37 protein-coding genes, 1 tRNA gene and 2 pseudogenes are annotated in these 44,375 nt (G+C 49.6%); 29 read left to right on the top strand and 11 right to left on the bottom strand.

The features are described 5' to 3' along the window. The 3 genes and pseudogenes from C7K08_RS04665 to C7K08_RS04675 form a co-directional block, all read left to right on the top strand. Positions 1-165: pseudogene (locus C7K08_RS04665) on the top strand (photosystem II q(b) protein); the annotation flags it as partial. Between the two features lie 94 nt (positions 166-259). After that, entirely contained in the window at positions 260-943 is a 684-nt protein-coding gene (locus tag C7K08_RS04670; RefSeq protein ID WP_106499492.1) for a GDSL-type esterase/lipase family protein, read from the top strand. 6 nt (positions 944-949) lie between these two features. Further along, on the top strand, positions 950-1,549 hold the full coding sequence (locus C7K08_RS04675; RefSeq protein ID WP_106499493.1) for an AAA family ATPase: 600 nt from the start codon (positions 950-952) through the stop codon (positions 1,547-1,549). On the opposite strand, the gene C7K08_RS04680 is transcribed toward C7K08_RS04675, so the two are convergent. After that, positions 1,546-2,595 (bottom strand): Gfo/Idh/MocA family protein, encoded by a 1,050-nt coding sequence (locus C7K08_RS04680; protein ID WP_106499494.1) that lies wholly within the window; start codon positions 2,593-2,595, stop codon positions 1,546-1,548. The genes C7K08_RS04675 and C7K08_RS04680 overlap by 4 nt on opposite strands. 20 nt (positions 2,596-2,615) lie before the next feature. Further along, positions 2,616-2,687 (bottom strand) — tRNA-Thr (locus C7K08_RS04685). Between the two features lie 41 nt (positions 2,688-2,728). Between C7K08_RS04685 and C7K08_RS04690 the strand changes: the two genes are divergently transcribed. Continuing rightward, positions 2,729-2,977 (top strand): DUF3493 domain-containing protein, encoded by a 249-nt coding sequence (locus tag C7K08_RS04690; RefSeq protein ID WP_106499495.1) that lies wholly within the window; start codon positions 2,729-2,731, stop codon positions 2,975-2,977. Between the two features lie 335 nt (positions 2,978-3,312). On the opposite strand, the pseudogene infB reads toward C7K08_RS04690, so the two are convergent. The 5 genes and pseudogenes from infB to nblD form a co-directional block, all read right to left on the bottom strand. Continuing rightward, a pseudogene (gene infB / locus C7K08_RS16725) lies at positions 3,313-6,422 on the bottom strand (translation initiation factor IF-2). A gap of 62 nt (positions 6,423-6,484) precedes the next feature. Continuing rightward, positions 6,485-6,766 carry a YlxR family protein gene (locus C7K08_RS04700; RefSeq protein WP_106499521.1) on the bottom strand — a complete coding sequence of 94 codons (282 nt, stop codon included), beginning with the start codon at positions 6,764-6,766 and terminating at the stop codon, positions 6,485-6,487. A gap of 5 nt (positions 6,767-6,771) precedes the next feature. Then, on the bottom strand, positions 6,772-8,112 hold the full coding sequence (nusA, locus tag C7K08_RS04705; protein ID WP_106499496.1) for a transcription termination factor NusA: 1,341 nt from the start codon (positions 8,110-8,112) through the stop codon (positions 6,772-6,774). Between the two features lie 53 nt (positions 8,113-8,165). Continuing rightward, a complete protein-coding gene (locus C7K08_RS04710; RefSeq protein ID WP_106499497.1) occupies positions 8,166-8,633 on the bottom strand; it encodes an LSm family protein in 468 nt (155 codons plus the stop codon). Between the two features lie 115 nt (positions 8,634-8,748). Beyond that, positions 8,749-8,988, bottom strand: coding sequence for an NblD family protein (gene nblD, locus C7K08_RS04715; RefSeq protein ID WP_206603813.1), 240 nt, complete (start codon positions 8,986-8,988; stop codon positions 8,749-8,751). Positions 8,989-9,045: 57 nt separating this feature from the next. On the opposite strand from nblD, the gene C7K08_RS04720 reads away from it, so the two are divergent. The 3 genes from C7K08_RS04720 to rpiA are packed head-to-tail and all read left to right on the top strand — an operon-like array spanning position 9,046 to position 11,680. After that, positions 9,046-9,789, top strand: a complete 744-nt coding sequence (locus C7K08_RS04720; protein ID WP_106499499.1) for a metallophosphoesterase — start codon at positions 9,046-9,048, stop codon at positions 9,787-9,789. 12 nt (positions 9,790-9,801) lie between these two features. After that, positions 9,802-10,914, top strand: coding sequence for a trypsin-like peptidase domain-containing protein (locus C7K08_RS04725; protein WP_390625593.1), 1,113 nt, complete (start codon positions 9,802-9,804; stop codon positions 10,912-10,914). Between the two features lie 52 nt (positions 10,915-10,966). After that, positions 10,967-11,680 carry a ribose-5-phosphate isomerase RpiA gene (rpiA, locus tag C7K08_RS04730; RefSeq protein ID WP_106499500.1) on the top strand — a complete coding sequence of 238 codons (714 nt, stop codon included), beginning with the start codon at positions 10,967-10,969 and terminating at the stop codon, positions 11,678-11,680. On the opposite strand, the gene hisD is transcribed toward rpiA, so the two are convergent. Continuing rightward, on the bottom strand, positions 11,670-12,968 hold the full coding sequence (hisD, locus tag C7K08_RS04735; protein WP_106499501.1) for a histidinol dehydrogenase: 1,299 nt from the start codon (positions 12,966-12,968) through the stop codon (positions 11,670-11,672). The two genes, rpiA and hisD, sit on opposite strands and share 11 nt — an antisense overlap. Positions 12,969-13,062: 94 nt before the next feature. On the opposite strand from hisD, the gene rpsT reads away from it, so the two are divergent. The 7 genes from rpsT (at position 13,063) to rlmN (ending at position 25,131) form a co-directional block, all read left to right on the top strand. Continuing rightward, positions 13,063-13,377: a 30S ribosomal protein S20 gene (rpsT, locus tag C7K08_RS04740; protein ID WP_106499502.1), complete on the top strand. Its 315-nt coding sequence runs from the start codon at positions 13,063-13,065 to the stop codon at positions 13,375-13,377. A 36-nt stretch (positions 13,378-13,413) separates the two neighbouring features. Beyond that, on the top strand, positions 13,414-14,223 hold the full coding sequence (locus C7K08_RS04745) for a TatD family hydrolase (protein WP_106499503.1): 810 nt from the start codon (positions 13,414-13,416) through the stop codon (positions 14,221-14,223). Positions 14,224-14,467: 244 nt separating this feature from the next. Then, positions 14,468-17,758, top strand: a complete 3,291-nt coding sequence (rpoB, locus tag C7K08_RS04750; protein WP_106499504.1) for a DNA-directed RNA polymerase subunit beta — start codon at positions 14,468-14,470, stop codon at positions 17,756-17,758. A 47-nt stretch (positions 17,759-17,805) separates the two neighbouring features. Beyond that, complete coding sequence (locus tag C7K08_RS04755; protein WP_106499505.1) at positions 17,806-19,710, top strand: DNA-directed RNA polymerase subunit gamma; 1,905 nt, start codon at positions 17,806-17,808, stop codon at positions 19,708-19,710. 58 nt (positions 19,711-19,768) lie between these two features. Next, positions 19,769-23,890: a DNA-directed RNA polymerase subunit beta' gene (locus C7K08_RS04760; RefSeq protein ID WP_106499506.1), complete on the top strand. Its 4,122-nt coding sequence runs from the start codon at positions 19,769-19,771 to the stop codon at positions 23,888-23,890. Positions 23,891-23,893: 3 nt separating this feature from the next. Beyond that, positions 23,894-24,067, top strand: coding sequence for a chlorophyll a-b binding domain-containing protein (locus C7K08_RS04765; RefSeq protein ID WP_106499507.1), 174 nt, complete (start codon positions 23,894-23,896; stop codon positions 24,065-24,067). Beyond that, positions 24,058-25,131, top strand: coding sequence for a dual-specificity RNA methyltransferase RlmN (gene rlmN, locus C7K08_RS04770; RefSeq protein ID WP_106499508.1), 1,074 nt, complete (start codon positions 24,058-24,060; stop codon positions 25,129-25,131). The genes C7K08_RS04765 and rlmN overlap by 10 nt, the downstream gene beginning before the upstream one ends. A 2-nt stretch (positions 25,132-25,133) precedes the next feature. Here rlmN and C7K08_RS04775 read toward each other — a convergent pair whose 3' ends face one another. After that, on the bottom strand, positions 25,134-26,399 hold the full coding sequence (locus C7K08_RS04775) for an AmpG family muropeptide MFS transporter (protein ID WP_106499509.1): 1,266 nt from the start codon (positions 26,397-26,399) through the stop codon (positions 25,134-25,136). Positions 26,400-26,593: 194 nt separating this feature from the next. Here C7K08_RS04775 and C7K08_RS04780 point away from each other — a divergent pair, with 194 nt between their 5' ends. Genes C7K08_RS04780 through C7K08_RS04800 form a run of 5 tightly spaced genes read left to right on the top strand, consistent with a single transcriptional unit; the run spans position 26,594 to position 29,569 of the window. Continuing rightward, positions 26,594-27,364, top strand: coding sequence for a HEAT repeat domain-containing protein (locus C7K08_RS04780; protein ID WP_106499510.1), 771 nt, complete (start codon positions 26,594-26,596; stop codon positions 27,362-27,364). A 48-nt stretch (positions 27,365-27,412) separates the two neighbouring features. Next, the gene (locus tag C7K08_RS04785) at positions 27,413-27,631 is read left to right on the top strand and encodes a DUF2997 domain-containing protein (protein ID WP_106499511.1); all 219 of its coding nucleotides are present in this window, start codon (positions 27,413-27,415) and stop codon (positions 27,629-27,631) included. Then, complete coding sequence (locus C7K08_RS04790; RefSeq protein WP_106499512.1) at positions 27,609-28,001, top strand: DUF1257 domain-containing protein; 393 nt, start codon at positions 27,609-27,611, stop codon at positions 27,999-28,001. The genes C7K08_RS04785 and C7K08_RS04790 overlap by 23 nt, the downstream gene beginning before the upstream one ends. Before the next feature lie 34 nt (positions 28,002-28,035). Further along, complete coding sequence (locus C7K08_RS04795; RefSeq protein ID WP_106499523.1) at positions 28,036-28,350, top strand: ferredoxin; 315 nt, start codon at positions 28,036-28,038, stop codon at positions 28,348-28,350. A gap of 46 nt (positions 28,351-28,396) precedes the next feature. Beyond that, the gene (locus tag C7K08_RS04800; protein WP_106499524.1) at positions 28,397-29,569 is read left to right on the top strand and encodes an aldo/keto reductase; all 1,173 of its coding nucleotides are present in this window, start codon (positions 28,397-28,399) and stop codon (positions 29,567-29,569) included. Here C7K08_RS04800 and C7K08_RS04805 read toward each other — a convergent pair. Continuing rightward, positions 29,566-30,309, bottom strand: a complete 744-nt coding sequence (locus C7K08_RS04805) for a 16S rRNA (guanine(527)-N(7))-methyltransferase RsmG (protein ID WP_106499525.1) — start codon at positions 30,307-30,309, stop codon at positions 29,566-29,568. The genes C7K08_RS04800 and C7K08_RS04805 overlap by 4 nt on opposite strands. A gap of 51 nt (positions 30,310-30,360) precedes the next feature. Between C7K08_RS04805 and C7K08_RS04810 the strand changes: the two genes are divergently transcribed. Then, complete coding sequence (locus C7K08_RS04810) at positions 30,361-30,744, top strand: J domain-containing protein (RefSeq protein ID WP_241537049.1); 384 nt, start codon at positions 30,361-30,363, stop codon at positions 30,742-30,744. Here the strand turns inward: C7K08_RS04810 and C7K08_RS04815 are convergent. Next, on the bottom strand, positions 30,741-32,150 hold the full coding sequence (locus tag C7K08_RS04815; RefSeq protein ID WP_106499513.1) for a class II fumarate hydratase: 1,410 nt from the start codon (positions 32,148-32,150) through the stop codon (positions 30,741-30,743). The genes C7K08_RS04810 and C7K08_RS04815 overlap by 4 nt on opposite strands. 78 nt (positions 32,151-32,228) lie before the next feature. Between C7K08_RS04815 and C7K08_RS04820 the strand changes: the two genes are divergently transcribed. The 9 genes from C7K08_RS04820 to C7K08_RS04860 form a co-directional block, all read left to right on the top strand. Continuing rightward, positions 32,229-32,729 carry a DUF2231 domain-containing protein gene (locus C7K08_RS04820; protein WP_106499527.1) on the top strand — a complete coding sequence of 167 codons (501 nt, stop codon included), beginning with the start codon at positions 32,229-32,231 and terminating at the stop codon, positions 32,727-32,729. Then, complete coding sequence (locus tag C7K08_RS04825; protein ID WP_106499514.1) at positions 32,729-33,358, top strand: DUF2231 domain-containing protein; 630 nt, start codon at positions 32,729-32,731, stop codon at positions 33,356-33,358. Before C7K08_RS04820 ends, C7K08_RS04825 begins: the two co-directional genes overlap by 1 nt. After that, entirely contained in the window at positions 33,355-34,290 is a 936-nt protein-coding gene (locus tag C7K08_RS04830) for a cytochrome c oxidase subunit II (RefSeq protein ID WP_106499515.1), read from the top strand. Before C7K08_RS04825 ends, C7K08_RS04830 begins: the two co-directional genes overlap by 4 nt. 3 nt (positions 34,291-34,293) lie before the next feature. Further along, the gene (locus C7K08_RS04835) at positions 34,294-35,985 is read left to right on the top strand and encodes a cytochrome c oxidase subunit I (RefSeq protein WP_106499516.1); all 1,692 of its coding nucleotides are present in this window, start codon (positions 34,294-34,296) and stop codon (positions 35,983-35,985) included. 3 nt (positions 35,986-35,988) lie between these two features. Beyond that, entirely contained in the window at positions 35,989-36,573 is a 585-nt protein-coding gene (locus C7K08_RS04840; protein ID WP_106499517.1) for a cytochrome c oxidase subunit 3, read from the top strand. A 12-nt stretch (positions 36,574-36,585) separates the two neighbouring features. Further along, on the top strand, positions 36,586-38,100 hold the full coding sequence (locus C7K08_RS04845) for a GMC oxidoreductase (RefSeq protein WP_106499518.1): 1,515 nt from the start codon (positions 36,586-36,588) through the stop codon (positions 38,098-38,100). Beyond that, a complete protein-coding gene (locus C7K08_RS04850; protein WP_241537051.1) occupies positions 38,097-40,796 on the top strand; it encodes an MGH1-like glycoside hydrolase domain-containing protein in 2,700 nt (899 codons plus the stop codon). Before C7K08_RS04845 ends, C7K08_RS04850 begins: the two co-directional genes overlap by 4 nt. Positions 40,797-40,974: 178 nt before the next feature. Then, on the top strand, positions 40,975-42,057 hold the full coding sequence (locus tag C7K08_RS04855; protein ID WP_272867424.1) for a GMC oxidoreductase: 1,083 nt from the start codon (positions 40,975-40,977) through the stop codon (positions 42,055-42,057). Positions 42,058-42,088: 31 nt separating this feature from the next. Beyond that, positions 42,089-44,375, top strand: a 2,287-nt coding sequence (locus tag C7K08_RS04860; protein WP_106499520.1) for a glucosidase, incomplete at its 3' end; no start/stop codon positions are given.

Genomic DNA, 44,375 nt, shown 5'->3' on the forward strand with positions numbered 1-44,375 from the left:
ATCCTGGATTCCCAGGGCCGTGTGCTAAATACCTGGGCTGACATCTTGAACCGCGCTGGTTTGGGTATGGAAGTAATGCACGAGCGCAATGCTCACAACTTCCCCCTCGACCTTGCAGCAGCTGAAAGCGCTCCTGTAGCCCTAACCGCCCCTGCAATCGGTTGATCACTAACTAAGCAAACGCTTAATTAGAGGAATAGAAATCGCCCCCGCTAACGCGGGGGCTTTTTAATGGTTACCCCTACTTCTGCAGGGCAGGATGAAAACTGCGGCGAAATTTATTGCATTTGGTGATAGTGGCGTCTTCGGCTGGGGCGATAGCGAAGGTGGCGGTTGGGTGGAGCGCTTACGCCGCCATTGGATGCCCAGGTTGCAGGCGCCAGTTTTATATAACCTTGGAGTGAGAGGCGATGGTCTTGAACGCCTCAGTAATCGGCTCAACAATGAGTTCATGGTCCGCGGAGAGTTGCGTCGTCAAAAGCCCCAAGGCATGTTGATTGCTGTTGGGATTAATGATGCTGCCCGCATAGGTAGATGTGACGGCAGGCAGCAATTAGATCCTGCTGCTTTCCTATTTGGCTTTGAGCAGCTGTTGATAAATGCAAAATGTTTGGCGCCGGTTTTCGTGGTGGGGCTAACGCCAGTTAATGAAGCGGTGATGCCTTTTGCTAATTGTTTATGGTATTTAAATCGTGATCTGGATCTTTATAATCGTCTAATTGAGGAAGCTTGTTTAGGGGCAAATGTGCCATTTCTAAGGCTTTGGGATGGAGAGATAAGCGCCACTGAAAATGTGCCATTGGAATGGTCTAAACGTCTTTGCAGTGATGGGATCCATTGCAATAGTGCTGGCCATGAATGGATATTTGAGCAGGTGAGCTGCTGGCCGGAGCTATTGTTATGGGCCGGGCTGCCGCCCGAGGGTTTCTGCAGGCTTAATTAGAAAATTATGCGCATTGCAATTTCTGGTTCCCATTCGCTCGGTAAATCAACAGTGGTTAGGGACTGGCTTCATTCCAATCCTGATTATTTATGGGAGGATGAGCCCTATAGGGTTCTATCTTTTAATGGTCCCTATGAAATTGCCTTTCAAGACAAGTCAACCAGGTTGCATAATGGCTTGCAACTATTCTATAGTATTAGCAGGTTGCATAGATATGATTCCAGTGAATGCAATGTGATATTTGATCGCTGTCCGATTGACTATCTTGCCTATTCTCAATACACCGCATTCCAAGCCACAACGGATATAGATAAGGAGTTTGTGCTAACGATGGTAGATGCTGTTCGAGAATCTTTGGATCATCTTGACATTCTTGCTTTTATACCTATTTCTGAGCAGTGGCCCGTGCCCATGGAGGATGACGGAATCAGGCCTCCCGACCTGGAATATCGCAATAGCGTGGATATGATCTTTAAGCAGATATATAGAGATGGCTTGTTTGATCTGTTGCCAGCCTTTGAAAAGCTCAAGTTGATCGAATTAGTGGGTGATTCAGAATTGCGATTGAAACAAATCCAGCTGGCAATTGAGAGTATTAATGCTTAGCCGCTTTGCTGGTTCATGATAATCGGAGTGCCAATGCGAGCCGATTCAATAATCGCATCTGCCAGTTGCAGGCCATTTATGGCATGTTCAAGATTAGCTGTTTCTGATTCAACCCCCTGGCTTGCGCACTTCACGAAATCATCTAATTCTTCTCGCAATGCTCCATAAATCCTACCGTTATATTCCGGCCACAGAATGCTATCTGGTGAGCTGGTTCCCGATGAATCCCATATTTTTAAGGGGCTATCTAGTGATCTCAGCTGCACTGTTTTGTTGCTGCCCACAACCACTAATTCGGCATCAATGCAGCCGTTCCAGTTGCTAGTGGTAACATTCGCCGGCGCCCCTGGGGGAACAAACCAGCTGGTTTCTGTAATGCCAATGCAGCCATTTTCAAACTTTATCAGGGCAATGCAGGCCTCTGGTGATAAGTAATTGCCCAATCGGCGCTCATGGGCAAAAACACTAATTGGTTTGCTTCCTGTGAGCCATAGTAATAAATCTAGATCATGAATTGATGATTCGTAAATGGTGTGTACTTTCTCTGCCGTTGCTGTAAACCAAGAACGGCTTAAATTCCGTTTAGTGCGGATGGAAATCAGCTCACCAAGATCTTTTTGATGGATTTGCTGATGGATAATTCTGTGATTAAGTTCATATCTTAATATGAGGCCAACCTGTAGTATTGAGCCACTATTTTCGGCAGCCTGTTTTAAGTTTTGAGCATTTTTGTAATTTGAGGCAAGTGGTTTTTCTATGAATACAGGTTTGCCTGTGGCAAGTGCTTGCAAGCAATGTTGCTCATGTTGATCGTTGGGGGTTACTATTACGATTGCATCAAGATCAGGATCCTTGATTAGTTCTTCTGCTTCTTTGTATCGACATTTAACACCATAAAGCTCACCAATTTCCTCTAGTTGTTCGGGGCGTGTTTCAGCAATAGCTAATAATTCAACATTTGCCATTGAGCTCAATACCTTGGCATGCATGATGCCAAATCGACCCAAACCGGCTAAACCAATTCTCAATTGATAGCTTGGTTTCATTTGAAGGCATGTTTTCTATAAGCCGGTGACTGGATTTGAACCTGCGACCTACTGATTACGAATCAGTTGCTCTACCCCTGAGCTACACCGGCATAACAGCCAAATTAGCATCGCAAAAGCAATCAATTTTCCAATGACAGATCCTTCTCGCTTAGATCCAGAGTTACGCAAACGGCTACTCCAAGAGGCTCGCACCCCCTGGAGAAGCCTGCGCAGGGCCCTCTGGTTTGCCCTTTTCGCCTCCGCCGCAGTTGGAGCCGCCACCATGGCTATGCGCGGTGCCAGCGGTGGTTTGGTCCCCCTCACGGATCTCGGCATCCAAGTGGCTGCTTTGTTGCTCAGTGCTGTTTTGATCTGGTTTGATCGCAATCGCGAAACGTAAAAGCGGGCGGAATTGCCATTGAATTAGCAGTAGTAAACCAAAAGCCCAAAGCAAGCTTTCGGTGCGGCTTTGCCCTTGCCAAGGGGTGAGCTGATTAAATGACCCAGCCCGTTGATCAAACCAGATCAAAATTGGCAATTGAATTAGGGCAGTACTAAATAACAACAGTTTATTTAATCCGCTTAGAATTTGAGGCAGCAAAATAGCAACTGCCCACAGCAAAAGTATTTCTAACTTTGGCGCTGGCCCCGGATCGCTTGCGGCAAGTATTAGTTGCAGCAGCAACAATTCCAACGGGAGCAAGCCAAGGCTGAGCAGCGGCAGCCAAGCAGCCATTAGCTACTAAGGGTGCGGCGTTGGGTGACCATTTTGTAAGCCACTATGCGATCACCATCTTGCCAATCGGCAAACCGATCGCAGCCGATGCCACATTCAAAGCCTGTATTTACTTCTTTAACATCATTTTTAACACGTTTTAGTGAATCAAGATCGCCGGCATAAACCTGTTGTTTACCGCGGAATAGGCGGAATTTACAGTTTCTTTGCAAGCTACCACTGGTTACATAGCAACCAGCAACTGCGCTCTTACCGATGCTGAATACTGCCCGCACTTCAGCTTCGCCAAGGGGTTGTTCCACCAATTCAGGTTCCAGCAGGCCTTCCATGGCAAGCTGAATATCCTCTAGAAGTTTGTAGATAACATCGTAATCGCGAACATCAACCCCAGCTGCTTCCGCAGCCCGTTTAGCTCCAGATGCTAAAGAGGTGTTGAAGCCAATAATTACGGCACCAGATGCAAAGGCTAAATCCACATCTGTTTCGGTGATTTCACCGGGGGCGGAGAGTAGAACTCGCACTTGAACCTCCCCTTGGGGCAGTTGTTCAAGCATGCCAAGAATTGCCTCAACACTACCTTGAACATCAGCCTTAAGTATTAAGTTGAGCTCCTTGAGTTCACCTTCGCTTGCTTGGCCAGACATCGAAGTAAGTGATACCCGCCTTGATGCCATCTGCTGGGCCAAACGGGTGGCTCTGGCTTCGCTGGCGCGATCACCAACCACTGCCCTGGCTGCTTTCTCATCGGTATAAACCTCAAATTCATCCCCTGCTGCCGGCACCTCACTGAAGCCCAGCACCTCAACTGCCGATGAGGGACCAGCCTGTTTTACCCGTTTGCCAGTGTCGTCTACCATCGCTTTCACCTTGCCCAATACCGGGCCTGCCGCCAAAACATCCGAAGGACGCAAGGTGCCGTTTTGAATTAGGAGTGTGGCCACAGGACCCTTGGCTTTATCGAGGTGGGCTTCGATAACAGTTCCCTTGGCCATTCGATCTGGATTTGCCTTTAGATCTTCTACCTCGGTAACTAAAAGAATCATTTCCAAAAGGGAATCAATTCCGGTTCCTTTAAGTGCACTTACGGGCACCATCACAGTGTCACCACCCCAATCTTCTGGCAGGAGATTTTGATCCGAAAGTTCTTGTTTTACTCGATCAAGTTGGGCGCCTTCTTTATCAACCTTGTTGATGGCCACCACAATAGGAACTTCAGCCGCTCGAGCATGGCTAATTGCTTCAAGGGTTTGGGGTCGTACGCCGTCGTCTGCTGCAACCACCAACACGGCAACGTCGGTTACCTTTGTGCCTCGAGCCCGCATGGCCGTGAAGGCTTCGTGGCCAGGGGTATCTAGGAAAGTAACTGTGCGCTGTTCATCCCCGTGGGGTACATCCACCTGATAGGCACCGATATGTTGGGTGATGCCACCAGCTTCACCTGCGGCCACACGGGTTTTTCTAATCGCATCAAGAAGGCTGGTTTTACCGTGGTCTACGTGGCCCATCACCGTTACCACCGGCGGCCTGCGAATTAGGTGCTCAAGGTCGCTTGCCTCGATCATTTCTACGGTTTTCTTTGCCGCTTCTTCAACATCGTCTTGAAGAACAGGAACACCAAATTCCTCGGATACTGTCTCGATTGTTGAGAGGTCGAGGGTTTGGGTAACAGTGGCAATAATTCCCTTGAAAAATAGGGATTTAATAATTTCGGAACTCTCAACACTAAGCATGTCTGCTAATTCCTGAACGGTGAGATTTCCCTCAGGAATAACAAGCATCTCAGGCCTTACCTGTTTGGCATCACGGGCGGCACGCAATTCCATTGCCCGGCGCCGTTGCCTTTGACGGGTGGTTTCTTTTTTGCGGCGGCGTAAAGCAACTGGTTTTGCTCCCCCACTGCTGGGCGAAACCCTTGGTTTGCTGGGTCTTGCAAGACTGGCTTGAAGCACAACTGCTTCCTGCTCTCCGGCAAAACCACTGGTTTCAGCAGTTAAGGAGTCGTCATTTTCACCAATGATGTGAACTTTTTGGCGTTGCTTTTGGGGCGTGCGGCTCCGCAATGCTTCCAATTTGGCGCTGTCGTCCCAATCAGGGCGCCGTGGTTTGCCTGCGGCAGTACCTGGGGCAGCAGCTGGGCGAAATCCTGGCCGCTTGGGGGGCGCATTGGGCGCAGTAGGTGCCCCTGGGCGTGTTGGCGCTTCACTGCCTGGCCTGCTTGGTACAACGCGCCTAGGCCCCTCGGGGGCGGGTCCCCGTGGGGCTCCAGGTTTCTGGAGTTGCATCAATTCGCCAGGTGCCACAGGCTTACGCATGGCGCTGGGCCCTGGCCTTGTGGGAGGGGCGGCCGGATCCCGTCGCATTGGTTTACCAACCAATTCCAGCGATGAAGCTGGAGGGCGACCGTCGGGTTCACCGCGACGGGGTTGGGCTGGTGCTCCCGCTCTGATAACTGGTGCGCCAGGTCTTTGTGGGGCAGGGGGGCGTTGCGGCGCTGCGGCACGCATGGGTACCGCTGGACGGTTTTGATCACCACCCCTGGTGGTTGTTTGACCGGGGCGACTGGGTTGCGATTTGCCCGGTGCGGCTGTGGGCCTTGCTGGTTTTGAAATCACCACAGGCTTTGGCGCTGGAGGCTTGATCGTGGCCACTGGCTTGGGAACCACCACTGGCTTGGCGACCACCACTGGCTTGGCGGGTGCCGCTGGCTTGGCGACCACCACTGGCCTGGCAGGCACCACAGGCTTGGCGACCACCACTGGCCTGGCAGGCACCACAGGCTTGGCGGGCACCACGGCTTGGCAAACACCACAGGCTTGGCGGGCACCACTGGCTTGGCAGGCACCACTGGCTTGGCTGGGGCACTCACAACAGCCACTGGTGCTGAGGGGCCATCGGCAGTTGCTTTTTTAACCGTGAGGATTTTGCTGGCTGCTGGAGCCGCTTGGCCCTTTAAAAGGGTGCGAATTTTGGCTGCTTCGCCATCGCTGATGGAGCTGCTGTGGCTTTTCGCCGCAATCGACAGCTTCTCCGCAGCCTCGAGCACATCTCGGTTGTCGAGACCAAGGTCTCGCGATAGCTCATAGATCCGGACTTTGCCGCCGCTCGTCATGCAGGTCTCCAATGGACGGGGCACCATGTGCCTCCGTGCCCGTCACAATGACGGGACGGTATTCATATTGCCTGAAGGGTTGCCGAAAAGGCCGAATCCCTCTGCCCCAGCCTTGCGGCGAGGGTGCTGTAAACGGCTTCTTCAACGTTCACCCGTAGGGCCCGTTGTAATTTTCGCCGTTTGCGTGCATCTTCCAGGCATGGCTGCGTTTGGCAGAGATAGGCCGAACGGCCCATGCCCTGGTCAAGCTGCACACCTGCGCCCCCCGCTAGTCGCACCACTCGCCATAGGTGCTGGCGATCAACCATGCTACGACAGGAAATGCAGCGTCGGAGAGTGGCCATTGGGTTCACCGAACCTCAGTTGATTGTTCTTCGCCATTGGCATCTTCGAGATAATCTTCTTCTATGGGATAGAGCTCACGCAAACGTGCATCCTCTTCGGCGCGGGTTGCTTGCTCCGCCTCTAAACGCGCTTCAGCTTCAGCTTGTTGACGTTCATCCTCTTGACGCAATTCGATAAGTTCAGCAACTTTTTCGTCCTCGGAGGGTTGGTCGTATTCAGCTGAATTTTTAATATCTATTTTCCAACCGGTTAAGCGAGCGGCAAGCCGCACATTTTGCCCCTCCCTGCCGATCGCCAAACTGAGTTGATCGGGCGGCACAAGCACATGGGCATGTTGCCCTTCTGGATCTACTAATCGCACCATTTCCACCCGTGCAGGGCTGAGCGAATTGGCAAGATATTGAGCTGGATCAGCAGACCAACGAACAACATCAATTTTTTCACCCCGCAATTCGTTTACAACCTGTTGAATTCGAGAGCCGCGGGCACCAATGCAAGCACCAACCGGGTCTACCTCGCGCTCAACGCTGTCAACAGCAACCTTTGTGCGAGGGCCCACAGCTCTTGATGGTGGATTCGCTTCTCTGGCAACGGCAACTATTCGCACTGAACCCTCTTGGATTTCAGGTACTTCATTCTCAAATAAATAAACCACAAGGCCTGCATTGGAGCGGCTTACAAACATTTGAGGGCCACGCCTTGCAATTTCTGAAACCTCTTTAAGAAATACCTTAAAAGTGGCATTAGCCCGATAGTTGTCATTTGGCAGTTGATCTCTGCGGGGGAGTTCTGCCTCCACTTCAGGTCTGCCAAGGCCGCTGCTAACAGCCATAATTACGCTCTGTCGTTCAAAACGTATAACCCGTGCAGTGAGTACTGGATCCTCTAGGTCTGCAAATTCTTCCTGGATCATTCGTCTTTGTTGATCCCTTAGCTTTTGGGCTAATACCTGCTTGGTGGCAGCGGCTGCCATGCGGCCGAATTCATCTTTTTCCGGGGTTACATCTAATACAACCGTGTCGCCAAGTTGTGCGTCATCTGCAACCTGTTGAACTTCTTCAAGTGCTATTTGATGATCTTCACTTTCAACTTCTTCCACAATTATTTTAGAAGCAAGAACGCGAAAACCCTCTTCATCTAGATCTAGACCAACGTCGAAGTTGCTAAAATATTCCTCATCAAATGGATCTTCACTAATGCCCAAATAAAGCGTGCGTCGATAACGTTCATAGCCTTTCAATAGCGCTTCGCGCAATGCTGCTTCCACAACGTTTGGAGGTAGCTTTTTCTCTTCGCTGATGTCGTCGATTAGGGTTGATAAACCCGGCAGCATTACGAGCGCCATAACTAAAATTCTCGGAGTGTGGGAAGAAAAGAAAAATTGGTATGTAAAGGGGCTTAGGTCTCGGGGCTACTCAGGCGAACTTCGAGTACCTCTGGTATTGGAATTCGCACAATTCGGCCCCGAAGATTGATCTCCACTGCTTTGGCGTCACGGCCGAGTAAGGAGCCCTCGCGGCGAAGTTCAGTGCCGGAGCTGTCCCGATGCAGAACACTCACAGGAAAACCGCGAAAACTGCGGAAGTCCCGATCATCTTGAAGCACTTCCCCCACCCCAGGGCTGGTTATTTCAAGAACATAGGCCCCAGGGATTAGGGATTCCAATTCCAATGCTTCGCTGAAAGCACCACTGAAAGTGGCGCAATCATCGAGGCTGATGCCAGTGCCATTGCTTCTAGCCAATGCAATAACTAAAGCTTGGGGGTTGCGATGGCTATGTAGAGCAACGGTTTCGATGCAAAACCCCATTGGAGAAGCAACGCTAGACGCGAGCTTTTCAAGAGGGGTAATTAGGGGATGGGCCAAGGGCAGGGAACTCGAGGGGCCTCCCGGCCCCGCAATCGCAAGTTATTAACGATTGCCCAAAACCTTTAGCCAAGGGGCTCAAGGTTTTGGAATGCCTGCCGGGCACATCAAGATCTTAAGGGTTGAGCTCAATGGGAGGGGCTTCACCGTAGAAGTCTGTGGGGTTTGGCTCACTGCGTAAGGTGGGGTTTGAATTAATGCATCCCCCCCTTTCCTGGGCGTATTGGCATACTCGTGCCCATAGTTTTGCCCGGCTGCCGTTGGCACCGGCGCTAAAGCGCACTTCATTGGCCGACCCCAAGGCTGGGTCGATCGTTGCATTACACAAAGGGCAGACTTGGGCAGGGTTAGCCAAGATTTAAAAGCTGATCCCTAAAGGTTAAGTCCCCTATCAGGCCATAACGGTTTTTTTATGACCGTTTCTTTGCTTCAGCTCAGCGATCCCCACCTGCTGGCCAATCCCAGCGGCTGGTATCGAGGTGTGCAACCCCTGGTGAACTTTAAGCGTGGTTTACAAATGGCCCTTAGCCAGATCCCACGCCCACCTGATTTATTGCTGCTAACTGGTGATTTGTGTCAAGACGAAAGCTGGGCTGGCTATGGAATGCTGCGGGATGTTTTAGAAGCATTTGCCTTGCCAACGGCTCTCCTTGCCGGCAACCACGACCATCCCCAGTTATTGAGGTGTTGCTTAGCACGAACGGCCCAGGTTGCTCCGGCTTTGATTTCTTTGGGCGAGTGGAACCTGTTGATCTTGGATAGCCACTGGCCTGGGGCGGTTGATGGTTGGGTTTCGCAAAGCCAGCTGCAATGGGCAACAACTGCCTTGAGCAAAAAGCAACCAGCCTTGTGCAAACAAAAAAATCCCTTGATTGTGGCTGTGCATCATCCCCCAGAAGATCAGCGGGAGGGTGACGCTTTGCTCACTGCATTGGCCGATCTTGCACCACTGAAAATCGTCTTGATGGGACATATCCATCAGCATCGCCGCAACCTTTGGGCTGAAACCGTTTTGCTTGGTTGCCCATCAAGCTTGATCCAGTTCAATCCCACCCAAATGTGCCCTTTGGGTTTGCCCCATCAATGTGGGGGCCGTTTTTTAGAATTGGAAGGGGACGGCAGTTGGCGTGAAACACTGCTGCGCTGGCCTAACTAGGCTCATGCAGTATTGGCTTTAAAACAATTGCTGCGGGTTTGTTTAGCGATTATTTATTGCCTTGGGATTGCCTTGGTGAAACCAGCTCCAGCTTTTGCTGAGCATGGTTTTGTGGCCCAAGCTGTTGCCCGAACCGCCCCTGCGGTGGTTCGCATCGATACCGAGCGTGAGGTTCGCAATCGCGGCTTTGAGCCAGGTTTGGAAGATCCCTTGCTGCGGGAATTATTCGGAGATCTACCCAGTAGCCACCGGGAAAATGGTCAGGGTTCTGGAGTGTTGATTTCAGCTGATGGCTTGGTATTAACCAATAACCATGTGGTTGATGGGGCTGACCGCGTACAGGTAACGCTTGCTGATGGACGTCAACTCGATGGCGCTGTTGTGGGTACAGACCCCGTAACTGATTTGGCAGTAGTGCGGCTTCCAGATGGCACTAAAGGTCTTAAACCAGCTGCATTGGGTGATTCGAATGATTTGGCTCCCGGGGATTGGGCCATCGCTTTGGGTAATCCCTACGGCCTAGACAGCACAGTGACACTCGGCATTGTTAGCAGTTTGCACCGCAATATTTCAAGCCTTGGCTTTACCGATAAAAGATTGGAGTTAATCCAAACTGATGCCGCCATCAATCCAGGAAATTCAGGGGGGCCGCTATTAAATGAAGCAGGGGAAGTGATTGGCCTCAATACTCTTGTGCGGGCTGGGCCTGGTGCTGGATTGGGCTTTGCCATACCGATTAATTTGGCCCGCGGGGTGGCTCAAAGCTTGGCCACGGGCACTCCCGTGGTGCATCCCTATTTGGGCTTGCAACTGGTGCCCTTAACGGCGAGCAAAGCCAGAGACCATAATTCCGATCCCAATGCTCTCCTGCAGCTACCTGAGCGGGATGGCGCCTTAGTTCAACAGGTATTACCCCAGAGTCCTGCAGCAAAAGCGGGCCTTCATCGGGGTGATTTGGTTATCTCTGCCGGCCAAAAACCAGTTCATGCACCTGCTGATTTATTGGCGGTGGTGGAGGGTTCAAAGGTTGGTGAAGCGTTGGACTTAGAAGTGTTGCGCGGTGAAGAAAGCCTGAAATTGCCCATTCGTCCGGCACCCCTGCCAGAAGCAGCGGCCCAGGGATAAGAGGTGCCGAATAGCTTCCATTGCTAGGTTCGGCCCAACCAAAGAAGAAGCGATGACAACCCTGCAAGATCAGATGAAGCAGGCCGTAGCTCTGGCCGCAGTGGATCAAATCAGCAGTGGGATGGTGCTTGGGCTTGGCTCTGGCTCTACCGCGGCTTTAATGATTAAAGAACTGGGAGCCCGCCTGAAAGATGGCCGCTTAAAGGATTTAGTTGGTGTTACCACCTCGTTTCAGGGGGAGGTGCTTGCCGCTGAGTTAGGCATTCCGCTCCAGGCTCTAAATGCGGTTGATCGTATTGATTTGGCCATAGATGGCGCAGATGAAGTAGATCCTGGTTTTCAATTAATTAAGGGTGGTGGTGCCTGCCATGTGCAGGAAAAGCTGGTAGCCGTTAGGGCTGAGCGATTTGTGGTGGTGGTTGATGCCAGCAAAGTTGTGCAAACCCTCAATCTTGAGTTCCCATTGCCTGTGGAGGTGTTGCCTGGGGCGTGGCGTCAGGTGCAAGCCCAGTTGAACAGCATGGGCGGTGAGGCTCAGCTGCGCATGGCTGTAAAAAAGGCGGGCCCCGTGGTTACCGACCAGGGTAATTTGGTGTTGGACGTGAAGTTTGCAGGCGGTATTAATGAACCAGCTGATTTAGAATTAGCAATAAATAACTTGCCGGGGGTTCTGGAAAATGGCCTATTTATTAATCTCGCCGATCAAGTTTTAGTAGGTGAAATTATTGATGGAATGCCGAGAGTTAGAGATTTGGCTAAGGGTTAATCTCTAAACGTAACCGCACGGATTCCCTGTGGCTGTGCAACCCCTCGCTGGCGGCAAGCTCCATTATTGCTGGCCCGGTTGCTTGCAATGCCCTCTGATTAAAGCCGATTAAACTAGTGTGATGCATAAATGTTTCAACACTTAGGGCACCGCTAAAGCGAGCAGTACCGGAGGTGGGCAGGGTGTGATTTGGCCCCGCTAAATAATCCCCAGCTGCTTCAGGTGTGTATTTACCCAAAAAGATGGCGCCAGCTTGTTGAATGCGATCTGCCAGGGCTTCAGGATCTTTAACTTGTAGCTCTAAATGTTCAGGTGCGAAGCGATCGGATAACTCTGCCGCCTCTTCAATGCTGTTGCAGAGCACTACTAAGCCCCAATCTCGAATGGAAGCACTGGTTAGTTCCTTCCTAGGGTGGTTTTCCAGTTGCCTTTCAACTTCAAGCGGCACGGCTTGGGCCAGCTGCGGGCTGGTGGTTAGCAAGATGGCAGCTGCGAGGGGATCGTGTTCCGCTTGGGCTAGTAGATCTGCGGCCACCAAAACTGGGTCTGCACTGTCGTCGGCAATGATTAAAACCTCGCTTGGGCCCGCTAGGGAGTCGATGCCAACCCGCCCAAATACTGCTTTTTTGGCCAGGGTTACATATAAGTTGCCCGGCCCAGTAATCACATCAACCTGAGCAATGCTCTCGGTGCCAAAGGCAAGGGCTGCAATTGCCTGGGCGCCCCCAACTCGGTAGATCTCATCAATGCCGGCCAAGTGGGCGGCCGCTAGAACCGTTTGATTGATTTCACCATCGGCGCCCGGTGGGGTAACCATCACCCTCTGCTTTACCCCGGCCACTAGGGCAGGGATGGCGTTCATCAATACGGTGCTTGGGTAGGAGGCGCGGCCACCTGGCACGTATAGGCCCGCCCGATGCACCGGCCGCCAACGACGTTTAAGCGTTTCGCCGTAGGGGCCATTTATCTCCAGGTTGTTTGGCAATTGTTGAAGATGAAAAGCGCGGATCCTTTCATTTGCAAGCTGCAGCGCCTGTTGTAGAGGGGCGGGAGTGAGTTGCCATGCCCGCTCAAGGGCCTCTGGGGGCACCCGCAATTCATTGATGGCTACGCCATCAAAACGTTCGGTGTAATCCCTTAGCGCCTTGTCGCCCTCTCGTTTAACCCGTTCGATGATCGAATCAACGGTGAAACGCACCTCCTGCAATTTGGGGCTTTCTGTGCGGTTTTCAATGGCCACCAGCAATGGGGCTGCTGCCCTTGGATCGCTTAGTAGCTTCAGCAACATGGCTGCGTAATTGAGCTGTGTAAATCAAGCTACCGTTTGATGGGTATGCAAGGCGCTAGGATTTTCGTTTGCCGTTCCGCGCCGAGAACCCCCTGTGGCCAATAACAAGTCTGCTGAGAAGCGCATCCAGATTGCTGAGCGCAACAGGTTGCAAAACCGCACCTACAAATCTGCGTTGCGCACCCTGATGAAGCGTTGCTTCAGCGCCTGTGAGGCCTACGGCAGCAAGCCCGGGGCTGAATCCAAAGTGGTTGTGCAGGATTCACTGAGCGCTGCCTTCAGCAAAATCGATAAGGCTGTGAAAGTGGGTGTGATGCATCGCAATACCGGTGCAAATCAAAAATCCCGTTTGAGTGCAGCGGTAAAAAAAGCAACACAAGAACTCGCTGCGCCAACAAAAGCGGTTTGATTCCATAATCGGATCAGATATTCTTGATCCTTAAAAGTGACGGTTCAACCCCTGCTGCCACTAATCGACAGCCACTGTCACATCGTTTTTAGGGAATTTGACGACGACCTAGCGGTAGTGGCTGAGCGATGGCGCAAGGCTGGGGTTTGCGCCCTGCTGCATGCCTGCGTTGAACCGGCTGAAATCCCTGGCATTAGAGCCCTAGCTGATCGCTTCCCTGAATTGCGCTATTCAGTTGGCGTTCATCCCCTCGATCCCCAGCATTGGGCAAGCAATACGGTTGATGTTTTGAGGGAGGCGGCCCTTGCTGATAGCAGGGTGGTGGCCATAGGTGAACTAGGACTTGATCTATATCGAGCTACGAATTTGCAAGATCAGTTGCAGATGCTCACGGCTCAATTGAATTTGGCTGAAGAGTTGCAGTTGCCGGTGATCATCCATTGCCGCGATGCGGCAGCGGAAATGGTGGATTTACTGCAATCCCGCAAAAGCAAGGGCCATCACATATCCGGGGTGATGCACTGCTGGGGGGGAACAGCCGCGGAGATGGAGTTGTTCCTGGAATTCGGTTTATTTATCAGCTTCAGCGGCACAGTTACCTTTCCAAAAGCCCAAGAAACCCACCAATGCGCCCGCCAGGTGCCGGCAACGCGTTACCTAGTGGAAACCGACTGCCCATTCCTGTCGCCCGTGCCCAGGCGCGGCAAGCGAAATGAACCGGCCATGGTGCTCCATGTGGCTGAGCGGGTAGCTGAATTAAGGGGTGAGAGCCTTGAGCAGGTGTGCCTACAAAGCAGTGCCAATGCGGCCCAGCTTTTTGCATTGCCTTATCAGGCTCCTGCCTAGGTTTCGCTTTCCCGACATCTTCCTTGACAGAACCGGGGGGCATCTGGGTAAGATTAACCATTGGCCTCCGACTTCGCGGGCTTTGTTGCCGAAGGTTCCCCTGGTCTCCATCCATTGAGCAATTGCTGATCAAGGCCGCCCCCTGCTCACGTGGGGGGCGGCCCTTGGCTTGGCGATGCGCAGATGTGAGAGCAAGGGCTTTTATCAACAGTTTTTATTCCACTTCCGTTCTGCAGGTCTACGCATGAGCAGCGCGATTCAAGTCGCCAAGACTGCCACATACCTCCCTGATCTCGTGGAGGTACAACGCGGGAGTTTCAAATGGTTTTTAGAGAAAGGTTTGATCGAGGAGCTTGACAGCTTTTCGCCAATAACCGACTACACCGGCAAACTTGAGCTCCATTTTGTTGGCACGGAGTATCGCCTAAAACGCCCTCGCCATGATGTGGAAGAGGCGAAGCGTAGGGATGCAACTTTTGCTTCCCAGATGTATGTAACCTGTCGATTGGTTAATAAGGAAACCGGCGAAATCAAAGAGCAAGAGGTTTTCATTGGCGAATTGCCTCTGATGACTGAAAGGGGTACGTTTATTATTAATGGTGCCGAAAGGGTAATCGTTAATCAAATTGTACGCAGTCCCGGTGTATATTTTAAGGATGAACAGGATAAGAACGGTCGCAAAACTTACAATGCTAGTTTAATACCTAATCGTGGAGCGTGGCTCAAGTTTGAAACTGATAAGAACGATTTGTTGCATGTGCGTGTTGATAAAACCCGCAAAATTAATGCCCATGTAATGATGCGGGCTATCGGCCTATCTGATAACGATGTTCTCGATAAATTACGCCACCCTGAGTATTACCGTAAGTCTATTGAAGCGGCTAACGAAGAAGGAATTTCTTCTGAGGATCAAGCGCTTCTCGAGCTTTATAAAAAGCTAAGGCCGGGGGAACCACCCTCTGTTAGCGGTGGTCAACAGCTATTGCACAGTCGCTTTTTCGACCCCAAGCGTTACGACCTTGGTAGGGTTGGCAGATACAAAATCAATAAAAAATTACGCCTCACAATCCCCGATGCGGTAAGAACACTCACCCCTGAGGATGTGCTTTCAACGATTGATTACTTAATCAATCTAGAATTAGATGTGGGTGGTGCCACCCTCGACGACATTGATCACCTTGGTAACCGCCGCGTTCGTTCCGTTGGTGAATTACTTCAAAATCAGGTGCGGGTTGGCTTAAACCGGCTCGAGCGAATTATTAAAGAGAGGATGACTGTTGGTGAAACCGATTCTTTAACACCCGCCCAATTGGTTAATCCTAAGCCTCTAGTGGCAGCGATCAAAGAATTCTTTGGTTCCAGCCAGTTAAGTCAGTTTATGGATCAAACAAATCCCCTGGCAGAACTTACCCACAAAAGGCGTATCAGCGCCCTTGGCCCCGGGGGACTTACTAGAGAGAGGGCTGGCTTTGCCGTACGTGATATTCACCCTTCCCACTACGGGCGCATTTGTCCAATTGAAACACCGGAAGGTCCTAATGCTGGCCTGATTGGTTCATTGGCTACCCATGCACGGGTTAATGAATATGGATTTATTGAAACACCATTTTGGCGGGTGGAAAATGGCCATGTAATTAAAACCGGCGACCCTATTTATATCGCCGCCGATTTAGAAGATGAATGCAGGGTTGCCCCCGGCGATGTGGCAACTGATTCAGATGGAAAAATTACCGCTGAGTTGGTGCCTGTTCGTTATCGCCAAGATTTTGAAACGGTGCCCCCAAATCAGGTGGACTATGTGCAGTTGTCACCTGTTCAGGTGATTTCAGTTGCTACTTCCCTGATTCCTTTCTTGGAGCACGATGACGCCAACCGGGCTCTGATGGGCTCAAACATGCAAAGGCAGGCGGTGCCTTTACTTAGGCCCGAGCGACCTCTTGTTGGCACTGGCTTGGAAACCCAAGTGGCGAGGGATTCGGGAATGGTGCCGATCACCAATGTGAATGGTGAAGTTGTATTTGTTGATTCAACCCAAATCATTGTTCGTGATGATCAGGGAAATGATCACTATCACCTGCTTCAAAAGTATCAGCGTTCAAATCAAGATACTTGCTTAAACCAAAGGCCAATCGTTGGCCAGGGCGACAAGGTTATAGCTGGTCAGGTTTTAGCAAATGGCTCCGCTTGCGAAGGTGGTGAAATTGCCCTTGGTCAGAATGTATTGGTGGCGTATATGCCATGGGAAGGCTACAACTATGAGGATGCAATCCTTGTTAGCCAGCGATTAGTACGCGAAGATTTATACACATCTGTACACATTGAAAAGTATGAAATTGAGGCTCGCCAAACAAAGCTGGGACCTGAGGAAATAACCAGGGAAATTCCTAATGTGGCTGAGGAAAGCCTTGGCAACTTGGATGAAATGGGTATTATTAGAATTGGTGCTTTCGTTGAAAGTGGTGATATTTTAGTGGGTAAAGTTACCCCTAAAGGTGAATCGGATCAACCCCCTGAGGAGAAACTTCTAAGGGCCATATTTGGCGAAAAAGCCCGTGATGTTCGTGATAATTCCCTGAGGGTTCCTAATACAGAAAGAGGTAGGGTTGTAGACGTTCGCATCTACACCCGCGAACAGGGTGACGAGTTGCCGCCGGGGGCAAACATGGTGGTGCGTGTTTACGTTGCCCAGCGCCGCAAGATTCAAGTTGGCGATAAAATGGCTGGTCGCCATGGCAATAAAGGCATCATCAGCCGCATTCTTCCCCTTGAAGATATGCCTTATCTGCCCGATGGCACCCCCATAGACATCGTGCTCAATCCCCTTGGCGTACCTAGCCGCATGAATGTGGGCCAGGTTTTCGAATGCCTAATGGGTTGGGCTGCAGATAACCTCCATTCCCGATTCAAGATCGTGCCTTTTGATGAAATGCACGGCGCAGAAAAATCGCGGGAAACCGTTCAGATGTATCTGGAGGAAGCCAGGAAGCAGCCCGGCAAAGACTGGGTTTATAACCCCGATAATCCCGGCAAAATCCAATTGGTTGATGGCCGCACCGGCGAGCCCTTTGATCAGCCGGTAACCGTTGGCAGGGCATACATCCTCAAGCTTGTGCACCTGGTAGACGACAAAATCCACGCCCGCTCCACCGGTCCCTACTCCTTGGTTACCCAGCAACCTCTGGGGGGCAAAGCTCAACAGGGCGGCCAGCGCCTTGGTGAGATGGAGGTTTGGGCCCTTGAGGCCTATGGCGCCGCCTACACCCTGCAGGAATTGCTCACGGTTAAATCCGACGACATGCAAGGTAGAAACGAAGCGCTCAATGCGATCGTTAAGGGCAAACCAATCCCCCGCCCAGGCACACCTGAATCGTTCAAGGTGTTGATGCGAGAGCTGCAATCCCTCGGCCTTGATATTGCTGTTTACACAGATGAAGGAGCTGAGGTGGATTTGATGCAAGACGTCAACCCTCGCCGCAGCACCCCCAGCCGGCCCACCTATGAATCCCTTGGCGTAGCCGACTACGACGAGGATTAATCCACCCGCTTAAAAATTGACCTGAAGCCCCCCTTTGCCCTCCGGCCATGACCAACAGCAACACCCGTACCGAAAGTCACTTCGACTACGTCAAAATCACGCTCGCTTCCCCAGAGCGCATCATGGATTGGGGCCAGCGCACCCTTCCTAACGGCCAGGTGGTGGGCGAAGTTACCAAGCCGGAAACCATCAATTACCGCACCCTTAAGCCGGAGATGGATGGGCTGTTTTGCGAGAAGATTTTTGGCCCTTCCAAGGATTGGGAATGCCATTGCGGCAAGTACAAACGGGTGAGGCACCGGGGCATTGTTTGTGAACGCTGTGGTGTGGAAGTTACCGAAAGCCGCGTGCGCCGCCATCGCATGGGCTTTATTAAGCTCGCTGCCCCCGTATCCCATGTTTGGTATTTGAAGGGTATCCCAAGCTATGTGGCAATTCTTTTAGACATGCCCCTTCGGGATGTGGAGCAGATTGTTTATTTCAACTGTTATGTAGTGCTTGAACCCGGTGATCATAAAACACTCAAATATAAACAACTTCTCACTGAAGACGAGTGGCTTGAGATAGAAGATGAGATTTTTGCTGAAGATTCTGAAATCGAAAATGAGCCAGAAGTTGGCATCGGTGCAGAAGCCCTCAAGCGGCTTTTAGAAGATCTTGAACTAGTGAAAATTGCGGAAGAATTGCGCGAGGATATTAATGGCAGCAAGGGGCAGAAACGCGCCAAACTTATCAAACGCTTGAGGGTAATTGATAATTTCATCGCAACAGGCGCGCGCCCTGAATGGATGGTTCTCGATGCCATCCCTGTGATCCCGCCCGACCTGCGGCCAATGGTGCAGCTTGATGGTGGTCGATTTGCTACTTCAGATCTAAACGACCTCTACCGCCGCGTTATTAACCGCAACAACCGTTTAGCAAGGCTTCAGGAAATTCTTGCGCCTGAAATCATTGTGCGCAATGAAAAAAGGATGCTTCAGGAAGCAGTTGATGCCCTGATTGATAATGGTCGCCGGGGCAGAACCGTAGTTGGTGCTAACAACAGGCCACTTAAATCCCTGAGCGACATCATTGAAGGTAAACAGGGCCGCTTCCGTCAGAATCTTCTTGGTAAAAGGGTTGATTATTCTGGCCGATCTGTAATCGTTGTGGGCCCTAAACTTAAAATGAATCAGTGCGGTTTGCCTAAGGAAATGGCAATCGAGCTATTCCAACCCTTTGTTATTCACCGTTTAATTCGTCAAAATATAGTTAACAATATAAAAGCTGCTAAGAAGATGATTCAAAGGGCAGATGATGAGGTTATGCAGGTATTGCAGGAGGTTATCGATGGCCATCCAATCATGTTGAATCGCGCCCCCACCCTGCACCGTTTAGGTATCCAAGCATTTGAACCAAAACTCGTAGATGGTAGGGCTATTCAGCTGCACCCCCTGGTGTGTCCTGCGTTCAACGCAGACTTCGACGGTGACCAAATGGCCGTCCATGTTCCCCTATCCCTTGAGGCTCAAACCGAAGCCCGAATGTTGATGCTGGCAAGCAACAACATTCTCTCGCCAGCTACAGGTGAACCGATTATCACTCCATCGCAAGATATGGTGCTGGGTTCCTACTATCTCACTGCAACCCGTAAAGAAAACCCAATACCTGAATTCGGTGATCGAGCATGGAGTTTTGCCAGCTTGAGTGATGTTTGTAATGCCTTTGCTGAAAAACGCATCAGCTTGCACGATTGGCTTTGGGTTCGATTTAGCGGTGAGGTGGAAGACGATGACGAAGCAACGGAACCCTTAAAGAGTGAAACCCTTAGCGATGGCACCAGGGTTGAGCAATGGAAATACCGTCGCGATCGCTTAGATGAAGATGGTGCGCTGATTAGTCGCTATCTTCTAACAACTACAGGTCGTGTGGTTATGAACCGCACAATCATCGATGCGGTGGCCACCAGGTAATACGCCCCTGCTTGTTTGAATTCAGCCAAATCTTCCTACCCCCCTCCTGTTAAAGGTCATGACCAGCACCTCCAAGCCCGCCGCCCGTAAATCTTCAAGTAAGTCGAAGGCAGCTAAGGCCGCAGAAGCCGCTGCTCTTGCGGCTGCAGAAGCCGCCGCAAAACGTGAGCCATCCAGGATTCCACCCCCCTTCCGAAATCGAATTATCGATAAGAAAGGTTTGCGTGGCTTAGTGGCTTGGGCTTACAAACACCATGGCACCGCAGCTACGGCCGCGATGGCAGACGATCTAAAAGATTTGGGCTTTCGCTTTGCTACCCAGGCGGCGGTTTCCATATCTGTAGATGATTTGAAAGTTCCCGACGACAAGCCCCAGTTGCTCGAGGATGCTGAAAAGCAGATTACCCAAACAGAGGAAAGATATCGTTTAGGTGAAATAACTGAAGTTGAAAGGCACACCAAGGTAATTGACACCTGGACTGAAACAAACGAACGTTTGGTTAATTCAGTTAAGCGCAACTTTGATGATAATTTCCCCCTGAATTCCGTATGGATGATGGCTAATTCTGGTGCCCGGGGCAACATGTCCCAGGTGCGTCAGTTGGTTGGCATGCGTGGCCTGATGGCCAACCCCCAAGGGGAGATTATCGACCTGCCGATTCGCACCAATTTCCGCGAAGGTTTAACCGTTACTGAATATGTGATCTCCTCCTATGGAGCGCGCAAGGGTTTGGTGGATACCGCCCTGCGCACCGCTGATTCCGGTTATCTCACCAGGCGTTTAGTTGATGTTGCCCAAGATGTAATCGTTCGGGAAGACGATTGCGGCACTGTGCGCAGCATCATCGTTGCGGCAGAAGATAATGGCCGTTATCGCAATCGTTTGCTCGGCCGATTGGTGGCTGAACCCGTTATTGATGCCGAAGGCACCGTGATAGCTGAACGGGACACAGAGATTGATCCAATTTTAAGTAAGCAGATTGAAAAAGCTGCCATCAAAGAAGTTCGTGTGCGTTCACCACTTACCTGCGAAGCCGCTCGTTCAGTTTGCCGCAAATGCTATGGCTGGGCCCTAGCGCATAACGAATTAGTTGATCTTGGTGAGGCGGTTGGCATTATCGCAGCCCAATCCATTGGTGAGCCTGGCACTCAGTTAACTATGCGCACTTTCCACACCGGTGGTGTGTCAACTGCTGAAACTGGTGTGGTTCGTTCTTTGGTGGATGGAATTGTTGAATTTGATTCAAAGGCTAAGGTTCGCCCCCACCGCACTCCCCATGGTGTGGAAGCTCAGATTGCAGAAGTTGATTTCAGCCTCACCTTAAAACCAACCACAAAAGGTAAAGCACAGAAACTAGACATCACCACAGGTTCTATTCTGTTTGTTGCTGATGGTGCAAGTGTTCCGAACGACATAATTCTGGCTCAGATTTCTAGTGGCGCTGCTGTTAAGAAGAGTATTGAGAAGGCAAGTAAGGATGTTATTTGTGATTTGGCCGGTCAAGTTCGCTATGAAGATGTAATTCAACCCAAGGAGGTTCCCGACCGCCAGGGCAACATCACCTTGAAGGCCCAGCGCTTAGGAAGGCTTTGGGTTTTTGGCGGCGACGTTTATAACTTGCCCCCCAATGCATTTCCGGTTGTTAAAGGTGCTAGCAATGTGCACAATGGCGATGTTCTAGCCGAAAGCAGGCAGATCAGTGAATATGGCGGCAGCGTAAGGCTAAGGGAATCTCAAGGCGATTCAAGGGAAGTTGAAATTGTTACTTCCAGCTTGTTATTAAAGGATTGCAAGCTTATTGCAACCACTACCCACAGCGGCCAGATCTGGCACCTTGAAGGTAAAGACAACATCAGATATCGCTTAAATACTGAGCCTGGTACAAAGATAGCCAATGGCGAGGTGATTGCAGAACTTACCGACGATCGCTTCCGCACTCAAACAGGCGGTTTGATTAAATTTGCCCCTGGCCTTGGTATTAAAAAAGCCCGTAGCGCAAAACACGGATATGAGGTTTCTAAAGGTGGAACCCTGCTCTGGATTCCCCAGGAAACCCATGAAATAAATAAAGATATATCCCTTCTGATGATTGAGGATGGCCAGTGGATTGAAGCTGGTACAGAGGTGGTTAAAGATATATTCAGCCAAACCGCAGGCATTGTTACTGTTACCCAGAAGAATGACATTCTACGTGAAATTATTGTTCGTTCTGGAACCCTGCATTTAGTAACTGATAGCAAGGTATTAAGCCGTTTTGCAGACGAGGGCAAGATGGTAAATCCGGGCGAAGAAATTGCAGCTGGATTGGTGGCTGAATCAATGCTATTTGTGGAATCCGTTGATACACCAGAAGGTGGGGCATTACTGCTCCGTCCTGTGGAGGAATACGCGATTCCTGATGAGGCTCACCTGCCCGAACTTGGCACCGTTAAACAAGCAAATGGTCCTTCCCTCGGCCTTAAGGCTGTGCAACGGCTTACCTTTAAAGATGCAGAATTAGTTAAATCAGTTGAGGGTGTTGAGCTTCTGCGTACCCAACTAATTCTTGAAACTTTTGATACCACGCCACAAATGACGGTAGACGTTGAGATGGTGCCTGATAAGCGGGCAAAAACCATCGATCGCCTCCAGCTTGTGATCCTTGAATCTCACCTGGTGAGGCGGGACACCCTTTCAGATGCCAGCCATGGCTCCACCCACACCGAAGTAAAGGTGGCTGATGGGGATTCAATAAAGCGAGGAGATGTTGTTGCAACTGTTCAAATCCTTTGCAAAGAAGATGGTGTTGTGCAACTTCCAGATAGCGTTGAAGGGGAGCCAATTAGGCGTTTGATAGTTGAAAGGCCAGATGATTTGTTGGTAGTTAAATTGCAAAATGAAAAGCCCAGCGCAGCCATTGGTCAACGCATTGTTGAAGGTGAGCAACTCGCTTCAGATCTAATCGCCCCCCATAGCGGTCAGGTGGAATCGATTGGGCCTGATTCGATCTCTCTAAGGGTGGGCCGCCCCTACATGGTTTCACCGGATTCCATCCTGCACGTGCGCGATGGCGACTTGGTGCTTCGCGGCGATACCCTTGCTCAGCTGGTGTTTGAGAGGGCCAAAACTGGCGATATTGTTCAGGGTTTGCCCCGTATTGAAGAATTGCTGGAAGCCCGTCGCCCCAGGGATTCAGCTGTGCTGTGCCGCAAGGCGGGCAGCGTGAAGATCGAACAGAAAGAGGATGAAGACGCCCCCACTGTTTCAGTGATTGAAGGTGATGAATTGAGCACTGAATATCCCATTTTGTTAGGGCGCACTGTGATGGTGAGCGATGGTCAATTGGTTGAATCTGGTGATCTCCTAACCGATGGCCCCATCAATCCCCATGAACTTCTTGAAGTTCTATTTGAGGATTTACGCTCGCGCAACGCATCTATGGATGCTGCTAATCAAGCCATTTCACGCTTGCAAACAGCGCTTGTTCAAGAGGTGCAAAACGTTTACAAGTCCCAGGGCGTAACCATCGACGATAAACACATCGAGGTGATTGTTCGCCAGATGACCAATAAGGTTCGTGTTGAGGACGCCGGTGATACAACCCTGCTTCCAGGTGAATTGATTGAATTGCGTCAGGTGGATCAAGTCAATCAGGCCATTGCCATTACCGGTGGTGCCCCTGCTGAATTCACCCCAGTGCTTCTTGGTATTACCAAAGCATCTCTGAACACCGATAGCTTCATCTCGGCTGCTTCCTTCCAAGAAACAACTCGCGTGTTAACTGAGGCGGCGATTGAAGGTAAGAGCGATTGGTTACGCGGCCTGAAGGAGAACGTAATCATCGGTCGTTTGATACCAGCGGGTACAGGCTTCAGTGGCTTTGAAGAGGAGTTGAGGGCAGAGGCCGGTCCCCATCCAGATATTCTCGATGAGGAAAATGCTAGTTACCGCAGAGCTAGTGCCCTCCGCCCCGACTACACAGTTGAGATGCCTCTGCCCCAGCCCACCGCTGCAGTGCTGGATGATCCCTCCGACGATGAACTCCAAGCCACCCGCAGTCGCCATGGCATAGCTGAAGGTAGTAATTTTGCTGCCTTTGCCCGTCCTGTGGGTGACGATTTGGATCAAGAGCAATTGCTGCCTGATCTAGAGGCACTTGAGGGTTTGCAGGAAGAAGGTTTACTCAGCGAGGACAGCTGATAGATGTCTACAACAACTCAACCCCTGCAACCTTCCCTGGTGCCTAGGCGCCAACTGCCCCGCTTTGGTTTTCATACCCATTGTGAATTAACGAATGGTCGCGCTGCAATGCTTGGTTTCATTGCTCTGCTAGCTGTTGAGATTTGGTTGGGGCATGGCCTATTGGTTTGGCCCTAAACGCACCACTTTTAGGTCTTGGTCGCCCTGCCCTTGAGCAATGGGTTCAGCAACGGGGGCAGGCGGCTTTTCGAGGCAGACAACTGCATGATTGGCTTTACAGCAAAGGTGTTCGAGATCTAGATCAGGTTTCAGTGCTGCCGAAGCAATTTCGGCAGCAATTATTGGCGGAGCCACCTGCTGATGCGTTTGATTGGATTGGTAGATCCCGGGAGCTGCAACGCAGTGTTGCCCTTGATGGCACTACCAAATTGCTGCTTGCCACCCACGATGGCCTCAGTATTGAAACCGTAGGTATCCCTAATCCAAATCGCTTAACCGTTTGCGTTAGCAGCCAAGTTGGTTGTGCCATGGCCTGCCGTTTTTGCGCCACCGGTAAGGGGGGCTTTCAACGCTCGCTTGCGTTGCATGAAATTGTTGATCAGGTTTTAAGCGTGCGGGAAGTGATGCAGCAGCGCCCAAGCCACGTGGTTTTTATGGGTATGGGAGAACCGCTTCTCAATATCGACGCAGTACTTGCTTCTATTGATTGCCTCTGTAGTGACTTGGGAATGGCCCAGCGTCAGATCACTATCAGCACCGTTGGTGTACCCAAAACCCTGCCAAAACTTGCGGCCCTAGCCCAGGAGCGCCTCGGGCGAACTCAGTTCACCCTAGCGGTTAGTTTGCATGCTCCAGATCAACAGCTAAGGGAGCAATTAATTCCCACTGCCCATGCCTATCCCCTTGAGATTTTATTAGAAGATTGCAAGCAATATGTATTAACAACAGGTAGGCGTTTGAGTTTTGAATACATTCTCTTGGGTGGTTTAAATGATCATCCTGCCCAGGCATTAGCCCTGGCTGATTTGGTGAGTGGCTTTCAGAGCCATGTGAATTTAATTGCCTACAATCCAATTGAAGAAGAAGAATTTCAAAGGCCTAGCCCAGCTGCAGTTGAGGCATTTCGCAGCAACCTCGAAGGCAGGGGGATTGCCGTGAGTGTTCGAGCCAGCCGAGGCCTTGATGCAGATGCAGCCTGCGGTCAGCTAAGGCGCCGATTTGCTACTTCCACATCTGCATAGGTTTAATTCAAATCCTTTGATGGATCAAATGCTCCCCGCGCCTCCCTTTCATGCCAAGGGGCCACAAAGGCGAGCAAAATAAAAGCAGGGATTGAAGCCGCTGCACTGAGTAGAAAGAATTCCGACCAACCCAACCTTTCCGCCAGCAATCCAGCAGGTGCCGATAGTAGTGAACGGCTTAGGGCGTAAATACCGGATAGAAGCGCGTATTGGGTTGCTGAATAGCGGGGATTACATAGGCTCATTAATAGGGCTACAAATACGGCACCAACCATTCCACCGCCAATATTTTCAAAACCAGCAGCGAGCATAAGAGCGAAAATCCCCCCCTTGAATTGTGCGATTGCCCAATAACTTAAATTTCCTGTTGCCCCCACCAAACTAAAAATCCATAGGGATCGATTCATGCCCAGATAACTAAATAAAACACCACCTAATATCGTTCCCAGCATCGTTGCTCCAATTCCCCATGCCCCCTGCACTAATCCAATTGTTGCTTCATCAAACCCATTGAGGCTTAGGAAGGGAATTGCCATTGCATTTAGCAATCCATCCGGCCAGCGGTAAAACAACACCAGCAGCAGCAACACCGGCGCTTTGCTAGAGCCGCTTCTTTTTAAAAATTCCCTGGCTGGGCCAAGCACCGCTTGGCGCAAGCTCACAACCGGTTGGCTTAGGGGCGGAATACTTGGGGCATTAATAGTGAATGGCACCACCAAAAGCATTAGGCCAGCTGCAGCGGCAAAGGCCGCAGGCCAGCCATAGGTGCCCGCCAATAAAAAACCACCAGAACTGATCACTAAGCCGGCAGCTCGATAACCAAGGGAGGCACTTGCCGCTCCAGCGCCCCGCTCCTCCTCTGCTAATAAATCGGTGCGATAGGCATCAATAACGATGTCTTGGCTGGCGCTACAAATTGCCAGGATTAAGGCAATTAAGCCAATGGCAGTTAGGGCGCCGGGGTTAGTGCTGGGTTGCAGCAGTGCCATCGATGCAATTACCAGCACCAGCAGTAATTGCATTAAAAGGATCCAACCCCTACGGCGATCGGGCCAGGGAATGGGCCAGCGGTCTAATAAGGGGGCCCAAAACAGCTTCAAGGTGTATGGCAATTCCGCCAGGGGCAATAGGCCAATCAATGGCAGCGGAATATTGCTGGCGGTTAGCCAGCCCTGAAGTAATTTGCTGCCCACCATGTAGGGAGCGCCGCTGGCTACCCCTTCCATCCCCACCGTGATGATCCGCCTGCTGCGGGCGCGATTGTTCATGGGGAGTTACACCAGGGGCAGCGAAGAGGCAACAATAGGGATGTGCTGTTCCGCTGGAAATTAATGGCGTTTTTTAGATCCAAGCTGCTGCCAGCCCTCATAGTGCTGCTATTTTCCGCTGCCCTATTTGCCGTGAGTGCTCGCATTTGGTTGCCTGGTGATATGGCTGCTCCGGCGCCTTTGGGTTGAGTTCCATGACCAACCACGATGAATTAACCCTGGAACTTGCCCTATTAGAGGAGGAATTGGAGGCGGAGGCGGCCCAAGACCCCCTAGATCTGATCAGCGAACTATCGGATCAAACCCAAGACATAGCCGCACAAAGGGAACTGGTAGATCAGGCCCTGGTTGAACTGCAAGGCAACCATGAGCAGCAATTGCAAGGGTTGAAGTTTTTTTGTGAGCACCGTGATCCCCGTGCGCTGCCGTTGCTGCTGCCGTTGCTCGATAGCAGCTGCCCAATTCTGCGGATGAGCGCCGTTTATGCCCTTGGACGTAATCCCCATCCCGAGGCTCTACCGCTATTGCTGCCAAAATTGCAACAAGACAGCAACGGCTTTGTGCGTAAAGCCCTGGCTTGGACCCTCGGAAACTACCCAAGTTTTGAGGTGATTCCAGCCCTGCTAAAGGCCCTGGGCAGCGATATCGCAGCGGTGCGCCTTTGGGCCACGAGTTCGCTTGTAGATAGCAGCTTGAACAACTCAAATCAGCGGGAAGCGGTGGCGCAACAACTGCTTTTAAGCCTGCGCATCGATTCGGAACCAGCTGTGCGCAGCAATAGCGCTTGGGGTTTAGGGAGGCTTCACGCCTATTTGGAGCCTGATTTGGCCTTGTCCCTAGGGGAAGCTCTTGTGGCTGCTTGCATCGATGATGCTGATTCAGGGGTGCGGGATGATGCCCGCAATGCCCTAGAGCAACTGCAAAATCCAGCCCTGCTTTCCCGTTTACAAAACGACTGGGCTTAACGCAGCTGGCAAGTAAAACTAAGTAAACTGATTCAAATCGGTTCTGCCGTGCCCCAGCAAACCATCCGCTTCTGTATTCGCCCAAATGGCGTAGTGGAGGAGCTTGTTGAGGGGGTTCAAGGTGAGGGTTGTTTAGAGCTCACTAGATCGATTGAAGCCAAGTTGGGCACCGTTCAGCGCTGCACCCCCACCACTAACCACTACCAAACCGCCCCTGCGGAAATCCACCAAAATCAAGCCAGCAATGTCTCACTTCAGCACGATTAAAACTGAATTGCGCGATCCTGTCGCCCTGGTGGCAGCCCTCAAGGATCTAGGCCAAACACCAAGTGAAGCGGCCCAATTACTGCGCGGTTATCAAGGCCAAACCCAAGAGGCAGATCTATGTTGTCCCCAGGCTGATGGTGGCGACATTGGTTTTCGCTGGAATAGCAGTGAAGGCCGTTATGAATTGGTAACTGACCTCGATCTATGGCGTTTACCAATACCCATTGAAAGGTTTATGTCGCAACTAACCCAGCGTTATGCCTTGCAGAGCATCCTCAATAGCGCTTCCGCTGAGGGTTTTGTTGTGGGAGAACAACAGTTAAGTGCCGATGGCAGCATCGAGCTGGTAGTTACCCGCTGGCAGGGTTGAAAGCCCCCTGGTTGCTTTGAAAATCGACCCTTCAATTGCCTTTGCAGCGCCGCCACTGGCGGCTCCTGGCCAAGGAAATACAGGTAAAGAACCCCTGCTGGGGGGCAGCTTGCGCCAGGAGGCGATTTGGGTTGATGAAGAGGTTTGTATTGGTTGTAGGTATTGCGCCCATGTGGCATGTAATACCTTTTTGGTGGAGCCAAATCAGGGCAGATCGCGGGTAATACGTCAAAACGGCGACAGCCTTGAACGGGTTCAGGAGGCCATCGATACCTGCCCGGTTGATTGCATCCATTGGCTGCCATTTGAGCAACTGCCCTCAGCTGAATCCTCCCCCAGCGGAGCTTGATTTGGCCTTTGTTCCCTGCCGTCGTTTTGGCAGAACTGAATTACAGATGCCCCTGTTAAGCCTTGGTGGCATGCGCTTTCAGCAAAGCTGGAGCGATCTTCCAGCGGAAGAAATAACAGTTGAAAGCCAGGTAAATCTGGAATCGATCTTGAAGGCAGCCATTGGGGCTGGCATGCATCACATTGAAACAGCGCGTTTTTATGGCAGCTCAGAATTGCAGCTGGGCAAATTACTAGCTACACATCCAGATCCAAAACGGATTCTGCAAACCAAAATTGCGCCCTATGCAAATAGCAAAGAATTTGAATCAATGCTGGAGCGCAGCTTTGAATTATTGCAAGTGCAACGGCTTGATCTCCTAACTTTACACGGAATTAATCTTCCCGAACATTTAGAGCAATGCTTGCGGCCAGGGGGCTGCTTAGAGATAGTTAAGCGCTGGCAAAGTGATGGCTGCATCGGCCATGTGGGCTTTTCCACCCATGGGCCGCTAGCTTTAATTGAGGCGGCGATTAACAGTGGCTCTTTTGATTACGTTAATATCCATTGGTATTATATTCGCCAAGATAATAGCCCCGCCTTAAGTGCAGCGATTGATCAAGATATGGGTGTTTTTATAATTAGTCCCACCGATAAAGGCGGCCATCTTCATTCACCTTCTGAGCGATTAAAGCAGCTCTGTGAGCCATTGCATCCGATTGTATTTAACGATCTGTTTTGTTTAAGTGATCCGCGGGTGCACACCATCAGCGTTGGTGCTGCCACTGCTGCAGATTTGGATTTACATCTGCAGGCAGTGGGCCTGCTTCCCAAGGCCGAAGAATTATTGCCACTGATATCAGCTCGATTGCAAGCTGCCCTGCAGCAAAAGTTGGGTGATGCCTGGCTTAACAGCTGGCAGCAGGGGTTGCCCCCATGGCAAGCCACCCCAGGGGAGATCAATTTACCGATCCTTTTGTGGCTCCATAACCTGCTGGAGGGATGGGATCTGCAGAGCTACGCCAAAGCTAGATATGGCCTTTTGGGCCAAGCCAACCATTGGTTCCCAGGTTGTAATGCCGATTTTTTCGAGGCGCCAGCCGGCAGTGAAGGGGCAGTAAGCGAAGCGGAATTACTGGCGGCACTGGCTGAAAGCCCCTGGCGGGCAGAGATTCCAGCAATTTTGAGGCACCTAAAACAAGCCCTTGGCGGCAGCGTTTTACAACGACTTGGCTCCTAGGGAGCCGGGCGCAGAGGTTGTTTTGCTGGGATTCCAACGGCCCTTGGATAGGTAGTTGGGCATGCCGCTACAGGGGTAAGTGGAATTACATGCCGTTGACCTTTGCCCTCTGGAAGTTCAATGGCCCGTGGTTCCCCAGCTTCTGCCTTGAGCTGGCGTGCAATTTCAATCAATTCGGCTTGATTCGCGGCGCTCCATTGGCCTCGATAAAGCAGGGCAGTGCCGTTAGGAGCGAGCAGCGGCACCAGGTATTCAGCAACCACAGCAGCTGGGGCCACAGCGCGAGCTACCGCCAATTGAAATTGGCCCCTGCAGCTGCGTTCGCGTCCACTTTTTTCGGCCCGCTCGCAACGCAAGCTAAGCCTTTCGCCTAGCCCAAGCTCCTTGGCCATGGCGCCCACGGCCTCAAGTTTGCGACCCACGGAATCCACCAGGGTTAACTGGGCATTGGGCAGGGCAATAGCGATGGCAAGCCCTGGAAAACCGCCGCCAGTGCCCACATCAACCACCGAAAATTTCTGAGCGCAGGTAGCGCCGCTTAGCTCACCTGTTAACCAGGGCTGAAGCGGCCAAAGGCTGTCGAATACTTGACCAATCCAATAGTCGGGCCCCTCCACCAACCTGGTGAGATTTAGTTGTTGGTTCCAATGGCGCAACAACAGCTGCAGCTCCTGCAGTTGTTGCAGCTGTTGGCTGTTGGGCTGCCAAGCCAGCAGGTCCCAGGGGAAATCGTTGCTCAGGGCAGGGCAAGTAGGTTTCCCTAGGATCGCAAGCCATAGAGCCCGATCGGCTTGGTTAACTCCAGCACCACTGCCAATCTTTATGAGCGCCTTGGTGTGGAGGCAGGGGCAAGCCCTGAAGAATTGAGGGCGGCATTCCGGCGGCTTAGCAAACGCTTCCACCCGGATACCACCGAATTAGAACCCGCTGAGGCGAGTGTGCAATTTTGCGCTTTGCAGGAGGCCATAGAGGTTTTGGGTGATCCAGAATTAAGGCGTAAATATGATCTTGTTATAAATAATTCAACCTCGCCTACTCCCGCCAGCCAAGAAATATTGCTACCGGAGCGGCGGCCACTCTCTGGTGGCGAATGGTTTGCCCTGTTGCTGTTGGCGGGGGCGCTTATTTTTAGTTTGATTATTGGTGTGGGCCTGGCATACCTAAGAAGTAATTAATCTTGAATAGAGGTCATCTTTTTAGGGTTAACGCTGTGGTCGAAGGCTTCTGCGCTGATGGCATCAAGGGCGATGGCTGCCTCCCGCAAGCTAAGCCCTTCCCTATGGGCATGTTGGGCGATTTTTGCTGCCTTGTCGTAGCCGATCACAGGAGCTAAAGCCGTTACTAACATTAGCGATTGATCGCGAAAATGTTCTATTTTACTGATATTTAATTCCATTCCCTCCACCAGGTGCACCCGCAGAGAGTAACAACAGTTGCTAAGTAATTCGCCGCAGCGAATTAAATTAAGCGCTAATAATGGCTTGTATACATTCATTTGTAGGTGGCCGCCACTGCCACCGATAGCCACTGCTTGATCAAGGCCCATCACTTGGGCTGTGGCCATTGCTACGGCTTCGCATTGGGTGGGATTTACTTTTCCCGGCATGATCGAACTGCCGGGTTCATTGGCTGGCAGCAGCAGTTCCCCCAGGCCGGCCCTAGGTCCGCAGGCTAAAAGGCGAATGTCATTAACGATCTTGTGTAAAGCCCCCGCCAAAAGCCTGAGCCGGGTCATTTGCTGAACCAGGCCATCGTGGCTGCCCATTAGGGCAAAGCGATTACCACTGCACTGCCAGCTAACCCCCTCCCATTCGCTAAGTAATTGGCAGGTGGCTTCTGCGAAACCAGCTTTTGCACCTAAACCAGTGCCAACGGCAGTGCCGCCTAGGGGGATTTGGCGCAGCTCTTCAAATCCAGCTTCAATTCTTGCGGCAGCGCTGCGCAATTGGGCCGCCCAACCGCTGATTTCTTGGCCAAAAGTAAGTGGTACTGCATCTTGCAGATGGGTGCGGCCGATCTTCACCACATCGCTCCAAGCGCTTGCCTTTGCTTCAAAACTGGCAGCTAGATCCCCTATGGCCGGCAAAAGTTGGAGCCTCTGCTGGCGCTCGCTAGCGATGTGGATCCCACTGGGAAATACATCGTTAGTGCTTTGGCCTTTGTTCACATGGTCGTTTGGATGCACGCAGCTTTTACTGCCAAGGGGTTGCCCTGCTAATTCGCAGGCGCGATTGGCGATTACCTCATTCAGGTTCATGTTTGTTTGAGTGCCGCTACCGCTCTGCCAAGTGGAGAGGGGAAATTCTTGATCCCACCGGCCCTGCTCCACCTCCATGGCGGCCAGGCTGATCCAGTTGCAGCGCTCGCCATCTAGGAGCCCCAGCTGGGAATTAGCAGCAGCAGCGGCCCTTTTTATGCGGGCGATTGCATGGATTAATGGCAGGGGCATCGGATCTTGCCCAAGCTGAAACATCAACCTCGCCCGTTCGGTTTGGGCACCCCAATAGCGCTCAGCGGGCACCTGCACCTGGCCAAGGCTGTCTGCTTCGAGGCGCCAAGGGCTTGAGGAGTGATCAGTCATGAAGGAATAGGGGAGAAATGGGCACCCTTAATCCATGGGCGCTAGCAATAAAGGCAAAGCTAGCTCTTGGGTTTGCTAATGCTTGAGCATCTGCTTCCCCCCCTCAACGACCACAACCTGCCTTGGATGGACACTATTCATCCAATAGTTGTGCACTTCGTTATTGCGATGGCATTGATTTCAGTGCTGTTTGATTTTATCGGTGTGGTTACAGGTAGGCGGGCTTTGTTTGAAGTGAGTTGGTGGAATCTGTTATTTGCCACCAGCGCCATCTTTGTGGCGATCATGTTTGGCCAGGTGGAGGCCGGCTTGGCCAACCCCTATGGTGATGCGCGCAACATTTTAAATATCCATAGCACCATAGGCTGGTCTTTGGCGGGGGTTCTATCTGTGCTTACCGGCTGGCGCTATGTATTGAGAGCCAAGGATCCGCTCAGCTTGCCGCTGGTCTTCCTTGGCGCTGATTCTTTATTGGCTGCTTTGGTGGTTGTGCAGGTTTTCCTTGGCGATAAATTGATATGGGTATATGGGCTACACACGGTGAAGGTGGTGGAAGCAATGCGGGCGGGGTTGGTGTAATGCAGTTTTTTAATGTGGTGCTGCCATCAGAAAGCCCCTTAAATCAAATTGCAGCCGGCCTAGGGCCCAATGATCTGCCCTATAGCCTGCCGATTCACCCTAATTTAGTTCATCTAACCATTGGCTTATTTGTTATAGCCATTGCGTTCGACTTCGCAGGAGCTTTTTATCCTTTGGAGAAGCGTATTTTTCGCTTCTTGGCATTGCCGGTAACTAGGCCAGGTTTACATGATGTGGGTTGGTATAACCTCCTTGCTTGCGCAGTGATTAGTTTTTTTACAGTTACTGCTGGCTTTTATGAGATGCTCACGGCGGTGCCATTGGCAGGCGTTAAAAGTACCTTTGGCCTCGAAAGTTTTGTAACGATGACCTGGCATGGGGTTGGTGGGGTGCTGATTCTTTTGGTGATCGTACTGATGACTATTTGGAGAGGTTATCAACGCTTTGTTTGGCGCAAAGATATGGGTAGGCAGGTGCAATGGCCCTATTTATTTGCTGGGGTGGTGATGATGGGCGTTTTAGGGCTTCACGGCACCCTTGGTGCTCAGTTAGCTGCTGAGTTTGGCGTTCACATAACCGCAGATCAGCTGCTGGCCGCTGGCGCTGATCTTAAGGAGGCACTGCCATGAATAGCTCCTCAACGCGCATTAATTATTCCGCCTTGGCCTTGGTTAGCACCTGGACCGGTGTATTGGTGGTATTCAGTTTCTGGATGAGTCGCCAGGCATACCACTGGTTACCTGTTCAAGCTTCAACAGCTGCGCCCCTGGTGGATGGCTTGTTCAGCTTTGAAACCGCCTTGGCAACTTTTGTGTTTTTTGGTGTTATCTCAGTGATGGCTTGGGTTGTGATATTTAATCGGGCTGAGAAATACGACATGAGTGATGCAGAACCAATTGAAGGCAATACCCGCTTGGAAATCATCTGGACGGTTATTCCAGCACTAATTGTTTTTGGCATTGCCTTCTATTCAGTGCGTGTTAATCAAAAGCTTGCAGTGTTAGGGCCGATGGAGCACATCCATCGCGGTGATCCAATTGAAGAGGTGGGTGGTTTCTTGGGGGATCGCCTACCAGCTGAGCAGGTGGAGGTAACTGCTAGGCAATGGTCTTGGCAATTCAACTATCCGGCGGCCAAAGTTAGCTCTACTGAATTGCATTTACCTGTTGATAAGCCAGTAACCTTCAGATTGGTTAGTGAAGATGTAATCCATGGATTTTATGTGCCAGCATTTAGATTAAAACAAGACATTATTCCAGGCCGGGCAATCAATTTAAATCTCACCCCCACCCGCGAAGGGCGTTATCGCTTACGCGATTCGATGTATAGCGGCACTTGGTTTTCCACCAATCAAGCCGATGTGGTGGTTGAATCTGAGGCGGAATACAACAGTTGGCTCCTACAAGCTGCCAGCCAACCACTCCAGCCGGGTTTAAGTGATGCGGTGGCTGAATACAAACAACGCCAGGCAGAAGGTGCAAGGGGATGGCCCACCGTTGTGCCAGCTCCCGCCCCGATGGTGAATGTGCCCGGCTCCAATCAACTCCCCCATAACGGTTAAATCATGACCCTCGCTTCCTACGATCCCCGCGTGCTGAAATCAAATGCCCCCGTGCCAGGGGCACCTGATAATTGGAAACGCTTTTTTAGTTTCAATACCGATGCCAAGGTGATTGGTATTCAATACATCACAGTAGCGATATTTTTTCTTCTGATTGGCGGTTTGCTTGCAATGATAATGCGGGGCGAATTAATCACCCCAGAAAATGATTTAGTAGACCGCACTGTGTATAACGGACTCTACACAATGCATGGAACTATCATGCTGTTTATGTTTATTTTTCCTGTGTTGAATGGTTTAAATAATTTATTGATCCCCACGATGATCGGCGCCCCAGATATGGCTTTCCCAAGGCTTAATGCAGTGGCCTTTTGGTTGGTTCCAATTTTTGGTGTGATTTTAATTTCCAGCTTCCTACTTCCCGGTGGACCGGCTAACTCAGGCTGGTGGTCTTACCCACCTGTGAGTACTCAAAACCCTCTGGGTAATTTGGTTAGCGGCGAGGGGATGTGGCTCACAGCCGTGGCACTTTCGGGCGTTTCCTCGATTATGGGAGCCGTGAATTTTGTTACTACGATCATAAGAATGCGGGCCCCTGGGATGACTTTTTTCCGCATGCCGATATTTATTTGGACGGCCTGGGCGGCCCAATCTCTCCAGTTGATTGGCTTACCGGCCCTCACCGGTGGAGCAATAATGCTTCTATTCGATTTGGTTGTTGGAACAAGCTTCTTTCAGCCTGAGGGTGGCGGGGATCCCGTGCTCTATCAACATTTTTTCTGGTTCTATTCCCACCCAGCCGTTTATGTGATCATTTTGCCTGTATTTGGTATTTTTTCTGAGCTATTCAGTGCCCATTCTCGCAAACCATTGTTTGGCTATGCCTTTGTTGCTTTGGCATCATTTGCGATTGTGTTCTTGGGCTTGATCGTTTGGGTGCACCACTTTTTCCCCAGTGGCGTGCCTGAGTGGATGAGAAATCTTTTCATGGTTACAACCATGTTGATTTCTGTGCCAACCGGTGTGAAGGTATTTGCCTGGCTTGCAACCATTTGGGGCGGTAAGTTACGCCTAAATACGCCGATGCTTTTCAGCCTAGGAGGTTTGTTTAATTTTGTTTTTGCTGGGGTAACAGGAATTATGTTGGCCACTGTGCCCATAGATATTCACGTTAATAACACCTACTTTGTTGTTGGGCACTTCCACTATGTAATCTACGGCGCTGCAGTGATGGGCATCTATGCAGCAATATATCATTGGTTTCCTAAGTTTACCGGTCGCATGTATTATGAGGGTTTGGGAAAATTGCACTTCTTCTTAACATTTATTGGAACAAATTTGAATTTCTTTCCAATGCATCCCCTTGGCTTAATGGGAATGCCAAGGCGTGTTTCTTCCTACGACCCTGAGTTTACTTTTTGGAATGTGGTGGCAAGTTTAGGTAGTTTTTTGCTCGGTGTTTCGATAATTCCTTTTCTTATCAATATGATCAGCTCTTGGGTTCGGGGGCCGCAAGCACCCCAAAATCCTTGGAATGCCATTGGTTTGGAATGGCTTTTGCCCTCGCCACCGCCTGCTGAGAATTTTGAGGAAAACGTACCTACTGTTATCAGTGGGCCCTATGGCTACGGCACTGGAAAGCCTCTTGTGGAAAATCAAAGTGCTTACGAAAACCAATCTCTTTTAGAGGCATAAGCAATGGAAAGCACAGGCAACCAACACAATCAAGGCATGCATGCCAACCACAATCTCACTGGATTTATAATTTTTCTCTGTTCGGAAAGTGTAATATTCCTCGCCTTTTTCTCAGGCTATGCCTTGCTTAAGTTGAATGCCCTTGATTGGTTACCCCACGGGGTGGAGGGTTTGGAATGGCAAACACCACTGATTAACACCTTTGTGCTGGTTTCTAGTTCAGGAACTATTTATTTGGCTGAGCGGCAGATGGCCCGCCACAATGTTTGGGGTTTTCGTGGTTGGTGGCTGGCAACCATGGCCCTGGGGGGCTATTTCCTCTGGGGGCAAGCGGTGGAATGGAGCGGTTTGAAGTTTGGTTTTACTTCAGGTACATTTGGCGGCACTTTTTACCTGCTCACTGGTTTTCACGGCTTACATGTTTTAACTGGTGTATTGTTGATGGCCTTAATGTTAGGCAAATCATTCATACCTAATAATTACAAAGGCGGGGAACAGGGCATTCAGGCCACCTCCCTGTTTTGGCATTTTGTGGATGTGATTTGGATCATCCTCTTTGTGCTCATATACGTGTGGCAACGTTCTTGAGGAGGCACTCCAATGATCATTGACGACCAGCATTACGACGTGATCATCGTTGGCAGTGGTGCTGCCGGGGGAACCATGGCAGGGGCCCTTGCCTCTAAGGGCCATAGGGTGCTGCTGCTTGAGAGGGGGCGCCAGATGGCGCTCGCTGATCAAAACGTTGCTGATGTAGATCTATTTCGCAAGGATCGTTATCACCCAGCTGAGCGTTGGTTTGGCCCAGATGGTGATCCATTTGCCCCTCAAACTATTTATGGCCTAGGCGGCAATACCAAAATTTGGGGTGCTGTGCTTGAGCGGATGCGAGAGAAAGATTTTGAAGAGCTACATTTGCAAACTGGTATTTCCCCAAGCTGGGAACTCAACTATTCAGATTTTGCCCCATATTACGAAAAGGCAGAGAAGTTATATCACGTTCATGGGGTGGCGGGAGTAGATCCAACTGAGCCGGCGAGAAAGAATGAATTTGTTGGTAAGCCAAAACCATTGGAACCCTTTTTTGAACCTTTGCGTGCTGCCCTCCAGCGCCAGGGAGTTAAACCCTATGATTTACCAATAAGTTGGTCTAATAATCAAGATGATCCCAGTGGAGATTCAGAAGTTTTTGGAGTGGCAACGGCTATTGAAGATCCTTCTTTTCATTTAAGGATAGAGGCTAAGGTTACTTGTTTACATGTTAATGCCTCCGGTAATGAAGTTAAAGGTGTTGAGGCATTAATTCAAAATCAGGCATGGCTTTTTCAGGCGAATTTTGTGGTGCTGGCGGCCGGTGCAGTGAATACCCCAGCTATTTTATTGCGATCATCCAGTGATGCCCATCCCCGCGGCTTGAGCAACGGATCGGATCAGGTTGGACGCAATTTAATGAAATTGCAACTTTCATCGATATTGCAATTAGCCGCCGCACCAAATTCCGGTCGCTATCAGCGCTCATTTGGGATTAATGATTATTATTGGGGTGATAAAAATGTTCAATTCCCCCTTGGCCATATTCAAAGTTGTGGTGGGGTTTTGCAGGATGCATTGTTTGCTGAATCACCACCGGTTTTATCATTAGTATCTAAATTACTGCCAAATTTTGGCCTTGAGGAGCTTGCCGCTCGATCGGTTGCCTGGTGGGCGATGAGTGAGGTTTTACCAGATCCCCATAACAAAATCAGCCTTCAGGGTGAGCAGATTCGTCTTAACTACATACCTAACAATCGAGAGGCCCATGACCGTTTGGTTTATCGCTGGATAGACACCCTAAAAGCTATCGAGGCCGACCCTTTAACCCATGTGGTGCGTCAGGCGCCCACCCACCCGAGGGGAGAAGCACCAATAAGTGTGATGGGTTATGCCTGCGGCACCACTCGAATGGGTAGTAATCCCGCAACATCGGTGGTTGATTTACAAGGCAGAAGCCACGAGATTCAAAATTTATATATTATTGACGCAAGCATATTTCCCAGTTGCCCAAGTATTGGACCAGGTTTAACTGTTATTGCAAATGCACTGCGGGTGGCTGAACATCTTGAGGCAGAGCTTTGAATTCCACCATTGGCGATCAGCTTGGATTTAGTTCAGAGCAGCGACGCATTGCAGAGCGAAATGAAGCGCATCAACAATGGGATCTCTGGGGCAGCTATTTAAGTGATAGGCAATGGGGAACGGTTAGAGAGGATTATTCTGCTGATGGTAATGCATGGAATTCGTTTCCCCATCAACAAGCAAGATCAAGGGCCTATCGCTGGGGAGAGGACGGTTTACTTGGAATTAGCGATGAACATGGCCGGCTATGTTTTGGCATCGCCCTATGGAATGGCCAAGACCCAATTTTAAAGGAAAGACCCTTTGGCCTTGGTAATGGTGAGGGTAACCATGGTGAAGATCTAAAAGATTATTTTTATCATCTACTCAACAGCCCAACCCATAGTTTTATGCGGGGCTTATATAAATACCCGCAAGCGGAATTTCCCTATCAACAATTAATTGAAGAAAATTCAAGGCGCACTAGAGAAGATCCTGAATACGAGCTAATCGATACTGGCATTTTTGCTGAAAATCGCTATTTTGATGTTTTTGTTGATTATGCAAAAGCTAGTCCAACGGATATATTGATACGAATTAAGATTATTAATCGTGGCCCTGATTCTGCGCCTTTAACTGTTTTACCAAGCCTCTGGCTCCGCAATCAATGGTCTTGGGGATATCGTGAGGAATGGCGCCAAAAAAAGCAGATCAAACTTTGTGGCAATTCAATTTCTACGGATGATATTCATGAATTAGGTGCCTACCAACTTTCCTGTAACCATCCGGGTGAGTGGATTTTTACCGAAAATGAAACAAATACGGAGCTGTTATTTAATCAGCCGAATGCACAGCCATATGTAAAGGATGCTTTTCATCGCTATGTGGTTGATTCTGATCTGTCTGCCGTAAATCCGGCAAATGTTGGAAGCAAGGCTAGCTTAGTTCTATCAAAACAACTTAATTCTGGTGAGGAGTGGGTTATTAACTTGCGGCTAAGTAATCAAGCCTTAACCGAGCCGTTTTCCAGTTCATTCAACAGCACTTTTGAGTTGCGAGAAAAGGAATGTATTGAATACCTTAATCATGCAGCGGAAGGATTAAAAGCTGATGATGCCCATATATTTAAAGCAGCTGCTAGCGGCTTACTTTGGTGCAAAAAGTTCTATCATTGGAGTGTTGCTCGCTGGTTGAGTGGTGATCCTAATCAGCCCGCTCCACCTGAATCACGTAAACATACTGAAAATGCTTATTGGAGCCGTTTGTTTGCTGATGATGTTATTTCAATGCCTGATAGCTGGGAATACCCATATTTTTGTCAATGGGATTTAATGTTCCACTCGGTTGCATTTGCTGTTATTGATCCAGCCATAGCTAAAAAGCAATGCATGCTTTTACGCTCGCCAAATTACACAGCCCCTAATGCCCAAACCCCAGCCTATGAATGGGCTTTATCTGATCCAAATCCGCCAATTGGGGCATGGGCAGCATTAAGAATTTTTCAAATTGAACGTAGGGAAAGGGAGCATGGCGATTTTGTGTTTCTTCGATCGGCGATGCGTAAGCTACTTTTAGAATATGGTTGGTGGGCAAATAGAAATGATAGATCTGGCGATAATGTGTTTGAAGGTGGCTTCCTTGGTTTAGATAATATTGCTGTTTTTGATAGGCGATTCCCCTTAGCTGATGGCAGCAGGATTGAGCAATGCGATGGCACTGCTTGGATGGCAATGTTGAGTTTAAACCTCTTGCAAATTGCCGTTGAACTAAGCGTTCAAGAACCTGAGTATGAGGATATTTCTAAGCGTTTTGTGTTTGACTTTGCCCAATTAGCCATAACTTTGAATACCCCTTCCATCAGCGGGCGTAGCTATGTTAATTGGGATGAAAAAGATGGTTTTTACTATGATGTAATTAAGCGGCCTGATGGCTCTTGGACATATCTAAAAACACGATCTGTGTCTGGCCTTATTCCACTTTTGGCGGTTGCAAGTTTTGATATTGCAACTGTTGAAAGGCTTCCTTGCTTGGATGTACTTCAATCGTTTGAATGGCATTTTTCCGAACGTACTTGCACTACATGGTTGTCGGAAAATCTTGGCACTTGGCATCAAGATAGAACCTTATTCAGCCTTGTGCCAGAGGCTAATTTGAGAAGAATTTGTTGGTATTTATTTAACGAAGATGAATTTTTATCTCCCTATGGTATCCGCTCCCTCTCGAAAGTGTATGAAAAATCTCCCTACACTTTTAGGGAAGGTGATCAAGAACAAACCCTTGCCTATAGCCCAGCAGACAGCCCTGTAGCTATGTTTGGAGGTAATTCCAATTGGCGCGGACCTGTGTGGATGCCAATTAATTACCTATTAATTGAGGCCCTGCAGAAATTTGGTCATTATTATGGAGATAGTTTTATGGTTGAATTCCCCACTGGCTCCGGTAATTTCATTACTTTGTGGGATGCATCGTTAGAACTTGAAAAGAGGTTGGCTAGTATCTTTAGGCGAAATGATAAAAATGAGCGTCCTTTTAACGGTGGCAATAGTTTGTTCCAGCACGATCCAAATTGGCGTGATTTGATTCTTTTTAACGAATATTTTCACGGCGACAATGGCTCGGGTGTTGGAGCTAGCCATCAAACTGGTTGGACCGCGATTGTTCTGAAAATGATTACCCAACTAAACCGCTACAACCCGATTGCGGGAAAGAGATTTTGAGGAGTTAATTCATGTTGATGGCATTTCTCCTGCTTGGCCCCTTCGCTACAACGATTTTGAGCCCTACTACACAAGGGCTGAGGCCATGTACCACGTTCATGGCGAACGGGGTGAAGATCCCACTGAACCAAGTGCCAGTGCTCCCTATCCCTATCCACCCATTAAACATGAGCCGCGCATGCAGCAATTGGTTGATGGTTTTAAAGCTGCGGGATTACATCCCTTCCATGCACCTACCGGTGTGAATCTAGATGAGGCCAATCTGCCATTTAGTGCTTGTGTGAAATGCAATAGATGTGATGGTTTCCCTTGCCTGCTCCATGCCAAAGGGGATGCTGAGGTTATGGGCATAAGGGCTGGTCTTGGTTTAGCCAACAGTTCTCTAACTCTTTTAACTCGCTGCCACGTATTAAAGTTAATAACCAATTTAGCTGGCGATACTATTACCGAGGTGCTCGTTGATAGAGATGGGGAAAAACTAAAATTCACTGGTGATATTGTTGTTGTTAGCTGTGGAGCCGCTAATTCTGCCAGGCTGCTTCTTATGTCTGCAAATGATAAGCACCCCAATGGTTTAGCTAATCGATCAGACCAGGTGGGCCGTAATTATATGTATCATAATTGCAAGGCAGTTGTTGCTTTGGGTCGGGAGCCTAATGATACAATTTTTCAAAAAACCATAGCCGTTAATGATTGGTATTTTGGCGACAATAATTTTGATTTCCCCATTGGTAATATTCAGATGACGGGTAAAACTAATGGTGCAATGATGAAGGGCTACAAGCCTAAGCTCACAGCCCTTGCTCCCACTTGGTCTATGGATAAGCTGGCTGAAAGATCCCTTGATTTTTGGTTGCAAACTGAAGATTTACCCAGGCCAGATAACCGTGTAACTGTTGATTCAAGCGGTCAAATAACCCTAAGCTATCTGCCTACAAACGATCGGGCTTCAAATGAGTTGATGGTTCGGCTTGAGCGTTTGCTTGATAAAATGTATCAACAGGATCATTTAGCAGAGAGGCAAATTTATTTTGCTTCTGACATGGCAATAGCTGCTGTTGGCCACCAAGCTGGAACTTGTAGGTTTGGCACCAATCCTGAGGATTCTGTGCTTGATTTGAATTGTAAGGCCCACGACTTAGATAATTTATATGTTGTTGATACAAGTTTTTTCCCTAGTATTGGTGCGGTTAATCCTTCTTTAACAGCTATTGCAAATGCGATCAGGGTTTCTGAGCATTTGGTTGAAAGGCTTGGCTAAGCATTAATCAACTCAACTTGACAAACAAACAATGAATTCCTCCGCCTTCACCCAGTCTGCTGAATACAGCCGGTTGCATAGCTCCTCAGTTGATGCTGTTGATTGGCATCTTTGGGGAACCTATCTTCCCGACCGTCAATGGGGAACGGTGCGTGAATGCTACGCCGAGGATGGGAATGCTTGGAAAGCATTCCCCCATGATCATGCTCGATCGCGCGTTTATCGTTGGGGTGAGGATGGATTATTTGGTTGGACTGATCGTAATTGCCATTTGTGCTTTGCTCCAGCTTTTTGGAATGGTAAGGACCCAATTCTTAAGGAGCGCCTATTTGGTTTAGCAAATCATGAGGGTAACCATGGTGAAGATGTAAAAGAGGCCTACTACCATATTTTAAATACGCCAACCTACAGCTATGCAAAAGCTTTATATGTATACCCAATAAGTGAATATCCTTACAAACAGCTCATAGCGGAAAATGCAAAACTAACTCGCAACGATCATGAATTTGAAATTGAACAAACAGGTGTTTTGAGTAATAATAACGTTTTCCACTGTACCATTGAATATGCAAAAGATTATTTTGATGATACATTCATTCGAATCAGTGTTAAGAATCTTTCTGCGGATCCGGCATATATAGCCGTGTTGCCAACGCTCTGGATCCGCAATTCATGGAAGTGGGGCTATCCAGGCATTAGCAAAAGGAATATAACTGTGAATTCTGATGGCTCTTTGTTTGTACCTGAGTTGTTAGGCCCAGGGGTTCAGCGTTTTTCTCAGGATAAGTTTCCTGCCCATTATTTTTATTGCGACCAACCTAATCAGTGGTTATTTACCGATAATGAAACTAATTGTGAGCTTTTATTTGCAACTGCTGATGGCGAAAAATATACTAAAGACGCATTCCATCGCTATTTGGTTAATGGAGAGAAGCAAGCAGTTAATCCAGCGCTAGAAGGTACAAAGGCTGCAATGATTTGCGAAAATACTATTTCAGCAGGTGATACTTGGGTTATTAATTGTAGATTATCCTCTAAATCTCATGTCAACCCATTTTCTGATTCTTCAATGATTCTTGCGAGAAGAGAGGAGGAGGCACAAGATTTCTACGCATCATATCAAAGAATAAAGAATTTTAAATCAAGTGAAGATCTCAGCTTATTTGCGGCCGCGTCTTCTGGGCTTTTATGGTCTTGTAAGTATTATGAGTTGAATTTATACCGTTGGTTAAAAGGTGATCCAGGTCAGTTAGCGCCCCCTCAATCTCGTTGGCATAGTGACTATCGTAATTGGAAATATTTGCATGCCCACGATATTTTTGTTATGCCAGATGCCTGGGAATATCCTTACTTTTGCAAGTGGGATTTGATGTTCCATGCTGTTGCCTTTGCTGATTTAGATCCCGCATTTGCTAAGAATCAAAGTGGTATTTTGCGCACCTCTCGGTATGTGTCGCCACAGGCGCAGGTTCCGGCCTATGAATGGGCATTTTCTGATGTTGATCCACCGCTTGCTTCATGGGCAACATGGAGAATTTTTACTATTGATAGAAATCACACGGGTATTCCAGATTATCGATTTCTTGAGGAATCGATAAAAACATTATTGCTTGAATATGGATGGTGGAGTAATCGTAATGCCCGCACTGATTCCGCCTTATTTGATGGTGGATTTCTTGGTTTAGATAATATCTCCCCTTTCGACCGTAGATATCCACTTAGTGATGGCAGCCGTATTGAGCAGGCTGATGGTACAGCTTGGATGGGGTTGCTTACGATTTATATGTTGAAGATAGTAGTTGCTTTAAAACAACGGGCTATAAATGTGCTCCATAACAGTAGTGCTGAATATAGTGGTGAAATGGTTCAACGGCTTGTTATTAGCTTTATGCATTCTGTATCCTCCCTTAATAGTAAGGAAGAGCGTGGCTATTTGAACTGGGATTGCCAAGATGGTTTTTACTATGATCTTTTAAGAAGGCCTGATGGAACGGCTGAATATATAAGAGTTAGGTCACTAACTGGAATTATCCCCCTACTAGCTGTGCAATCTTTTGGCGGTAGTGATTTGGAAGTTGATAAGAATTTAAACATGGATAATGCAATCTTGTCCTATGTGCAAGTTCACGGTATTGATGATTACAGCCTTTCTCTTGCCCATCTTGGATGCTACTCAACTGGTAGATATCTTTTTGCAATGGTTTCCCCCTATCGGCTGAGAAGAGTGTGCAGATGGTTGTTTGATGAATCTGAATTTCTATCTGATTATGGCATACGTAGCCTTTCTAAGTTTCATGAATCAAATCCTTTCTCAATGA

This window comes from Synechococcus lacustris str. Tous (assembly GCF_003011125.1).
Taxonomy (GTDB): Bacteria; Cyanobacteriota; Cyanobacteriia; order PCC-6307; family Cyanobiaceae; genus Synechococcus_D; species Synechococcus_D lacustris.

Coding starts and splice junctions, on each gene's coding strand:
- C7K08_RS04670 (WP_106499492.1), top strand. CDS start 260: ATGAAAACTGCGGCGAAATTTATTGCATTTGGTGATAGTGGCGTCTTC.
- C7K08_RS04675 (WP_106499493.1), top strand. CDS start 950: ATGCGCATTGCAATTTCTGGTTCCCATTCGCTCGGTAAATCAACAGTG.
- C7K08_RS04680 (WP_106499494.1), bottom strand. CDS start 2,595: ATGAAACCAAGCTATCAATTGAGAATTGGTTTAGCCGGTTTGGGTCGA.
- C7K08_RS04690 (WP_106499495.1), top strand. CDS start 2,729: ATGACAGATCCTTCTCGCTTAGATCCAGAGTTACGCAAACGGCTACTC.
- C7K08_RS04700 (WP_106499521.1), bottom strand. CDS start 6,766: ATGGCCACTCTCCGACGCTGCATTTCCTGTCGTAGCATGGTTGATCGC.
- nusA (WP_106499496.1), bottom strand. CDS start 8,112: ATGGCGCTCGTAATGCTGCCGGGTTTATCAACCCTAATCGACGACATC.
- C7K08_RS04720 (WP_106499499.1), top strand. CDS start 9,046: ATGACCGTTTCTTTGCTTCAGCTCAGCGATCCCCACCTGCTGGCCAAT.
- rpiA (WP_106499500.1), top strand. CDS start 10,967: ATGACAACCCTGCAAGATCAGATGAAGCAGGCCGTAGCTCTGGCCGCA.
- hisD (WP_106499501.1), bottom strand. CDS start 12,968: ATGTTGCTGAAGCTACTAAGCGATCCAAGGGCAGCAGCCCCATTGCTG.
- rpoB (WP_106499504.1), top strand. CDS start 14,468: ATGAGCAGCGCGATTCAAGTCGCCAAGACTGCCACATACCTCCCTGAT.
- C7K08_RS04755 (WP_106499505.1), top strand. CDS start 17,806: ATGACCAACAGCAACACCCGTACCGAAAGTCACTTCGACTACGTCAAA.
- C7K08_RS04760 (WP_106499506.1), top strand. CDS start 19,769: ATGACCAGCACCTCCAAGCCCGCCGCCCGTAAATCTTCAAGTAAGTCG.
- C7K08_RS04765 (WP_106499507.1), top strand. CDS start 23,894: ATGTCTACAACAACTCAACCCCTGCAACCTTCCCTGGTGCCTAGGCGC.
- C7K08_RS04775 (WP_106499509.1), bottom strand. CDS start 26,399: ATGAACAATCGCGCCCGCAGCAGGCGGATCATCACGGTGGGGATGGAA.
- C7K08_RS04780 (WP_106499510.1), top strand. CDS start 26,594: ATGACCAACCACGATGAATTAACCCTGGAACTTGCCCTATTAGAGGAG.
- C7K08_RS04790 (WP_106499512.1), top strand. CDS start 27,609: ATGTCTCACTTCAGCACGATTAAAACTGAATTGCGCGATCCTGTCGCC.
- C7K08_RS04800 (WP_106499524.1), top strand. CDS start 28,397: ATGCCCCTGTTAAGCCTTGGTGGCATGCGCTTTCAGCAAAGCTGGAGC.
- C7K08_RS04815 (WP_106499513.1), bottom strand. CDS start 32,150: ATGACTGATCACTCCTCAAGCCCTTGGCGCCTCGAAGCAGACAGCCTT.
- C7K08_RS04820 (WP_106499527.1), top strand. CDS start 32,229: ATGCTTGAGCATCTGCTTCCCCCCCTCAACGACCACAACCTGCCTTGG.
- C7K08_RS04825 (WP_106499514.1), top strand. CDS start 32,729: ATGCAGTTTTTTAATGTGGTGCTGCCATCAGAAAGCCCCTTAAATCAA.
- C7K08_RS04830 (WP_106499515.1), top strand. CDS start 33,355: ATGAATAGCTCCTCAACGCGCATTAATTATTCCGCCTTGGCCTTGGTT.
- C7K08_RS04835 (WP_106499516.1), top strand. CDS start 34,294: ATGACCCTCGCTTCCTACGATCCCCGCGTGCTGAAATCAAATGCCCCC.
- C7K08_RS04840 (WP_106499517.1), top strand. CDS start 35,989: ATGGAAAGCACAGGCAACCAACACAATCAAGGCATGCATGCCAACCAC.
- C7K08_RS04845 (WP_106499518.1), top strand. CDS start 36,586: ATGATCATTGACGACCAGCATTACGACGTGATCATCGTTGGCAGTGGT.
- C7K08_RS04855 (WP_272867424.1), top strand. CDS start 40,975: ATGCAGCAATTGGTTGATGGTTTTAAAGCTGCGGGATTACATCCCTTC.